General features: G+C 62.1%; 56 protein-coding genes, 4 tRNA genes, 1 rRNA gene and 1 pseudogene (1 of these 62 only partly in view). 25 read left to right on the top strand and 37 right to left on the bottom strand.

Annotated elements, in window-relative coordinates; all coding sequences use genetic code 11:
- Window positions 1-153, bottom strand: the 5' end (the start) of a protein-coding gene (locus ABZO33_RS17870; protein ID WP_414537095.1) for an SDR family oxidoreductase. 555 nt of this gene lie to the left of the window's left edge; the window shows 153 of its 708 coding nt (coding positions 1-153); the start codon lies at window positions 151-153; its stop codon lies beyond the left edge, outside the window.
- Between the two features lie 75 nt (window positions 154-228).
- On the opposite strand from ABZO33_RS17870, the gene ABZO33_RS17865 reads away from it, so the two are divergent.
- A complete protein-coding gene (locus tag ABZO33_RS17865; protein ID WP_414537094.1) occupies window positions 229-1,185 on the top strand; it encodes a bile acid:sodium symporter in 957 nt (318 codons plus the stop codon).
- On the opposite strand, the gene ABZO33_RS17860 is transcribed toward ABZO33_RS17865, so the two are convergent.
- Window positions 1,182-1,700, bottom strand: coding sequence for a histidine phosphatase family protein (locus ABZO33_RS17860; RefSeq protein WP_414537093.1), 519 nt, complete (start codon window positions 1,698-1,700; stop codon window positions 1,182-1,184). The two genes, ABZO33_RS17865 and ABZO33_RS17860, sit on opposite strands and share 4 nt — an antisense overlap.
- A gap of 64 nt (window positions 1,701-1,764) precedes the next feature.
- Window positions 1,765-4,068, bottom strand: a complete 2,304-nt coding sequence (gene metE, locus ABZO33_RS17855) for a 5-methyltetrahydropteroyltriglutamate--homocysteine S-methyltransferase (protein ID WP_414537092.1) — start codon at window positions 4,066-4,068, stop codon at window positions 1,765-1,767.
- Window positions 4,069-4,346: 278 nt separating this feature from the next.
- On the opposite strand from metE, the gene ABZO33_RS17850 reads away from it, so the two are divergent.
- The 4 genes from ABZO33_RS17850 to ABZO33_RS17835 all read left to right on the top strand — a co-directional run bounded on the left by ABZO33_RS17850 (window position 4,347) and on the right by ABZO33_RS17835 (window position 6,945).
- Window positions 4,347-5,834, top strand: a complete 1,488-nt coding sequence (locus tag ABZO33_RS17850; RefSeq protein WP_414537091.1) for a methylenetetrahydrofolate reductase C-terminal domain-containing protein — start codon at window positions 4,347-4,349, stop codon at window positions 5,832-5,834.
- Window positions 5,835-5,925: 91 nt separating this feature from the next.
- Window positions 5,926-6,165, top strand: a complete 240-nt coding sequence (locus tag ABZO33_RS17845; protein WP_414537090.1) for a type II toxin-antitoxin system RelB/DinJ family antitoxin — start codon at window positions 5,926-5,928, stop codon at window positions 6,163-6,165.
- Between the two features lie 255 nt (window positions 6,166-6,420).
- A complete protein-coding gene (locus ABZO33_RS17840; protein WP_414537356.1) occupies window positions 6,421-6,654 on the top strand; it encodes a type II toxin-antitoxin system Phd/YefM family antitoxin in 234 nt (77 codons plus the stop codon).
- A gap of 6 nt (window positions 6,655-6,660) precedes the next feature.
- Entirely contained in the window at window positions 6,661-6,945 is a 285-nt protein-coding gene (locus ABZO33_RS17835) for a type II toxin-antitoxin system RelE family toxin (protein WP_414537089.1), read from the top strand.
- A 30-nt stretch (window positions 6,946-6,975) separates the two neighbouring features.
- On the opposite strand, the gene ABZO33_RS17830 is transcribed toward ABZO33_RS17835, so the two are convergent.
- Window positions 6,976-8,184: an ATP-binding protein gene (locus ABZO33_RS17830; RefSeq protein WP_414537088.1), complete on the bottom strand. Its 1,209-nt coding sequence runs from the start codon at window positions 8,182-8,184 to the stop codon at window positions 6,976-6,978.
- Complete coding sequence (locus ABZO33_RS17825; protein WP_414537087.1) at window positions 8,177-8,989, bottom strand: alpha/beta fold hydrolase; 813 nt, start codon at window positions 8,987-8,989, stop codon at window positions 8,177-8,179. The genes ABZO33_RS17830 and ABZO33_RS17825 overlap by 8 nt, the downstream gene beginning before the upstream one ends.
- Window positions 8,990-9,383: 394 nt before the next feature.
- Between ABZO33_RS17825 and ABZO33_RS17820 the strand changes: the two are divergent.
- The 4 genes and pseudogenes from ABZO33_RS17820 to ABZO33_RS17805 all read left to right on the top strand — a co-directional run.
- Window positions 9,384-9,644, top strand: a pseudogene (locus ABZO33_RS17820) (putative 2OG-Fe(II) oxygenase); the annotation flags it as partial.
- 251 nt (window positions 9,645-9,895) lie between these two features.
- The gene (locus tag ABZO33_RS17815; protein ID WP_414537086.1) at window positions 9,896-10,915 is read left to right on the top strand and encodes a hypothetical protein; all 1,020 of its coding nucleotides are present in this window, start codon (window positions 9,896-9,898) and stop codon (window positions 10,913-10,915) included.
- On the top strand, window positions 10,894-11,703 hold the full coding sequence (locus tag ABZO33_RS17810) for a hypothetical protein (protein ID WP_414537085.1): 810 nt from the start codon (window positions 10,894-10,896) through the stop codon (window positions 11,701-11,703). The genes ABZO33_RS17815 and ABZO33_RS17810 overlap by 22 nt, the downstream gene beginning before the upstream one ends.
- Window positions 11,704-11,750: 47 nt before the next feature.
- Window positions 11,751-12,347 (top strand): hypothetical protein, encoded by a 597-nt coding sequence (locus ABZO33_RS17805; protein WP_414537084.1) that lies wholly within the window; start codon window positions 11,751-11,753, stop codon window positions 12,345-12,347.
- Between the two features lie 55 nt (window positions 12,348-12,402).
- Here the strand turns inward: ABZO33_RS17805 and ABZO33_RS17800 are convergent, their stop codons facing one another.
- Window positions 12,403-12,804: a helix-turn-helix domain-containing protein gene (locus ABZO33_RS17800; protein ID WP_414537083.1), complete on the bottom strand. Its 402-nt coding sequence runs from the start codon at window positions 12,802-12,804 to the stop codon at window positions 12,403-12,405.
- Window positions 12,805-12,967: 163 nt separating this feature from the next.
- The gene (locus ABZO33_RS17795) at window positions 12,968-13,651 is read right to left on the bottom strand and encodes a hydrolase (RefSeq protein WP_414537082.1); all 684 of its coding nucleotides are present in this window, start codon (window positions 13,649-13,651) and stop codon (window positions 12,968-12,970) included.
- 243 nt (window positions 13,652-13,894) lie between these two features.
- Between ABZO33_RS17795 and ABZO33_RS17790 the strand changes: the two genes are divergently transcribed.
- Window positions 13,895-14,356, top strand: coding sequence for a Rid family hydrolase (locus tag ABZO33_RS17790; RefSeq protein WP_217852784.1), 462 nt, complete (start codon window positions 13,895-13,897; stop codon window positions 14,354-14,356).
- A 20-nt stretch (window positions 14,357-14,376) separates the two neighbouring features.
- Here the strand turns inward: ABZO33_RS17790 and ABZO33_RS17785 are convergent, their stop codons facing one another.
- Together ABZO33_RS17785 and ABZO33_RS17780 are read right to left on the bottom strand one after the other, a co-directional pair.
- Window positions 14,377-15,345: a LysR family transcriptional regulator gene (locus ABZO33_RS17785; RefSeq protein WP_414537081.1), complete on the bottom strand. Its 969-nt coding sequence runs from the start codon at window positions 15,343-15,345 to the stop codon at window positions 14,377-14,379.
- A gap of 162 nt (window positions 15,346-15,507) precedes the next feature.
- The gene (locus ABZO33_RS17780; RefSeq protein ID WP_414537355.1) at window positions 15,508-15,735 is read right to left on the bottom strand and encodes a hypothetical protein; all 228 of its coding nucleotides are present in this window, start codon (window positions 15,733-15,735) and stop codon (window positions 15,508-15,510) included.
- Between the two features lie 256 nt (window positions 15,736-15,991).
- Between ABZO33_RS17780 and ABZO33_RS17775 the strand changes: the two genes are divergently transcribed.
- Together ABZO33_RS17775 and ABZO33_RS17770 are read left to right on the top strand one after the other, a co-directional pair.
- On the top strand, window positions 15,992-17,149 hold the full coding sequence (locus ABZO33_RS17775; RefSeq protein WP_414537080.1) for a DUF4062 domain-containing protein: 1,158 nt from the start codon (window positions 15,992-15,994) through the stop codon (window positions 17,147-17,149).
- Between the two features lie 404 nt (window positions 17,150-17,553).
- On the top strand, window positions 17,554-21,696 hold the full coding sequence (locus ABZO33_RS17770; protein ID WP_414537079.1) for an ATP-binding protein: 4,143 nt from the start codon (window positions 17,554-17,556) through the stop codon (window positions 21,694-21,696).
- 308 nt (window positions 21,697-22,004) lie between these two features.
- Here the strand turns inward: ABZO33_RS17770 and ABZO33_RS17765 are convergent, their stop codons facing one another.
- From ABZO33_RS17765 to ABZO33_RS17755, 3 genes are all read right to left on the bottom strand, one after another.
- Window positions 22,005-22,169, bottom strand: a complete 165-nt coding sequence (locus ABZO33_RS17765) for a hypothetical protein (RefSeq protein WP_414537078.1) — start codon at window positions 22,167-22,169, stop codon at window positions 22,005-22,007.
- A 129-nt stretch (window positions 22,170-22,298) separates the two neighbouring features.
- A tRNA-Thr gene (locus ABZO33_RS17760) sits at window positions 22,299-22,374 on the bottom strand.
- 58 nt (window positions 22,375-22,432) lie between these two features.
- Window positions 22,433-22,843 carry a pilin gene (locus ABZO33_RS17755; RefSeq protein ID WP_414537077.1) on the bottom strand — a complete coding sequence of 137 codons (411 nt, stop codon included), beginning with the start codon at window positions 22,841-22,843 and terminating at the stop codon, window positions 22,433-22,435.
- A 227-nt stretch (window positions 22,844-23,070) separates the two neighbouring features.
- On the opposite strand from ABZO33_RS17755, the gene ABZO33_RS17750 reads away from it, so the two are divergent.
- From ABZO33_RS17750 to ABZO33_RS17730, 5 genes are all read left to right on the top strand, one after another.
- Window positions 23,071-24,279 (top strand): type II secretion system F family protein, encoded by a 1,209-nt coding sequence (locus ABZO33_RS17750; protein WP_414537076.1) that lies wholly within the window; start codon window positions 23,071-23,073, stop codon window positions 24,277-24,279.
- Window positions 24,280-24,281: 2 nt separating this feature from the next.
- Window positions 24,282-25,148, top strand: a complete 867-nt coding sequence (locus ABZO33_RS17745) for a prepilin peptidase (RefSeq protein ID WP_414537075.1) — start codon at window positions 24,282-24,284, stop codon at window positions 25,146-25,148.
- Window positions 25,148-25,771: a dephospho-CoA kinase gene (gene coaE, locus ABZO33_RS17740; protein WP_414537074.1), complete on the top strand. Its 624-nt coding sequence runs from the start codon at window positions 25,148-25,150 to the stop codon at window positions 25,769-25,771. Before ABZO33_RS17745 ends, coaE begins: the two co-directional genes overlap by 1 nt.
- Entirely contained in the window at window positions 25,768-25,968 is a 201-nt protein-coding gene (yacG, locus tag ABZO33_RS17735; protein WP_217852761.1) for a DNA gyrase inhibitor YacG, read from the top strand. The genes coaE and yacG overlap by 4 nt, the downstream gene beginning before the upstream one ends.
- Window positions 25,969-26,178: 210 nt before the next feature.
- On the top strand, window positions 26,179-26,427 hold the full coding sequence (locus tag ABZO33_RS17730) for a hypothetical protein (RefSeq protein ID WP_414537073.1): 249 nt from the start codon (window positions 26,179-26,181) through the stop codon (window positions 26,425-26,427).
- Between the two features lie 171 nt (window positions 26,428-26,598).
- Here ABZO33_RS17730 and ABZO33_RS17725 read toward each other — a convergent pair whose 3' ends face one another.
- Window positions 26,599-27,306, bottom strand: coding sequence for an energy-coupling factor ABC transporter permease (locus ABZO33_RS17725; RefSeq protein ID WP_414537072.1), 708 nt, complete (start codon window positions 27,304-27,306; stop codon window positions 26,599-26,601).
- Between the two features lie 86 nt (window positions 27,307-27,392).
- Between ABZO33_RS17725 and ABZO33_RS17720 the strand changes: the two genes are divergently transcribed.
- The 4 genes from ABZO33_RS17720 to ABZO33_RS17705 all read left to right on the top strand — a co-directional run bounded on the left by ABZO33_RS17720 (window position 27,393) and on the right by ABZO33_RS17705 (window position 30,195).
- On the top strand, window positions 27,393-27,824 hold the full coding sequence (locus ABZO33_RS17720; protein WP_414537071.1) for a hypothetical protein: 432 nt from the start codon (window positions 27,393-27,395) through the stop codon (window positions 27,822-27,824).
- Window positions 27,825-27,879: 55 nt separating this feature from the next.
- The gene (locus ABZO33_RS17715) at window positions 27,880-28,509 is read left to right on the top strand and encodes a DUF1780 domain-containing protein (RefSeq protein WP_038706811.1); all 630 of its coding nucleotides are present in this window, start codon (window positions 27,880-27,882) and stop codon (window positions 28,507-28,509) included.
- Window positions 28,510-28,641: 132 nt separating this feature from the next.
- A complete protein-coding gene (locus ABZO33_RS17710; protein WP_023631877.1) occupies window positions 28,642-28,815 on the top strand; it encodes a DUF3094 family protein in 174 nt (57 codons plus the stop codon).
- Window positions 28,816-28,899: 84 nt separating this feature from the next.
- Entirely contained in the window at window positions 28,900-30,195 is a 1,296-nt protein-coding gene (locus ABZO33_RS17705; protein ID WP_414537070.1) for an NAD(P)/FAD-dependent oxidoreductase, read from the top strand.
- A gap of 69 nt (window positions 30,196-30,264) precedes the next feature.
- Here the strand turns inward: ABZO33_RS17705 and ABZO33_RS17700 are convergent, their stop codons facing one another.
- The 9 genes from ABZO33_RS17700 to rluD form a co-directional block, all read right to left on the bottom strand.
- On the bottom strand, window positions 30,265-30,603 hold the full coding sequence (locus ABZO33_RS17700) for a hypothetical protein (protein WP_414537069.1): 339 nt from the start codon (window positions 30,601-30,603) through the stop codon (window positions 30,265-30,267).
- Between the two features lie 52 nt (window positions 30,604-30,655).
- Window positions 30,656-31,981, bottom strand: coding sequence for a S8 family serine peptidase (locus tag ABZO33_RS17695; RefSeq protein WP_414537068.1), 1,326 nt, complete (start codon window positions 31,979-31,981; stop codon window positions 30,656-30,658).
- A gap of 108 nt (window positions 31,982-32,089) precedes the next feature.
- Window positions 32,090-32,626 carry a dihydrofolate reductase family protein gene (locus ABZO33_RS17690; protein ID WP_414537067.1) on the bottom strand — a complete coding sequence of 179 codons (537 nt, stop codon included), beginning with the start codon at window positions 32,624-32,626 and terminating at the stop codon, window positions 32,090-32,092.
- A 103-nt stretch (window positions 32,627-32,729) separates the two neighbouring features.
- Window positions 32,730-32,805 (bottom strand) — tRNA-Lys (locus ABZO33_RS17685).
- A gap of 6 nt (window positions 32,806-32,811) precedes the next feature.
- Window positions 32,812-32,888, bottom strand: a tRNA-Pro gene (locus ABZO33_RS17680).
- Window positions 32,889-32,892: 4 nt separating this feature from the next.
- Window positions 32,893-32,968 (bottom strand) — tRNA-Asn (locus ABZO33_RS17675).
- Window positions 32,969-33,425: 457 nt separating this feature from the next.
- Window positions 33,426-35,990 carry an ATP-dependent chaperone ClpB gene (gene clpB / locus ABZO33_RS17670; RefSeq protein ID WP_414537066.1) on the bottom strand — a complete coding sequence of 855 codons (2,565 nt, stop codon included), beginning with the start codon at window positions 35,988-35,990 and terminating at the stop codon, window positions 33,426-33,428.
- 125 nt (window positions 35,991-36,115) lie between these two features.
- The gene (gene pgeF, locus ABZO33_RS17665; protein WP_414537065.1) at window positions 36,116-36,856 is read right to left on the bottom strand and encodes a peptidoglycan editing factor PgeF; all 741 of its coding nucleotides are present in this window, start codon (window positions 36,854-36,856) and stop codon (window positions 36,116-36,118) included.
- A complete protein-coding gene (gene rluD, locus ABZO33_RS17660; RefSeq protein WP_414537064.1) occupies window positions 36,853-37,815 on the bottom strand; it encodes a 23S rRNA pseudouridine(1911/1915/1917) synthase RluD in 963 nt (320 codons plus the stop codon). Before rluD ends, pgeF begins: the two co-directional genes overlap by 4 nt.
- 149 nt (window positions 37,816-37,964) lie before the next feature.
- Between rluD and ABZO33_RS17655 the strand changes: the two genes are divergently transcribed.
- Window positions 37,965-38,984: an outer membrane protein assembly factor BamD gene (locus ABZO33_RS17655; RefSeq protein WP_414537063.1), complete on the top strand. Its 1,020-nt coding sequence runs from the start codon at window positions 37,965-37,967 to the stop codon at window positions 38,982-38,984.
- Between the two features lie 94 nt (window positions 38,985-39,078).
- Window positions 39,079-39,309, top strand: coding sequence for a PP0621 family protein (locus tag ABZO33_RS17650; RefSeq protein WP_023632576.1), 231 nt, complete (start codon window positions 39,079-39,081; stop codon window positions 39,307-39,309).
- Between the two features lie 125 nt (window positions 39,310-39,434).
- Here the strand turns inward: ABZO33_RS17650 and thiO are convergent, their stop codons facing one another.
- From thiO to pilV, 5 genes are read right to left on the bottom strand one after another with little or no spacing between them, the layout of a single operon-like run.
- Window positions 39,435-40,532, bottom strand: a complete 1,098-nt coding sequence (thiO, locus tag ABZO33_RS17645; protein WP_414537062.1) for a glycine oxidase ThiO — start codon at window positions 40,530-40,532, stop codon at window positions 39,435-39,437.
- 53 nt (window positions 40,533-40,585) lie between these two features.
- Entirely contained in the window at window positions 40,586-40,984 is a 399-nt protein-coding gene (locus tag ABZO33_RS17640; RefSeq protein WP_414537061.1) for a type IV pilin protein, read from the bottom strand.
- 1 nt (window position 40,985) lies between these two features.
- Window positions 40,986-41,456 (bottom strand): hypothetical protein, encoded by a 471-nt coding sequence (locus ABZO33_RS17635; RefSeq protein ID WP_414537060.1) that lies wholly within the window; start codon window positions 41,454-41,456, stop codon window positions 40,986-40,988.
- Window positions 41,453-42,088: a PilW family protein gene (locus ABZO33_RS17630; protein WP_414537059.1), complete on the bottom strand. Its 636-nt coding sequence runs from the start codon at window positions 42,086-42,088 to the stop codon at window positions 41,453-41,455. The genes ABZO33_RS17635 and ABZO33_RS17630 overlap by 4 nt, the downstream gene beginning before the upstream one ends.
- Window positions 42,085-42,444: a type IV pilus modification protein PilV gene (gene pilV / locus ABZO33_RS17625; RefSeq protein ID WP_414537058.1), complete on the bottom strand. Its 360-nt coding sequence runs from the start codon at window positions 42,442-42,444 to the stop codon at window positions 42,085-42,087. The genes ABZO33_RS17630 and pilV overlap by 4 nt, the downstream gene beginning before the upstream one ends.
- Window positions 42,445-42,582: 138 nt before the next feature.
- On the opposite strand from pilV, the gene ABZO33_RS17620 reads away from it, so the two are divergent.
- On the top strand, window positions 42,583-43,032 hold the full coding sequence (locus tag ABZO33_RS17620; RefSeq protein WP_414537057.1) for a GspH/FimT family pseudopilin: 450 nt from the start codon (window positions 42,583-42,585) through the stop codon (window positions 43,030-43,032).
- Between the two features lies 1 nt (window position 43,033).
- On the opposite strand, the gene ispH is transcribed toward ABZO33_RS17620, so the two are convergent.
- From ispH to murJ, 6 genes are all read right to left on the bottom strand, one after another.
- Window positions 43,034-43,981: a 4-hydroxy-3-methylbut-2-enyl diphosphate reductase gene (gene ispH, locus ABZO33_RS17615; protein WP_414537056.1), complete on the bottom strand. Its 948-nt coding sequence runs from the start codon at window positions 43,979-43,981 to the stop codon at window positions 43,034-43,036.
- 14 nt (window positions 43,982-43,995) lie between these two features.
- On the bottom strand, window positions 43,996-44,433 hold the full coding sequence (gene fkpB / locus ABZO33_RS17610; protein ID WP_330104937.1) for an FKBP-type peptidyl-prolyl cis-trans isomerase: 438 nt from the start codon (window positions 44,431-44,433) through the stop codon (window positions 43,996-43,998).
- Window positions 44,426-44,941 carry a signal peptidase II gene (gene lspA / locus ABZO33_RS17605; RefSeq protein ID WP_414537055.1) on the bottom strand — a complete coding sequence of 172 codons (516 nt, stop codon included), beginning with the start codon at window positions 44,939-44,941 and terminating at the stop codon, window positions 44,426-44,428. Before lspA ends, fkpB begins: the two co-directional genes overlap by 8 nt.
- On the bottom strand, window positions 44,934-47,765 hold the full coding sequence (gene ileS / locus ABZO33_RS17600; protein ID WP_414537054.1) for an isoleucine--tRNA ligase: 2,832 nt from the start codon (window positions 47,763-47,765) through the stop codon (window positions 44,934-44,936). Before ileS ends, lspA begins: the two co-directional genes overlap by 8 nt.
- Window positions 47,762-48,712 carry a bifunctional riboflavin kinase/FAD synthetase gene (ribF, locus tag ABZO33_RS17595; protein WP_367857922.1) on the bottom strand — a complete coding sequence of 317 codons (951 nt, stop codon included), beginning with the start codon at window positions 48,710-48,712 and terminating at the stop codon, window positions 47,762-47,764. Before ribF ends, ileS begins: the two co-directional genes overlap by 4 nt.
- A 118-nt stretch (window positions 48,713-48,830) precedes the next feature.
- On the bottom strand, window positions 48,831-50,369 hold the full coding sequence (gene murJ, locus ABZO33_RS17590; RefSeq protein WP_414537053.1) for a murein biosynthesis integral membrane protein MurJ: 1,539 nt from the start codon (window positions 50,367-50,369) through the stop codon (window positions 48,831-48,833).
- 249 nt (window positions 50,370-50,618) lie between these two features.
- On the opposite strand from murJ, the gene rpsT reads away from it, so the two are divergent.
- Window positions 50,619-50,897 (top strand): 30S ribosomal protein S20, encoded by a 279-nt coding sequence (rpsT, locus tag ABZO33_RS17585; protein WP_023533220.1) that lies wholly within the window; start codon window positions 50,619-50,621, stop codon window positions 50,895-50,897.
- A 161-nt stretch (window positions 50,898-51,058) separates the two neighbouring features.
- On the opposite strand, the gene ABZO33_RS17580 is transcribed toward rpsT, so the two are convergent.
- The 4 genes from ABZO33_RS17580 to rrf form a co-directional block, all read right to left on the bottom strand.
- A complete protein-coding gene (locus tag ABZO33_RS17580; RefSeq protein ID WP_414537051.1) occupies window positions 51,059-53,359 on the bottom strand; it encodes an MlaD family protein in 2,301 nt (766 codons plus the stop codon).
- Window positions 53,352-53,975 (bottom strand): paraquat-inducible protein A, encoded by a 624-nt coding sequence (locus ABZO33_RS17575; protein ID WP_414537050.1) that lies wholly within the window; start codon window positions 53,973-53,975, stop codon window positions 53,352-53,354. The genes ABZO33_RS17580 and ABZO33_RS17575 overlap by 8 nt, the downstream gene beginning before the upstream one ends.
- Window positions 53,962-54,621 (bottom strand): paraquat-inducible protein A, encoded by a 660-nt coding sequence (locus ABZO33_RS17570; protein WP_414537049.1) that lies wholly within the window; start codon window positions 54,619-54,621, stop codon window positions 53,962-53,964. Before ABZO33_RS17570 ends, ABZO33_RS17575 begins: the two co-directional genes overlap by 14 nt.
- Before the next feature lie 215 nt (window positions 54,622-54,836).
- Window positions 54,837-54,947: ribosomal RNA gene (gene rrf / locus ABZO33_RS17565) — 5S ribosomal RNA — on the bottom strand.
- Between the last annotated feature and the right edge of the window lie 10 nt (window positions 54,948-54,957).

Genomic DNA, 54,957 nt, shown 5'->3' with positions numbered 1-54,957 from the left:
CTGGCCGAGGTCGGCCTCGATCCACTGCGCCGCGCCCGGCAATGACGCCGGCCTGCTGCGCGACACACCGATCAGTGTATCGCCATGCCCACCCAGGCCCCGCACCAGCGCCTGGCCCAATCCCTTGCTCGCACCGACCACTAGAATTCGCATCGAATCACTCCCTATGGACTGCCCCAGATAGTACCCTGCCCAACCCAGCAAATCAGTCGGAAATAACAGTACGCCGTGGACAGAGATCAACTCGAACGCAACCAGATCCCCCTCTACTTCATCGCCGTGGTGCTGGCCGCCGCGCTCGGCCTGCTGGCGCCGGGCACCGCAGAGCCGCTGGCGGCGGTGGTAACCCCGGCCATCGCGGTATTGATGTACGCGATGTTCCTGCAGATCCCCTTCCTCGACCTGCGCACGAGCCTGGGCAATCGGCGCTTCATGGCCGCGCTGCTGCTGGCCAACTTCGTGCTGGTGCCGCTGCTGGTGTGGGCCGGTACCCGTGGGCTGGTCGAGCACCCCGCCGTGCTGGTAGGTGCCCTGCTGGTGCTGCTCACGCCCTGCATCGACTATGTGGTGGTGTTCACCCATCTCGGTAAAGGCGACTCGCGCCTGACCCTGGCGGCGACGCCGCTGCTGCTGTTGCTGCAACTGGTGCTGTTGCCGCTATACTTGGCACTGATGCTCGGCGGCGCCGGCCATGTGGAGATTTCCGTGGCGCCATTTGTCGAGGCCTTCGTACTGCTGATCGCGCTGCCACTACTGCTGGCCATCGCCACCAGCGCCGGGGCGCGGCGCTCTACAGTGGTTTCGAAGTGGAACGACGCCTGGGCGTGGCTGCCAGTGCCGGCCATGGCCCTGGTGCTGATCGCGGTGATCGGCTCGCAGATCGGCGTGGTCGCCAGCCGGCTGGACGACCTGCTGCCGGTGGTGCCGGTGTATGTCGGCTTCGCTTTGCTGGCGCCGCTGCTTGGGTGGTTTGTGGCGCGGCTGTTCAAGTTGTCCACAGGCGAGGCGCGGGCGGTGACCTTCAGCGCCGCCACGCGTAATTCGCTGGTGGTGCTGCCGTTGGCGTTGGCGCTGCCTGAACCGATCCGGGCGTTGGCGGCGGCGGCGGTGATTACCCAGACGCTGGTGGAGCTGGTGAGCGAGCTGGTCTACGTTCGTGTCGTGCCGGCGTTGATTCGGCGCTAGGCCAGTCGCACCCGCCATTGGCCGTAATGGCTGAAGCGCACGCAAGCCAAGGGCTGCACATCGATGCAATGGAACGAGGTGAACGGCGCGCACAGCGCATGCAGCATTGCCGCGCGGATGGCGAAGGGGTGGGTGACGGCGATCCATTCACCCTCGCCCAGTGCGCTGTCCATCCAATGGGCAACACGCTCGCACAGGGCGGCCAGCGATTCGCCGCCGTGGGGCGTGGCATGGGGGTCACTCAGCCACGCCTGCAATGCGGCTTCATCCAGATGCTTGAGCGGCTGACCTTTCCAGGTGCCCAGGTCGCAATCGCGCAGCCCCTCATCAACCGTCGCCCTCAGGCCCTCGGCTGTTTGCCGGGCACGCAGCTCAGGTGCGCTGAGGTAGCGGACCGCCGGTTCAGGCACAAGCGAGGGCAATTCCAGCAAAGGCTCGCCATCCTGGGCGAAGCGCCCCACCCTTTGCGCCTCGGTGCGAGCGTGGCAGATCAAGGTGAGGTGGATGGGCTTCATGTCTGGGCTTCGGCAGGGATGTCCGGGCACTCTAGCCGAAGTCCGGGGAACATGCGCAACGGCATCAGGCTGAGGCGCGCAACTCGCGGGCAGCGGCGACCATGTTCACCAACGCCGCCTCGGTCTCCGCCCAGCCACGGGTCTTCAAGCCGCAATCCGGGTTCACCCACAGCCGCTCGGCCGGGATCCGCTGTGCCGCCTTGCGCAGTAGCTTGACCATCTCTTCCCTGGCGGGCACCCGCGGCGAGTGGATGTCGTACACGCCCGGGCCGATCTCGTTCGGGTAGGCGAAACGCTCGAACGCCTCCAACAGTTCCATGTCCGAACGCGAGGTCTCGATGGTGATCACATCGGCATCCATCGCCGCGATCGACTCGATCACATCGTTGAACTCGCTGTAGCACATGTGGGTGTGGATCTGCGTCTCGTCCCGCACGCCCGAGGCGCACAGGCGAAACGCCTCGGTGGCCCACTCCAGGTAGCGCGGCCAGGCACTGCTGCGCAGCGGCAGGCCCTCGCGGAAAGCGGCTTCGTCGATCTGTACGATCTTGATGCCCGCGGCTTCCAGATCGACCACTTCGTCACGAATGGCCAGCGCCAGCTGGCGTGCCTGCACCTCGCGGCTCACGTCCTCGCGTGGGAACGACCACATCAGCATGGTCACCGGGCCCGTCAGCATGCCCTTCATCACCTTGCGGGTCAGGCCCTGGGCATAGGTGATCCAGTCCACAGTCATCGCCTTCGGCCGGCTCAGGTCGCCGAAGATCACCGCGGGTTTCACGCAGCGCGAACCGTAGCTCTGCACCCAGCCGAAACGGGTGAACACGTAGCCGTCCAGCTGCTCGGCGAAGTACTCGACCATGTCGTTGCGCTCGGCCTCGCCATGCACCAGCACGTCCAGGCCGAGGTTTTCCTGGATCTCGACTGCATGACGAATCTCGCTGTGCATGGCCTCGATATAGTCGGCCTCGGTCAGCTTGCCCTGCTTGAACGCCTGGCGCGCCAGGCGGATGGCCGCGGTCTGCGGGAACGAACCGATGGTGGTGGTCGGAAAAGCCGGCAGGTTCAGCCCGGCGTGCTGCTTGGCGATGCGCTGCTCGAAAGCAGTGGCGCGCTGGCTATCGGCGGGCTTGATCGCGGCGACGCGGGCCTGCACCGCCGGCTTGTGAATGCGCGGCGAGGTGGTGCGGGCGTGCTGCACGGCGCGGCTCTGCGCCAGCGCCGCCAGCACCTCGTCGGCCTCGGGCTGGTTGAGCGCCTTGGCCAGCAACGCCACTTCCTGGCACTTCTGCACGGCGAACGCCAGCCAGCTTTTCAGTTCGTCATCGAGCTGGTCTTCACGGGCCAGGTCCACCGGGCTGTGCAACAGCGAGCACGACGGCGCCACCCACAGGCGATCACCCAGGCGCTCGTGGGCATGGCGCAGCACCTCCAGCGCCTTGTCCAGGTCGCAGCGCCAGACATTGCGGCCATTGACCACGCCCAGCGACAGCACCTTGTAGGCCGGCAGGCGGTCGAGGATGGTCGGGTACTGGTCCGGGGCACGCACCAGATCGATGTGCAGGCCATCGACCGGCAGGTTGGCGGCAAGGCCCAGGTTGTCTTCGAGGCCGCCGAAGTAGGTGGCGATCAGCTTTTTCAGCGGGGCGCGCTGGAGGATGTTGTAGACCCGCTCGTAAGCGTTCTTCCAGTCCTGCGGCAGGTCGAGGGCGAGGATCGGCTCGTCGATCTGCACCCACTCCACGCCCTGCACCGCCAGGCGGTTGAAGATCTGGTCATACAGCGGCAGCAGGCGGTCGACCAGCTCCAGCTTGTCGAAGTCGGCGCCCTTGGTCTTGCCCAGCCACAGGTAGGTCAACGGGCCGATCAGCACCGGCTTGACCACGTGGCCCAGGGCCTTGGCCTCCTCCACCTCCTCGAACAGCTGCTCCCAGCTCAGGGCGAACTGCTGATCGGCGGTGAACTCGGGGACCAGGTAGTGGTAGTTGGTGTCGAACCACTTGGTCATCTCCTGGGCATGGGCACCACCGCAGCAGTTGTCGCCTTGGTCGATCGCCACGGCGCCTCGGGCCATGGCGAACAGGGTCTGCAAGGTCGGCTTGGCACCGTCCTTGGCACGGAAGCGCTGGGGGATCACGCCGAAGGTCAGCGAGTGAGTCAGCACCTGGTCGTACCAGGCGAAGTCGCCAACCGGCAGCAGGTCGATGCCGGCGTCCTTCTGCACCTGCCAGTGGGCGGCACGCAACTCACGGCCCACGGCACGCAAGCCGGCTTCGTTCAGCTCGCCCTTCCAGAACGCTTCCTGGGCTTTCTTCAACTCACGGTCGCGGCCGATGCGTGGGAAACCCAGGTTGTGTGCCAGTGCCATGTCGTGGTCCCTCGATCTTTTTAAATGAATGAGGGAGATTCTGGGCTGCGGTTTAATGTGAGACAAACTCATTAAATTTGAGATGAACTCAAGATTTGTTCATAGTGCAAATCCCTGTGATGAGCCCTTCGGGCGCCATCGCGGGGCAAGCCCGCGATGACGTCGGCCCAGGCATCCTGAATGTCTCAATCAACACACTCCCCCGCGCAATCAGACATGCCAAAGCCGCCCACCTGTCGCACACTGCCACCCTGCCCCAACCCGGTAGCCCACACGCCATGAGCCTGCTGAAAACGACCCTGGACGCCAACGCCTTCGCCTGCATCCTGGAGTTCGTGCCCAAGCCCAGCGCGGAGCGTTTCGCCACCCTCGGCACCCTCATGGCCCGCACCCAGCTGTGCGGCTGGCCGCTGACCGTGGCCATCGGCGACCGCGTCGGCAGCGCCCTGGACATGTCGCCGCTGGAGGCCTTCAACAGCCTCGCCGAGCCCGTGCCTGCGCTGCTGCACTTTTCAGGCAAGGACCGCGAACGCCGCGAGTTGCTCGCGCAATTGCAACGCATGGACGCCGCCGGCCTCGACCAGCTCCTGCTGCTGACCGGCGACCGCCTGCCCGGCCACAACCCGGGCGAGCGCCCGGTGCGCTACCTGGAATCCGTCGCCGCCCTGCAGATCGTTCGCCAGACCCGCCCGCACTGGCTGCTGGCCGCCGCACTCAACCCGTTCAAGTACCAGGAAGCCGAAGGCGGCGCACAGTACTGCAAAGCGGAAAAGAAACTCGCCGCCGGCGCCGACCTGTTCATCCTGCAGCTCGGTTTCGATATCGACAAACACCAGGAAGCCTTCGACTGGATGCAGCGCCAACCCCGGCCCAAGCCGCTGATGGCCTGCATCATGGCACTGACCGAAGGCCGCGCCGGGATGCTCGATCACGTTGCCGGGGTGACCGTCACGCCGTCGATGCGGGCGCTGCTAGCCGCCGAAACGGCGGTGTCCAAGGCCTACGCCAAGGCACGCGCCAACCATCGCCTGGCCTTGCAGGTGATCGGCCTGAAGTTGATGGGCTATGCCGGCGTGCACTTGTCCGGCATCCATGAAGTGGCGCAGTTCGAAGCGCTGGAGCAGGCCATCAGTGCGCTGCAACCGCAGTTCACCTCACTGCAGGACTGGGCCCCGGCCTGGGAAGCGGCCTGGCAGGAAGCGGACCTTGCGCCGGTCACCTTCCATCCACAGGGGCACGCCTGGCGCCTCGGGCAACGGCAGATCACCGCCTCGAACAAGGAAAAAGCCCGCTATCACCTGCTCTCGGCGATGCACCATCAGCTGTTCAGCCGCACCACGGCCTTGAGCAAGGCCTTTGGCTGGGCCGTGACCCGGCCACTGTGGGCCAACCCCACGGCGGCGCAGTGGTTGCATCAGCTGGAGCGGCGTATCAAACGCCCGATGGTGGGCTGCGATACCTGTGGCAGTTGCCGCCTGGAAGACACGCTCTACATCTGCCCCGAGACCTGCCCCAAAGGCCTGGCAAACGGGCCGTGCGGCGGCACCAGCCTGGACCGTTGCGAGTTTGGTGATCGGGAATGCGTGCACAGTGCCAAGTACCGACTGGCGGTGAGCGTGGGCAGGACCGAGGTATTGCGTGAGCGGTTGATTCCCTGTGTGCAGGTGGAGCACCGGCAGCGCAGTTCGTGGCCGGGGTGGTTCGAAGCGGCCCCCTCGAAATCGCCCTCCCGGCAGCCCGACGTCGCTGCGGAGTTCAACGAGTAATACGCCTGTCGGTAATCTCGTTGCCACGCTTGCCCAACAGACTGCCTTGCCTCACCGTACAGACAACTGTCATTACAAAGAGACTGCAAGCATGGCGTCCATCAATGTGCGTATCGACGACGACCTCAAGGTGCGCGCCTACCGTGAGCTGGAAAAGCTGGGTGTAACCCCTTCCGAGCTGATGCGCCAAGCGCTGCAATATGTTGCTGAGCGCGGGCAACTGCCTTTTAAACCCGTGTTGCTGACCGAAGAAGACGAAGCATTGCTCGCCACGGTACGCGAACGCCTGGCCACGCCGCAGAGGGTCAGGGTAACGCTGGATGAGCTCTAAAGGACGCGATAAGGGCGCAAGATACATCCCGCAAACGTCCCGATGAGGCCAAGCACTGCCCAAACCCGGACAATAGCCTGCAAGCCCACAACGTACCTTCAACACCTACACCAGCCGTTTGTCATACGTATAAATATGCGCATTGATATACGCATAATTAAGCGTACCATTCACTCACTTATCGTGTGTGAAGCCGAGGAGCTGCAAATGACTGGCCTACTGACCCGAGCTGAACAGGCAGTGTCCGCCACCACCATGGCCCGGACGTTTGGCGCACGCTTGAAGGAAGTGACCAGCGGGGATGCCACTCACCTGGTCATTTTCAAAGACAACGAACCCGCCGCGGTCCTGATGGGCGTGCAAGCCTACCAGGCCATGCTGGACGAGCTCGCCGACCTGCGTGCCGAACGTCTCGCCACCGAGCGCCTGCGCAGCCTCAATGAAGAACACACCGTGAGCCTGGAGGACATGGAGGCTCGCTTCAGGTAGAAGCACATGGTCTGGACTGTCAGGTTTCATCCCGAGGTAGAAGACGATCTCCTGCAGCTTGGGCGCGCCGAAGCTCATCGGGTCCTTAAAGTCGTACGCGAGCGCATCGCCCAAGGTGAACCCGACAAGCTCGGCAAACCACTCAGGGGTACGCTTGCAGGATGCCGACGACTACGGACCGGGGATATACGTATCGTCTATCGCATCAACGGTACCGAAGTCGTGCTGGTGCTCTGCATTGGCGCCAGGCGCGATGACGAGGTGTATGACGCTGCCAATCGCCGTATATGAGCCCTGCAAGAGCAGCAAGAACGGGGCAGATTACTGTTCCTGCCCGTCAACGGCGGCAACAGTGCCGGGCAAGGCCCCCCTGGCCGGCAACCAAACGGTGAAGGTAGTGCCATAGGTCGTATCCGAGCGCACGCCAATCCTGCCACCGTGCGCCTCGGCAATCTGCTTGACGATGAACAAGCCCAAGCCCACCGAACGCAGCGGATCCTCGCGCTCGCTGCCCCGCGTCATCGGCTCGAACAGCGTCGGGATCAACGTCTCGGCAATGGCCGGCCCGTGATTGTGAACGCTCAAGGTGGCGCCTTCATCCGCCAGGTCGGTGGTCACGGTGATCGGCAAGCCCAGGTCGCCATAGGCCACGCTGTTGGCGACCAGGTTGCCGAGCATCTGCTGCAAGCGGTCCTGGTCCACCTCAAAGGTGCCATGGCCTCGCGATAGATGGCGAATACCGGCCTGGGCGAAGGCCACCCTGAGCTCGCTCACGCACTGCTCCACCACCTGGCGCAGGTCGACCTGCTCGCGCCTGACACGGATGCCCTGGCCCAGGCGCACCGAGGCGAAGTCCAGCAGGTCGACGATCATGCGCTGGGCCCGGTCGGCCGAACTGTCGATGCTGCCCAGCAAGCGGCGCGCCCTGTCGGAGCCAGCATCGCGCGCGAGCAGCTGGGTGGCCATCTTGATCGCCGTCATGGGGTTTTTCAGGTCGTGGCTGGCAATGGCGACCATCTGCTCGGCCAGCACCGCACGGCGCTGGGCGTTTTCGTAGGCCGCGGCCAGCTCGGCCTGGGCCCGGTGCAAGGCGGCCTCTGCCCGGACCTTCTGCGCCAGCAGCTCCTCGGCACGCTGCATGGCCTCGAACACCGCCCGCTCGTTGCGGTCACGGGCCGTGGTGGCGACCAGCGCCAGGTGGTAGCGCACACCCTCGGTGGTTTCCCGGCGCACGCCGTTGAGCAGCATCGAAAGCACATGCCCCTCGCGATGGCGCAGCTCGAGCTTCACTTCCGACACCGAGCCCTGCTGGTTCAGCAACGGGCCCCAGTGGGTGAGCTGGAAGACCCGCCCCGCCGCCGTCAGCAATTGATCGAAACTGCGCTCGTGCAAGCCCGCGCGGTCATAGCCCAGCCAGTTGCTGAACGTCTGGTTGCAGCGCAACAGCGTGCCATCCACGGCCATGACCACCAGGGCGCAGGGCGCGTGCTCGAAAAACGACTCACTGAACAGCAGCGCGGTGTCATCCATGACCAAACCCATAGTGAGCGAAAAAAGCATCCAGCGCCGCCGAGCACGCGCCCGGGGCGCTCAACTGCGGGTAATGGCCCATGTTGTCGATCAGGCTCAGCTGGCTTGCGGGCATGACCCTGTGCAGGTACTCACCCACGGCAACCGGCACTACCGGGTCGCCCGTGCATTGCACGATCAGCGTCGGCACCTGCAGGCCGCTGACATCCTCGCGATGGTCCGAAAGGAAGATGACCCGGGCGAAATGCCGGGCGACCTGCGCATCGGTGCGGCAGAAGCTGCTGGTGAGCGCCTCCTGCAACTCCGGCTGCCCCGGCACGCCCATCAACACCGGGGCCATGGTGCTGGACCAGCCGAGGTAGTTGTCGTCCAGGGTGGCGAGCAGGGCATGGATTTCATCCGGCGAAAAGCCACCGGTGTAACCCCCTGCATCGACGTAGCACGGCGAGCCGCCAATCATCACCAGGCCGGCGATGCGCCCTGGCCGCTGACGCTCCGCCAGGGCGCCGATCATCGCGCTCACCGAGTGCCCCACAACGATCACCGGCCCCTGGGCATAGGCATCGACAAGCTCGTTGAGATCCGACGCATAGCCCCAGAGCGAAGCGTACTTGTCGCGCTCATAGGCCGCAGGGTCTGACAGGCCGGCGCCCACCAGATCGTAGGTAATCACCCGAAAGCGCGTGATGAGATGCGGCAGCAGGAACCTCCACATCGACTGATCGCAACCGAAGCCATGGGACAAGATCAAGGTGGCACTGCCGTTGCCAGCGACATGCACGTTGTTACGCTTTTGCAGGGTCATACCTATCCCGATGTCGTGCGACGTTGTGCTGAGCAGTGCCGAGCGGTCCATGCTGCTGGTGAGAATAGTCGAGCTAAGGCGGAGGCCTGGGGCCGGCAGGGTCTGGCCGGCCCATGCAGGACAAGTGCGCCATGCTCGATGTCAGTGGCGCACCCGGCGATTCAAAGGTGATCTGGTGGACACCATACGCGATAAGGTGGCCAAAAGTACGAATTTTGCAGCCTATCGCCCCTCGTCAGCACCCCAGGAGTCGCAAGCGATCACCCAGCCTTGCAGGCTGCGCTGGCGTGGGCGCGGGCTTGCCCCGCGATAGCCGGTCGGCAACACCAACCGCTGACCACACCTGGAGAGCACCACCGATGCCGTTGAAACTTTTTAACAATCATTAGCAATGTTCATAAAGTTGGGTGGCCGAGAGGACGACCCCGCCGTTGGCGGCGACCTCGAGTTCATCGACCCACGCGGCATGGTCGCCTCCACCTACAACCCGGCGCTGCGCATGCGCGTCGAAGACTGCCTGGCGGTCGGGTTCAGCAGCACCTGCGCGGCGCGCAGCGGCACATTCATCATGTTCCCCTCGTGGCTGATGCATGCGGTACGGCGCTTCGAAGGTAACCGCCCGCGGATCTCCATTGCGTTCAACTTTGGGCTTTGAGCGGTTGTGGGGCTGGCGTGGTGGGCGTAGGAAAAAACGCCCAAGTAACCGCCGCGTTCTGAATACGCTGGACCGCGGCTAGCGCACCCGCAGCTATGACGCCAAGCCGTGGCTGAAGAACGTTTCGCAAACGGTAGAGAAGTTCGTCACCCTTTCCGCTCGGCGAATCGCCACCTGCTAACCATTTTTTTGATTTGTTAACTACTCAGGTTTACAGTTCAAAAAATGACTTAACACGGTACACCCTCGGCATGGCCAACCCACAAAAGGAAACCCGGCGCTACCTTGAGTCAGTCCTCGGTGTACCCACTCACCTGAAGCCGGTATCCCCCAGGCTCCCCTACCATCTTCTGGACGCCTACACCTGCTTCGAACTCACCCTCGAGTTCAAGCCGTCGCCGCTGCCCTTGTTGCTGCTCTTCCCCACCACTGCAACCTACCCAGGTGCAGTTACCCTCACCAAGCACACCGCGCAGATAAGCAAGGCCACCGATGCCACGCCCATTTACGTCTGTCAGGTATTGTCCCCAGCCGACCGCCGCAGCCTGATCAGCCATCAGCTCAATTTCATCCAGCCTGGCTATCAGTTGTTCATCCCCGAGCTGGCCATGGACCTGCGCGAACGTGTCCGCCAACGCCGCGAGCAGGCTGCCATCAGCGCACTGCCCCCTGCTGCCCAGGCGATGTTGCTTGCCCGCCTCTATCGAGGTGAGATCAACGACACGCCACTCCCGGCCAGCGCACTCCTGGGTGACCTGAACTACAGCCGTGTGACCCTCTCAAAGGTCGTGGAGCAACTGCTTCAGACTGGCCTGCTGATCGCCAGCCAACCCAAAGGCGCGGTGCAGGCCTATGCCTTCAGCGCCAGCGCGCCCGAGCTGTTCAAACAGGCTCGGCCTTACCTGCGCTCCCCGGTGAAACGTAAAGTCGCAATTTCTGCCGAACCACCTCTCGGCCAGGGTGCTTTCCTGGCCGGAGAAACCGCCCTGGCCAGCCAGACGCTCCTGGCCGCGACCGCGCAGCCCGTCTACGGCATGACCAAACGGAGTTTTGATGCGCTGCTTGCCGATGGCTCGCTGCGCCTCAGCCAATCGGTGGACGATACCCGGGCGTGGGTGGAAATCTGGGCTTACGACACCCTCGATTCATCCGGCAACCGTGCTGATGCAGCTTCCCTGCTCCTGAGCCTGGACAATAGCCAGGATGAGCGCGTCCAGATGGCGCTCGATGAACTCAGGGAGCGGGTGAAATGGTTGGGGTCAGGGGACTAACGCTTTTCGGGCAGCACTTCAGCCACTATTGCGATCAGTACGTGCTGATTGGTGGGGTGGCTTCCTCACTTGTGATGGGCGAGGCCGGTGTCTCATTCAGGACCACCAAGGACCTCGATATCGTTCTGATCATCGAAGCGCTGGACAGCCAGTTCGTCGCGGCGTTCTGGGCATTCGTCCACAGCGGTGGCTACCAGGTCCGCCAAGCCAGCTCCGCACACCCAGTGTTCTATCGATTCCAGAACCCCACGGACGAAACCTACCCCGCGCAGCTCGAACTGTTCTCGCGAACGCCCGACGAGCTCGACCACCCCGAGCACGCCACACTGACTCCAATCCCCACCGACGAATCCGTCTCAAGCCTCTCGGCAATCCTGCTCGATGAAGGCTATTACGCCTTTCTGCTCGAAGGTCGCCGGCAGAACGACACACTCTCGTACATCGGTGGAGACCGCCTGATTCCTTTCAAGGCCAAGGCTTGGCTGGACCTCTCGGCGCGCAAGTCTGCGGGAGAGCATGTCGACTCACGAAACATCCGTAAGCACCGCAATGACATTGTGATGCTGACGGGGTTATTGACGAGTGAGGTGGTGAGTTTGCCAACGGGGATTGCCAACGACATGGCCCGGTTTCTGAGGTGCTTGGCTGAGGAAGATCTGAACTTGAAAGCCATGGGCGTGAGGGGCTCTCGGGAATCGATCATTGAACGCCTGGCACTGACATTTGGTATCTATCTACCCGCCCAGCATCGCCAGTGTGATTCATATGCATCACCAAAGAATGTATAAAGCGCCAGCAACCCGCGCCCCCGACGTCTACCAAAGGAAACCCCGTCATGCTTCGGCTCTTGATGCCAGCCCTGCTCCTGGCCCTTGCCGGCTGCGCCACCAAGCCACCCGCCAACCCCGACAACCTCTGCGAGATCTTCCGCGAGAAGCCGAAATGGCACGAGGCGGCGTTGAAGATGCAGGCGCGCTGGGGTGCGCCGGTGCAGGTGCCGATGGCGATGATGTACCAGGAGTCCTCGTTCAAGCACGACGCCCTGCCGCCGCGCTATTACTTCCTCGGCTTCATCCCCTGGGGCCGGGTCAGTACCGCCTACGGCTATGCCCAGGCCAAGGACGAGACCTGGGCCGACTACAAGCGCGATGCCGGCGGCTGGGGCGCCGCCCGCGACGACTTCGCCGACGCCCTCGACTTCATGGGCTGGTACATGCAGAAGAGCCAGCAGGTGAATGGCACGTCCAAGTGGGACGCCTATGGCCAGTACCTGAATTACCACGAAGGCTGGGGCGGCTACCGCAACCGCAGCTACGACGCCAAGCCGTGGCTGAAGAACGTTTCGCAGAAGGTCCAGGCCCGCGCCTCGGTGTTCGGGGCGCAGTATCGCAGTTGCGAGCAGGAACTCGCGCGGGGTGGCTGGTTCTGGTAGGGCCGCCTGGCAAGCCATCGTCATGGAGCCTGCCGTTCGCCGGCAGGGTTACACCTCAGGCAACGACCGGAATCGGGCCGGTGGCTTGTTGCTGCCAAGCCTTCGGTGTCATGCCTTCAGCCTTCACGAAGGTGCGGCAGAAGTGAGATTGATCGCAGAAGCCGCATTCCAGTGCGATCTCTGCGAGCAACATCGTGGAAGTCTTCAATAGCTCCCTGCTCTTCATCACCCGCTGTTCACGCAACCATTGTTGCGGGGACATCCGGGTACTTTCCTTGAACATGCGTGAGAAGTGACTGCGCGACAATGCACACGCCTCGGCGATTTCAGTCACTGACAGGCAGGTATCCAGCCTGTCCAGCATCAGCTGTTTGGCCGTTCTCAACTGCCAGGATTTGAGCTGCCCTGTCGAAGCCAGGGTGAGCGTCGCCAGCACGGTGGAGTTGTCCTTGTTCATACACACCCATCAATCCAGGTAGCAGGATGCGAGCGCCTGACCCGAGCAGCGCTGGCCGCTGGAGACCGCAGAGGTTCCAGGCCAGGCTCGTTGATTCGGATCAGCCGACCGCGCACCCTTCGCACGTCAGTGAACAGCCCCCAGGGCAGGGGCTGGCGATGGCTCAGACAGCAGCGACAGGCGCCAAGGTGGGGCCATGCTGAACGCGCTCAGGCGCCTTGTGCACCATGGTGTAGGCGTAGTCGACGCCCATGCCATAGGCACCGGAGTGTTCCTTGACCAGCTCCATCACGGCGTCGTAGGTGTCGCGGTTCTTCCAGTCCCGCTGCCATTCCAGCAACACCTGCTGCCAGGTCACCGGGACCACGCCGGCCTGGATCATGCGCTGCATGGCGTAATCGTGGGCTTCCTTGGTGGTGCCACCGGAGGCGTCGGCGACCATGTAGATTTCATAGCCGGCATCGTTCATTGCCGACAGGGCGAAGGTGGCGTTGCAGACCTCGGTCCACAAGCCGGAGACGATGATCTTGTTGCGGCCATTGCGCTTGAGTGCGTCGCGCACCTTCTGGTCATCCCAGGAGTTCATCGAGGTGCGCTCCAGCAGCGGCGCGTCGGGGAACACCGCGAGCAGCTCTGGGTAGGTGTGGCCTGAGAAGCTTTGCGTCTCGACCGTGGTGAAGGTGGTGGGGATATTGAAAATCTTCGCGGCCTTGGCCAGGCCAACGGTGTTGTTCTTCAGTGTTTGCCGGTCGATGCTCTGAACACCGAAGGCCATCTGCGGCTGCTGGTCGATGAAGATCAGTTGGCTGTTGAGCGGGGTCAGGACTTCAGTCTTAGGATTGCTCATTGTTGTTTCCTTTCAGTTTGATGAAGTTCGATCGCACCCGTTGCAGGCATTACCGTCGCCACGAGTGCTCGCCTCAGCGTCGTTGCTTGAGGACGAGCAAAAGATAACGAAACAAAGCGCCTGCCGGTGGCGCACTTTTGCGCCCTTACCGGCTTATTTTTGCGCCATTGAATACGCGGTCGCGCTGCTAGCATTCGCCGTTCCATTCGGACTAAGCCGGTCCGTCATGTGCAGGAGAATGCAATGGCAGCTTCACAACCGTTCAACAAGCAGACCGCCTACTGGGGCGTTGCCTGGGAGGAGGCGTATGGCTATCCGCAGGCACGGCGGGTAGGCAACGAGATCTACGTATCAGGCCAGTTCAACCATGACGAGGCCGGCAACCTGGTAGCCCCGGCGCCGCTGAACGCCGATGGCAAGCCCAGTGATTTCTCGTCGATGGGCGAGCAGATGCAGGTCGCCTACGACAACATCTCAAAGCTGCTCGCCTTGTATGGCGCGACGCTACAAGACGTTGTCGAGGAAACGCTTTATGTACTGGACATGGACGCTGCCTTCGCGGTGGTCGGCAAAGTGCGCAAGGCGGCCTACGGCACTGAGCGGCCGCAGTGCGCGAGCAATATCATTGGGGTATCGAGGCTTGCCCAGCGACCGCAATTGATCGAGATCGCCTGCAAGGCCGTGATTGGCGCACGGGACATCTAAGCTGCACTCCCGGTTGCCATCTAGGCGACCAGGAGTACCGACTGCCCCTCGACCAAGGGCTTTTGACTGGCCACGGCAGCGGCGCAGAAAGTCATGAATGCTTTGACGCGCCACGACTTGCGAATGTCCTGGTGCGTCAGCAGCCACAACTCGTCCTGAAGCTCTGGCACCACCGGGCCTGCGCGCACCAACCCCGGGGTGATGTCACCCAACATGCAGGGCAGGAATCCAAACCCCAGGCCCGCCGCGATGGCAACACTTGCGGCTGCAACCGAGTCGGTACGGTAGGCAATGCGCTCCGCGGCTACCCTGCTTTCGACATAGCGTGTCGCCCTCAACCCGCTGAGCGCTGCCGAGTAGGACACCCATGCCTGCCCCTCCTCGAACAGGGGCTCGCCAGTCATCTGCTTGGCGCTGCAGTAAGGTGCCCAGGCAATGTTCGCCAGTTTACGGCCCACCAGGCTTTCTGCAGGTTTTCTCGTCGCGCGAATGGCGATATCCGACTCGTCCCGGGCGAGGCTGAGGGTTTCATTGCCCACCAGCACCTCGATGCTGATCCCCTCGTTCAGGGCCTTGAAGTCCGCGATGATGGGGGTGAAGAAGTACAGCAGCAGCGAGTCGCTGGTGGTAATGCGAAGTTTCCCCAGGGGGCCTTGGCCTGAACGTGAAACACGCCGCGTGACGCTGACGATATCCAGCTCCACGCGCTCGGCGAGTGCGCGCAATTCCGCGCCCTCGGCGGTGAGCAGATAGCCTGACTTGCGGTGGTCGAACAGCGCGATGCCGAGCGTTCGCTCGACCTGGGCAACCCGGCGCGAAACGGTGGAGACATTGATGCCAAGCTTCTTGGCCGTAGCCGCACGATTGCCGCAATCACTGAGCGTCTTGATGATGCGCAAGTCGTCCCACGAGAGCTGATTGACAGCCTCGGCGACGTCCCACTTCGGCCCATCAGCGGCAGTTGGCGCTTTTCCAGTTGGCGATTTCACACAGTTCGTTCCGGATGCGAAGGCGCTGATGATACGAGAAGGGGGGTGGGTGAAGCAGCCATATTGTTCTGGCGATGGTTGAAAACCGGGCGGTGCAAGTGGCGGCCGATCAGGGCACGCCACGCAATGGGGCCGCAAAGCGGCCCACGATGATGCGCGGCATCAGTCTTCGGAAACACTCTCGTCTTTCATCGCCTCCAGCTTGCCGAACTGCTCACTGGCCAACCGGCTGATGATCCGGATCGCCTGGTGGATGCCCGCTGTGTTGCGGAAGCTCAGTTGCGGGTTGTGCTCGCACTCCAGCACTTCGTCATGCTGGACCAGTGCTTCGCCGAGCAGTTCGAGGGTCCAGACGTAGCTTTGGAGGGTGGATAGCCATCGCCGCAGCAGCTACGAATGCTACCCCGTATTACGCACCGTAAGGCCAACCCGCCAGAAGCCGCGCGCCTAGCAATGTGCTGTGGTTCCGCGCTAACGCTACGACCCCGCAAGCCAGTGGCATCGCCCGCGCTAGTCCGCTGACGGCGATGCCTACGACTTTACTTTTCGTTCAGAGCCTAAGCCATCTGGACTTAGTAGTCGCTTGATGGCAAATTGAGATCAGACTCTGTACGTTGTTTATTTTATAAAGGTGTCAAGGGAAAAGATGGCCAAACCTCGAGTTTTTATTTCATCGACGTGTTTTGATTTAGGGCTGCTGAGGTCGGAGCTGCGACCTTTCATCTCGATGTATGGTTACGAACCAATAATGAGTGAATATTCGGACATATTATATGATCCGCGCTCTCATACTCATGTTAGCTGCGTTAATGAGGTAGTAAATTGTGATGTTTTGGTCCTGATTTTGGGTCAGAGATTTGGCGGAGCTGCTGTGGATGCAGCTCTTGAGTGCCTTGACTTTGATGCGTTAGCAAAGACAAGCAATAGTTCAACCTTGTTTGAGCCCGGCGAATCAAAGTTCTCAATCACGCAGCTTGAGGTCTTAAAGGCGATTGAGAATGGCATCCCTATTTATGCTTTCGTCGATGAAAAGGTATATCATGACCATCTCGTTTATGAGAAAAACAAAAGCAACAAGGATGTTATTGATAAGATTAAGTTCCCTTCAATCCAAAAAAACGAGACTGCAAAATACATTTTTGAATTCATTAATTATCTAGGGCACAGAGTACAAAACAATAGCATTGCGCCATTTGCCAGATTAGAAGATATTCGTAACAATTTGACTGCTCAATGGGCTCACTTGTTTCAGCGATTACTTTTTGAAAGTAAAGAGCGCTTGAACGAAGTGAAACGATACCAGGATTTCTCAGAGCGTCTGGAGGACTTAAAAACCGCTGTGCTAGCCTCCATTGCAACCCCGGATACCCGTGATATTGCGAAGGCTGCGGTTCAATTTCGGCATGTGGTGACATTCATCTGGGCTCTGCCAATGGAAGATCACATCAAGGTTCTCAATGAGGCGCGTGCTTGGAGCGAGGTCCTTGAATCTGCAGGCATTACCGATGTTAAGGTTGTAGGTGCAGGTAAGGGGCTTTGGAATCGTAGAGCTGTATGCCTACTGCGCGTTGATCGTGCCTACTACGAATACCAGTACAGTATTCGAGGGTATGAGAGGCTTGAAGATGAATGGAATGAATTCGTAAATCTCAAAAAAGACGTGCGGGAGGCTATATCTGAAGCGTTTGTCGATGATAATGACCGCTCGAGATTGCTGAAGCTGTATGAGGGCCCATTCGAGGATGTTGTTGACTCTGAAGATGTCCAAGATTTCGGTAGCTTTGTAAAAGGATCTGTTTGGTAGCGCAAGTTTTATGCTATCCAGGGATGAATGCACCCCATATGTATTTTGCAATACAACAACCCTTCAATTAGTTCCAATTACTGAATGCTTGAGGAAAAAGGGGGACGGATTTATTTTCATCAGAAGCCGCAAAAATGAATCCGTCCTCTTTTTTGATTGAGAGACCTTTCCTTAACGGTAGATTCAGAATCGCCTGTTTAAGCCTTTGACCCTTAAACTCCGCTGTAGCCGCTCTCGACCCAGAGCACTCCTCAGCGAAGGGGCGCTTGGGGCGAAAGCGGTCTTTTAAGAAGCGCAGGAATCGACTCCAAGGGTCAAAAAACTGGCAACAATTGCCTAAAGTCATTTTTCAGATATCAGTACAATATCTTGTGGGAACGGAACTATCAGAGGGAGCAGCACGTATGCCAACGATCGACTTCACCAATATCCGCAGCGCTCCAAAAAGCAAAAATGACAGTTTTGAAGCCTTATCTGTGCAGCTCTTCCGCTTCAGTTGCGAGGCTCCGGAGGGTTCAGGCTTCTATAGCCTCCGGGGTGATGGCGGAGATGGTGGTGTTGAGGCATATTTTCGCGCACCAGATGGGAACGTTTTTGGTGTACAGGCAAAGTACTTTTTCCAACTTGGCCCTAAAGAGCTAGGACAAATAACGAAATCGGTCACAGCAGCCCGCCTGAATCATCCATCCCTTTCAGAATACTGGATCTACATTCCATTCGATCTTACCGGGAAAGTCGCGGGAGGCTTGCGTGGGCAAGGAGAGGTCGAGAGATTTGAAAGTTGGAAAGAGGAGCTAGAACAGCGAACCGATACTGAAGGTCATCGCGTCAAAATCAATTTGTGTAGCGCTACAGTGATGCGTGAACAGCTCCAGCGATTGGATACACATGGAGGAGTCCGTCGTTACTGGTTTGATGATTCTGTACTTACTCCAGTTCAGGTTCAGCAATGCCTTGACCAAGCTCGTGAGTTTGCTGGCCCCCGATATATGGGTCAATTAGACGTTGTAACCGATGCCCATGACATCTTAGATTTCTTCGGTGGTACTGCTGATTTTTCAAACTGGCGACGCCAGACATTTTCCCCGGTCATTCGTGAGTTAACATCACTGCGCGGACGCACGGAGGACGTTTTCGATCTGTTCGACGACGACAAAAAAGCAGAAGCCGTACGCTTGCTTGCACAATTGTCGTCGCAGTTAACTGAGGCTCGGGAGTCCGAGAAGCCAGAGCAGGCAGTCACCCAGGCGTTGAAAACGGTTATTCAGCTACAACCCATTTTGCTCACAGCAAAGGAGCGTCAAGAGGCGGCGTTTGCTCAGCAACATGGAGTCGAGAGTGATACCCCAAGTTTTCGGCAGTTCAATGCTGAGTACATGTGCGCTTTTCCCGCCGGGGCTATGGACTCTGCAAGAGAGCTTTTCCTGCTTAACCAATCTGTGGAAAAGATTCTGACCTGCCCCCAAATGAGCGTCACAGAGGGTAATTCGTTGCTTCTCGTTGGACCGGCAGGTGTCGGAAAAACCCACGCAATAGTCAGCGCGGCGTATCGGCGTTTCGCCGAAGGTGGTATGTCTCTTGTGGTGTTTGGCGACGATTTCGACGGTGGCGAGCCGTGGGAAACCATTCGAAGCAAGCTCGGCTTTGGTGCCCAAATTGGGCGTAATGATTTGTTCCAATGTTTGAGCGCGTCCGCCGAGCACGCAGACTTACCGTTTGTGATTTACATTGATGCACTGAACGAAAGTCGGGCTGCTGCCCGTTGGAAAGCAAAACTTCCCGAACTGATTCAGCAATGCAAGCCATACATTGGAGTAAAAATCTGCGTATCTGCCCGTGATACCTATAAAGACTTGGTAACTGATTCCAGATTTCCAGGCTACGCATTTGAGCATCGAGGATTTAACGGACAAGGAGTTGAAGCTCTCCAAGCGTTCGCAAATTTTTATGGACTTGACTCGGAAATCACTCCTCTTTTTTCGGAGGAGTTAAGCAATCCGTTATTCCTCCATTTGGCATGCAAAACCTTGCAGGAAGAAGGAAGTAAGACCCTCGATGTATCCTTGCCGGGCTTTTCTGCTTTGCTCGAACGGCACCTCAAACATAGCAACGCCGCGGTCAAGGAACGCCTTGGCTATTCAAGTCCAAAAAATTTGATTCGCCAATCGATGCTGATTCTGGCGCAAAGGCTTACGAGTGCATCAGCAAGCGATCGGCTTTGGGAGTCCTGCGCTGCCGGCCTTCGTGACGTAGTAGGGCCGGAACTCACGCCCGAAGTATTTATTCGAGAGCTTCAGCGTGAAGGCCTGGTCATACTCACTGAAGGAAGCGATGACAATTGGACGGTCAGGCTTGGATACGAGCGATATGGCGACGTCCTTCGCGCCATTGCACTGGTAGATGGTCACACACATGAGTCTGGTGAACTCGATGTGAAAAGATTAGGTATCAGCTTGGTCTCGCTGCCGCCTGAGGACAGAGGCTTGTTGGAAGTACTCGCGGCGGTACTTCCCGAGAGAACGGGAATTGAAATTGTCAATCCTGATATAGGATTGGAGGCGGAACTTGCCAACCGATTGTTCGTTCACGGGTTAGCGTGGCGCTCCAGCAAAAGTTTTGAAAAAAACTCTCTGAAAGATGAAATCTTTGCAGCACTGAAGGTCCCAGGACTTTGGGAGGATATTTACGAAGTCTTTGTGAAAGTCAGCTTGGTGCCTAATCACCGCTTGAACGCAGAGCTATGGTTGGACAAGTTTTTAATTCGCCAGCCCTTGGTAAATAGGGATGTCTACTTATCACGCGCAGCATTCAAGTCATACGACAATAATGGTGCGGTCAAGTCCCTGCTCAATGCCTCTCTGACCGCTGACATTATGCGATGGCCCAGTGAAAGCCGACGATTAGCTACCATTGTTCTTGGGTGGCTGACGTCTTGCGCGGACCGTCGCGTTCGTGATCAAGCAGCGAAAGGACTGGTGCGCTTGATAGTGGCGGATCCTGCGCTCTCAGCCGGATTAGCTGGAAATTTTCTGGATTCCGATGATGATTACATTCTTGAGAGTGTGACTGAGGCAATATACAGCGCATGCTTGATCGCACGCGAGCAGCGTCCCTCATTCATTCCAGCCCTCAGGGTAGTGGTCTCTCACGGATACGACCGAGCCAATGTGATCATTCGGGATTCGATTCGGATGTTTGCGGAGTTACTCAAAGATCACGGTATTGATGAGCCGCTAAGAGAGCGGTTGAGGTACTTCCCAAGTAAAAGTCCAGTCATAAAAGCATGGCCGACGCTAGTGGATGCCAAACCACTTCTCGACCTGCAGCATCTTCCCTCAGATATGAAACTTTGGGGCTCAAATATTGGGCCTGATTTTTGGCGGTATCAGGTGGAGGGAAAGGTCTCAGGGTTTGATCTGAAGGCTGCTTCGGTATCGAAGGAAAACATTGCCTGCTGGATTATGGTCGAGGCCTTGAAGCTCGGGTTTCCTGGCTACAAGGGAGGGGCACTGAATTATGATCGGGCTTTGAATAGTGAGTTCGGCTCCGGCCGTGCTCGAGCGGGCTATGCCGAACGGCTGGGCAAAAAATACTATTGGATCTCACTCAATCGACTGCTCGGGATCCTTTCAGATCACATTCCGCCGTGTGCGTCATATCAGGGCACTGTGCCTGGACCAGATCATTACTGGTCAGTGGATGTGCGAAAGCGTGATTTAACCGACATGAGAGATGTGGTCTCTGAGAGAACCTATCCCGACAGTATCCTGCGCCGGCGCGAGTACGTTTTCCCTTCTCATGAAAGCGATGTCAAAAAATGGGTTAAGACCGATGATTTCGTGACGCACGAGACCAGCTTATTTTGCACAGATGCCAATGGTGTAGTGTGGATTGCTCTTCAGCGTAATGAAGCAGCCAACGATTTGGGTGAGAATGATTCGTGGACAACTCCGTATCTTTCATTTGATGTTTTCTACACGTCAGTATTAGCGGATGAAGAGATTTTCGGTACGAAATCTTACGATCGCATCGACCGTGCTTTCTCTGATAATACGAGCTGCTACAGGAGCTTTCTAGGGGAGTACCCGGATGGATCTGCTTTTAGTCAGCTTGTAGAAGAAGGTTCGACAGACATCCAATGTGACGGGCTGACACGCACAATGGTGACATTGAGTCGGGGCGGCGAATGGGAGTATGAATTTACATCTGAGACTGATCAGCCAAGCCTAGATGTGCCCTGCCAAGATCTTGTTAAGGCATTGGGTCTCATATGGGACCAGCAACGCGGGTGGCTGGATGAGGCAGGTAGTCTCGTCGCCTTCACATCAGGTCCCTATCGTAACAACGCATTGTTTATACGCAAATCGGCACTGGATTGTTTTCTGGAAGAAACAGGAAGGAGTCTGCTGTATAGGCGATTCGCAAATCGCGGTTTTATTGACCAGCGAGGCGACACTGGCTCACAAATAGACCTTCGTACCTACCTTACATACATTCCAAAAGAAGGCGTGATTGTGGTGCATGAGGAGTCGGAATTATTCGAGTGATGGCTCATTTTTTGGGCGTTGTCCTACCGCATAGGTCAGAGTCTAAAAAGTGCATTAATTGGCCCGCGACCAGCCAACGAAAATGATCAATCTTCAACCGGGGCGGGCCATACATGAACACGGTTTTGACTAGTGGAAAGGTTGACAGATTTATTTTCTGACGGGGCAGGGGTAGAAGCATATGACTGAATGGTTTCAGCCATAACTCCATTGTGCAATCAGCACCACAGCCACCACATGGACTACCCTTGGCTCCTTTCCAAAGAAAAGCCCGCCTTTTAGCCTGGCTTCGTGTAACGCATTTTTGATCACACGCTCTTTTCTTGGGCTGCTCCCATGATTTCGTTCTGTCGCTTAGTGGCTTCAACCAGTACGGCTGTGTAAACGCGCTTCTTCTCGCCAGCTTTCGCATTGCGAATGAACTCAGCGAAGGGACTTTTGCCCTTCTCAGAACACGACTTGAACGGATTCATGGATACCCCCTCCCCAAGCGTAGCGACCAGCCACTCGCAGGCAAAACGCCTTGCCCGACCTAAAAAGCAAAAAACCGCCCGAAGGCGGTTCATCTGCCCGATAGGTTAACTGAACACTATCGACATTTCTGGTGCCGGAGACAGGAATCGAACCTGCGACCTTCGCGTTACGAGTGCGCTGCTCTACCGACTGAGCTACACCGGCGTGTTGCGCAACGTACCATTGCCGTGTCCGTTACGCAAACCCCTGTTTCACCTCACTTTCACGGCGCCTTGCAGCCATTCGGCGCGAGGTCTTCCTCCACCGTGGTCACGCACGTCCACCCGGCTTGGGTGCGGGCCAGGGTCACGGTCTTGCCCAGCACATTGGCCGGTGCATCGGCCAGGGTGCAGGCGATGCTGGCGGTGCCGTCGGCCGCCGTGCCGCTGGCAGTGATCGCGCAGTGGGCGGTGGTGGGCTGGCCGCCGAGGCTGGCGACGTCGGGCACGTCCTTGCCTTCGTTCAGGCGGATGTCCATCGGCGTTTTCAGCGCGGAGATTTCCAGCAGCGCAGCGGCGGCTTTGGCCCGGGCCTGGTGGTTGGTGTACATGGGGATGGCGATGGTCGCCAGGATGCCGATGATCGCGACGACGATCATCAGTTCGATCAGGGTGATACCTCGTTGCCCTTTCATGAACGGTCTTCCTTCGTAATACATGGAGGCGCGGTCGGCGCATTGCATCTTGGGTTGCGCCCCGGCCGGCAGGCGCGCAGTAGGCCTGAACCGACACCTTTTGTCACCCCTGCACCGCAGGGCGTCATCTTCGCTGAACTACTCTAGTGAGCGTCATGGAAACGCGCCCGGCCTCGGGCCCGGCAAGCTGTTACGGGGCTTGTCGCCGCACTGCAAAGGACCTTCGCATGCCACCGTCTACCCGCCTCTACGCCTGGGAGGGCATCGATGCCTCCGGCGCTCGTCAACACGGCCAGCAACCGGGGCGCAGCCCGGCGTTCGTGCAGGCGTGGCTGCAACGCCAGGGCATCCGGGCCACGCGGGTGCGGCTGGCGGGTGGGTTGCAGTGGCGTTGGCCGCAGCGGGCGGGCAAGGCGGATGCGCCGGGGTTCAGCCGGCAACTGGCGACCTTGCTGACGGCGGGGGTGCCGTTGTTGCAGGCGTTCGAGGTGATGGCACGCAGCACGGTGGACAGTGGCATGGCGGCGTTGCTGGCGCGGTTGAAACAGGATGTGGCGGCTGGGCTTGGGCTGGCGGAGGCGTTGCAGCGCCACCCGGCCTGGTTCGATGCGCTGTACTGCAACCTGGTGCGGGTAGGCGAGCAGTCGGGCACGCTGGACCGGCAGCTGGAGCAGATGGCGGGGATGCTGGAGAAGCGCCAGGCACTGCGGCAGAAGGTGCGCAAGGCGATGCTGTATCCGGCGCTGTTGCTGCTGACCGGGCTCGGGGTGGCGGCGTTATTGCTGCTGGAGGTGGTGCCGCGGTTTCAGGGGCTGTTTGCCAGTTTCGACAAGGCGTTGCCGGCGTTTACGCAGTGGGTGATCGATTTATCCACAGGGCTGGGCAATCACGTGGGGTGGCTGGTGCTGTTGATAACTGTGTTGGGGGTTGGCGGGCGGGAGGTTTATCGGCGGCATCTGCCGGCGTGCCTGTGGATAGTGCGCTGGGGGCTGCGGGTGCCGGTGGTCGGCACCTTGCTCGGGCAGGCGGCGTTGGCGCGGTTTGCGCGCAGCCTGGCGACTTCCTATAAGGCGGGCGTGGCGTTGCTGGATGCGCTGGCAACGGTGGCGCCGGTCAGTGGCAACTGCCTGCATGAGCGGGCGATCCTGGCGTTGCGCCAGGGCGTGGCCAATGGGGCAAGCCTGCAACAGGCGATGGAGGCGGACGGGCTGTTCCCGCCGCTGCTGCGCCAGCTGGTGGCGGTCGGCGAGGCCAGCGGTACCCTCGACACCATGCTGGACAAGGCCGCGCTACATTACGAAGAACAGGTGAGCCAGGCGCTGGAGCAGTTGACCACGCTGCTGGAGCCGGCCATCGTGCTGATCCTCGGGCTGCTGGTGGGGGGCCTTGTCGTGGCGATGTACTTGCCGATCTTCCAGTTGGGTAGCCTGATCTGAACATGAATGCCTGGGCCGTAATCGTCGATCATCCGCTGTTCTTTTATGCCCTGGCCGCGGTGCTGGGGTTGCTGGTGGGCAGTTTTCTCAATGTGCTGGCGTACCGACTGCCGGTGATGCTCGAGCGCCAGTGGCAGCGGGAGGCGCAGGAGGTGCTGGGGCTGGCGCAGGCCGAGCACGAGCGTTTCGACCTGTGTTTGCCGGCGTCGCGCTGCCCGCATTGCCAGCGCCCGATCCGGGCGTGGGAAAACATTCCGCTGTTGAGTTACCTGGCCTTGCGCGGACGTTGCGCGGGGTGCAAGGCGCGGATCAGTGTGCGTTATCCACTGGTGGAGCTGGCCACTGCCCTGCTGTCGCTGTTGGTGGCCTGGCATTTCGGGCCGGGCGTGGAAGCGCTGGCGGTGCTGCTGCTGACCTGGGGGCTGATCGGCTTGAGCCTGATCGATGCCGAGCACCAGTTGCTGCCGGATGTGCTGGTGCTGCCGCTGTTGTGGCTGGGGCTGGTTGTCAATTCCTTCGGGCTGCTGGTGCCGCTGGCCGATGCGGTATGGGGCGCGGTGGCGGGTTACCTGAGCCTGTGGACGGTGTACTGGCTGTTCAAGCTGGCGACCGGCAAGGAGGGCATGGGCTTTGGCGACTTCAAGCTGCTGGCCATGCTGGGTGCCTGGGGCGGTTGGCAGGTCTTGCCGCTGACCTTGATGCTGGCCTCTCTGGTTGGGGCGTTGATCGGGCTGACGCTGGTGCGGCTTAAGCGCACGCAAATGGGCGCTGCGCTGCCTTTCGGGCCTTATCTGGCCATTGCGGGGTGGATCGCCGTGCTCTGGGGTGATGAAATAGTCGCCTCTTACCTGCAACTGCTTGGAACCTGATGAGCACAGCGCCCTTCACTCCCTGGATTCTTGGCCTGACCGGCGGCATCGGCAGCGGCAAGAGCGCCGCCGCCGAGCGCTTCGTCGAGCTGGGCGTGCATCTGGTCGATGCCGACCAGGCTGCACGCTGGGTCGTCGAGCCGGGCCGCCCTGCCCTGGCCAGCATCGTCGAGCGCTTTGGCCCGGGCGTATTGCTCGACGACGGCCAACTCGACCGTGGCGCCCTGCGCCAGCTGATCTTCGCCGACCCTGCGCACCGCCAATGGCTGGAGCAGCTGCTGCACCCACTGATCGGCCAGGAGATCTTCAGCTACCTGGCCAAGGCCGAGACGCCCTACGCGGTGTATGTCTCGCCGCTGCTGATCGAGTCGGGGCAGTACCAGAAGACCCATCGCATCCTGGTGATCGATGCCCCTGCCGAGCTGCAGGTGCAACGCACCCTGGCGCGCGACAACACCAGCCCGGAACAGGTGCAGGCGATTCTCAAGGCCCAGCTGGCCCGGGAAGAGCGCCTGCGCCATGCCGATGACGTGGTGGTCAACGACCGTGACCTGCAATCGCTGCACGACGAGATCGACCGCCTGCACCACTTTTACCTGACTTTGCGAGGAGGCCAGCCATGAGCCAGCCGATGACCGTTGATTGCCCGACCTGTGGCGCGCCTGTGGAATGGGGGGACAAGAGCCCGTTCCGGCCGTTCTGCTCGGACCGCTGCAAGTTGATCGACCTTGGGGCCTGGGCGGCCGAGGAGCACAAGATCGCAGGGGCGGAAGAGTCCGAGGATGAGCTGTATTCGGGGGATCTGGAGCCGCGGCACTAAGCTGGGCTTGGTGGTGTGAGTAGCACCGCAATCGCGGGGCAAGCCTGCTCCCACGCCGGTCGTCCTTTAGCTGGAAGGCCGGCGTTCAAGCCTCAGACATTTCTTACCTGTTAATCAGACCGCGCGGAATAGGCGCTCGCCCTGTCCATTGGCATCGTTCGATGCACCAGCCATCCTCCTTGCTGCTGGTTCTCCGAGCAGGACGCCAACATGCCAGAACTGTATTTCATCGCTTACGGATTGGCAGCAGGCGTACTGCTCGACTGGCTGTGCCGCCCTAAAGTTTTGCGAAGGGCTGTGTACATCATATTCATGGTGGTCGGCATCACCACTTGCTCCCAACTGGGCGAACAGCAAGTGCTGCAGCTCGATGGCGGACTGTGGGGGATGTTGTTCATGCTTGTTGGCCAGCGCCTGCTGTTCAAACGCTCACGCTATTTTCGTGATGATGCTGATTGAGAAACGACAGGCCCAGACCACTCAATCGCGGGGTAAGCCCGCTCCCACGCCAACCCTCGCCCACGCGTCATCCATCGATATCGATACGAGCGTAGGTGAAGGTTATCGTGAAGGAAACAGCGTGGGAGCGGGCTTGCCCCGCGATCACCGGCGAAGCCGGTGCCATTCACATCATTTCTCTTCATCCTTCCACGGCGCCTGCAGATAGCGGCTGCGGTTGAAGGTCTCCAGCCACTCCGGGCAGAACACCACCAGGGCACTGATCACCGTGCCATTGATGAACGCCTCGGGAAACATCATCAGCCACACGTAGCCGACAAAGTCGCTGAGCCACTCCGGCATGGCAAACCGCTCGTCCATCCACAACAACCCCAACCCGGCCGCCAGGCATACCAGCACGGTCAGCGCGGCGGGGAAGAACCCGCAACAGAAGATGTACACGAACAGATTACGCGGCTGGGCACGCTCGACCAGGATCGCGCACACCTCGGTGACCAGCACCGGCAAGCCGACGATCAGCAGGCCGTTGACGCCGATCGCGGCGAGGTCCTGGCGGCCCAGCAGCAACAGGCCGAGCTGGGCGAGAAAGCCGCCGAGGACTGCCAGCGGCCAGTCCAGCAGCAAGGTCACGGCGGTCATGCCGATGAAGTGGTACGACACCCCAGTATCGAAATCGCGCCGCACCAGCCACAACACGAACAGGCAGAACACCGTGCCAAACAGCAGGTGCTGGCGGCGAGTATCGGTGAACAGCTCCACCCAGCGGGTACGGCTGGCGGCCCAGATCAGCAGGGGCACGTAACCTATCCAGCCAAGGGTAAGGCTGGTGCTGGACAAGACCTGTGCGCTGATCACCTGAGCAATATCCCTGTCGGCCATGTGGACAAGCCTGAGTCTACACCCATTCTCCCTTGCCACCGGTTGCTATAGGCTGGTGCCTCCTTTCGATGCAGGACGCGTCCGCCATGCCTGAAGGACTTAACCTGCCACTGCTGCTCGGCGCGGCGTTCAGCGCCATCGCCGGCGTGCTGCATTTGGCGGTGATCGCTGTTGGCCCGCGCTGGTACCGCTTGTTCGGCGCCGGCGAGCGCATGGCCAGGGCGGCAGAGCAAGGGCGCGCCTACCCGGCCCTGGTTACCGCGGCGATCGCGGCGGTACTGCTCGTTTGGTCGGCCTATGCCTTGTCGGTGGCTGGGCTGATGCGCCCGTTGCCTTTGCTGTTGCCGGTGATCTGCCTGATCACCCTGGTGTACCTGGCGCGGGGCCTGCTGGGGCCATTGGTGCTGGCCGGCACCGGGCGCAGTCGGCGGTTTATCGCAGTCAGTTCGGCCATTTGCCTGGGCGGTGGGCTGCTGCATCTGCTGGGGGTGGTGCAGCAATGGCTGGTGCTGGGCTGATTCCCACGCACAAACAGCATCTTACCGTCATCAATTAGCGACTAAGCTTGTCCCCATGGATGACTCAGACTACCTGCGCCTGCTTACCATCCAGGCCGAGCAAGCCAATGCGTTCCTGTCCAATGCCCGCAAATGGGAGCGTGAGCGTTGGGTCTGCCAGCGCCTGCTGCAAGGGTTGAACATTCCCTACCGCAGCGAGGACTTCACCCCGGCCGGGCAGGAGCCGCCGGACGTGCTGTTCCGCGACGCGGCGTTCGAGGTGTTTTTCGTGCTCGACGAGGGTCGCCGGCTCAACGACGAGTGGCGCGAGGAGCTGCAACGGCGGCGCAGTGCGTTTTCCCTGGCCCAGCTGGTGCGCCGCGAGCAGCGGCCCCGGCGGATCAGCGCCCAGGAGCTGCTGGCGCGTTTGGCACCCACCCTGCGCAAGAAATCGCACAACTACCGTGAGCGCGGGCTGGACCTGAGCGAGCTGGACATCATCGCCTTCGCCAGCCTCAAGCGCGAAGTGCTCGACCTCAACAGCCATTTCCCGCCGCCCACCGAATACCTGCGCCAAGGCTGGCGGTCGTTGTCGCTGGTGGGGCCGACCTTTGCCCGGGTGCTGTTCGCCCACCCGGATGCGCCGGATTTCCTGCGCGGCAACCTGGGGCGCAGCATCGTGTTCGATGTAGGCATCAGTCTTTGATCCAGTGCCGGGTGTGTTTGCGATCACGTACACTCGGCGCCAGGGATAGAAAGCATTATCATTCGACCCATGCGTTTGCGTGACCGCTGTGGCGTACACGCAGTCACGAACGTCTATCTGACGAGGCCCACCATGACCAGCCGCCTGAATCCCGAAGATCAGCGTCGCGTCGATGAGTATCTGAGCGCCCCCCAGCATCAAGTCGAGCGCCGGCCCTTCCGGCCATGGCTGCTCCTGTTGCTGGTGGTGGCCGTGACCATCGGTCTGGGCCTGTTGAGCCGCCTGCTGAGTGGACTGGTGCTATGAGCTGCCTTGCGCTCGCCCGCCCCTCATGCCGGGTACGGCCGGACCTTGTGTCCACGAATTCCGTAAAACTTGTGAGATATCCCCATGACTCATCGCATCGTGATTGTCGGCGGCGGCGCCGGCGGCCTGGAACTGGCGACCCGCCTGGGTAAAAGCCTGGGCAAGCGCAAACAGGCCGAGATCACCCTGGTTGATGCCAACCTGACGCACATCTGGAAGCCACTGCTGCACGAAGTGGCGGCCGGCTCGTTGAACTCCTCGGAAGACGAACTGAACTACGTGGCCCAGGCCAAGTGGAACCACTTCAACTTCCAGATGGGCCGCATGAGTGGCCTGGACCGCGAGAGCAAACTGATCCAGCTGGCCGCGACCCTCGACGACGAGGGCCGCGAGCTGCTGCCTGCGCGCACCATCGGCTACGACACCCTGGTGATCGCCGTGGGCAGCAACACCAACGACTTCGGCACCCTGGGCGCGGCGCAGCACTGCCTGTTCCTCGACAGCCGCAAGCAGGCCGAGCGCTTCCACCAGCAGCTGCTCAACCACTACCTGCGTGCCCACGCGGGCGACGTGGCCAGCGAGCAGATCAGCGTGGCCATCGTTGGTGCCGGCGCCACCGGCGTGGAGCTGGCGGCCGAGCTGCACAACGCCGCCCATGAGCTGGCGGCCTACGGCCTGGACAAGATCCAGCCGAAAGACATGCACATCACCATCATTGAAGCCGGCCCGCGTGTATTGCCAGCGCTGCCGGAGCGCATCAGCGTGCCGGTGCACAAAACCCTGGAAAAACTCGGGGTAACAGTGATGACCAATGCCGCGGTCAGCGAAGTGACCGCCGATGGCCTGAAGACCGCCTCGGGCGAAGTGATCCAGGCCAGCCTGAAAGTGTGGGCGGCTGGCATTCGCGCGCCGGGCTTCCTCAAGGATATCGATGGCCTGGAGACCAACCGCATCAACCAGCTGGTTGTGCGCCCGACCTTGCAGACCACCCTGGACGACAACATCTTCGCCTTCGGCGACTGCGCCGCCTGCCCGCAGCCGGGCAGCGACCGCAACGTGCCGCCACGGGCCCAGGCCGCGCACCAGCAGGCGTCCTTGCTGGCCAAGAGCCTGAAGGCGCGCCTGGAGAACAAGGCGCTGCCGACCTACGAGTACAAGGACTACGGCTCGCTGGTGTCGCTGTCGCGCTTCTCGGCGGTGGGTAACTTGATGGGTAACCTGATGGGCAGCGTCAAGCTGGAGGGCTGGCTGGCGCGGATGTTCTATGTGTCGCTGTACCGGATGCACCAGATGGCGCTGTATGGGTTCTTCCGCACGGCGATGATGATGCTGGGCAGCAAGATTGGCCGCGGGACCGAGCCGCGGCTCAAGCTGCATTGATAAAAAAGCCTGGCAGCGCACTCAGCGCTGCCAGGCTTTCATTTGCCGGATTTGAACGGGGTCAGCGCGCTATCTGGAAACAACTTGGCGCGGCTTGACAATGTCGATCCGCACATCCTGTTCCGACATCTCAGCCATGACCTGGGAAAGCTCGAGGATAGGCACAACCGCCTCTACCGTCTGCCCAGACACCGACAGGCTGCCTTTTATCAGCTCAGCTCCGTGAATGGCCAGCCGCTGCTCCAGCTCCTGCTGCCAATCGACCAGCCTGGAACGCAAGTCCTCACGCGTCAGGACCTTGCCAACCTGTCGGCACTGCGCGGTCACCCTGACAGCCTCGGCGCCGCCTGAAGTGTGCTCGGTCAGGCCCAATTGGCGCAGTTTCTCCACCTCTCGCATTTCCAGCATGAGCTCACACCTCACACATCAGTATTACCATTAACCATATCACGCTGGCGGCTCATGCCAGGTTTATCCGACCAGCGCCTACGACGTTCACTGGCAATGCCATGCTCGTCACCGCGCTCAGGATGGCCTTGCGCATGGCCGGCCCCGAGGTGCTCAGATTCTTCAGCCGACGGTGCTGGAGAACAAGGGCAGCCACGCCCGCAACAATCGGTGTGGCCATGGAAGTACCACTCAAACGACCAAACAGGTCGGAGCGCGACGCCCCCTGGGCAAGAGACCCGTCAGGCATCCGAGGCGCAGGGATCGTGGACATGATATTGACCCCGGGCGCCACCAAGTCGGGCTTCTCCAGCCCGTAGGCCGTGGGCCCCCGGCTTGAAAATTCCGCCGGGAGGAACGTGCGCTTGGTGATCGCTCCCACGGTGATGGCCGAGCGTGAATGGCCAGGGCACGCCACCTCGGTATCGAATGCACTGCCATACCCCATTCTGCGCAGCGCCTCGGCCCGCATATGCTCGTTGCCTGCCGCAACACAGACAATCGCCCCGAACATTGACGCATTGTCCACCGCAGTGCACAACGGGCAGTGGCCATCGGCGCAGGCCCATCCATGCCCACCGTCCGCCCAGGCCGGGAGATGGTTGAAGCCCAGGCTCATCGAGATGATATCTGCCTGCCGGTCCAGGGCGGCATCCACCCCTTGAAGTATGGAGGTATGCTGGCCACTGCCATCCTGCCTCAGCACCTTCACGTTGATCAGTTCCACATCGGGAGCGATCCCCCGGTAGATCGGATCACGCGAGGCAATGCTGCCCGCGCAATGGGTGCCGTGATACCCGGGAATGAGGTAGTCCTCACCACAGGTGGAGACGGAATCCGCCACGGCCAGGAAAGGATGTCGCATATCGATTCCCGAATCCAGCACCGCAACCCTCACCCCGGCCCCGGTCAGCGGGCCATGCTGATTCCTGAAGTTGTCGAGCCCTACATCGATCGTGGCGTCGTCCATCAGTGTCGGATTGACGACCGGGTCGAGCTCGATCAAGTCAACTTCGGTCAACTGCGCAATGTCTTTCAGGCGCTCGGGCTTGAACGCGGCTGCCAGCGAGCCGGCCAGGTACAAGGAGCGGGCCTTGCCTCCGCTTACTGCATCCTTGAAGGGAGACACCTCATGATCGAACCGTTCCTTGAATTCAAGCCAGCTCTCGCCGGCGCGTGCCTTTTTTGCGTTCATCTTCACGACAACCGGCAACCGGCCTGATTCGGCGGCCCCGCCTACATGCGCAGCGAGTAGCTGCATCTCCTGCGACTGCGAATCCTGAGTACTGCTTTCAATCCGGCTGAGCACATTGCGTAGCAGTGGTCCTAGCTTGGCCATGACAAATATCCTTATGGGCACGGTGGTGAGAAAGCAAAAAGCCATCAATTACCACAATAGCGAAGATCAGCTATTGCCCCCAGGCAAGTCCACCGGTCGAACGCTCGCTCAACGCACCACGCGATATGTGCTCTGCACGAACCCGCTCTCGTAGCTGGTCGTCCTCATGTGCTGCAACAGCACATCCTTCGCCAATTCACCGAACAACGGTATCCCCTGCCCCAGCAGCACGGGAATGCGGGTGATGGTCAGTTCATCCACCAGCCCCTCGCGCAAGAACCCCTGAATCAGCTTGCCGCCATCCAGGTACAGGCTCTTTGCGCCCGTGGCCTGCAGGTGCTCGAGCAACGCCGGGATCGGCCCCGGGTGCAGCTCGACGCGCTCTGATACCCCTCTGGGCAGCGCCTCGAGGGTATTGCTGACCACCACCACCCGCGTATCAGGGTACGGCCACTCGCCAAAGGTCATGCCCTTGTCGAAAGTGCCGCGCCCCATCACCAGCGTATCGACACCCGCCATGAACCCGGCATAACCATGGTCGTCAGCGGACTGGGTGGCGCCCATCAACCAGTCGAGGCCGCCGTCTTCGCGGGCGATGTAGCCATCCAGGCTGGTGGCGATGAAAACACTGGCTTTAAGTGGCATGCGCGGGCGCTCCTGCGGGCTGAGGCCACAGGGTAGCAAAGGGCGGGGGAATAAATCGTGGGCAAAAGAAAAAGGGCATCTCAGTCGAGATGCCCTTTTTACATGGTGGGTCGTGTAGGATTCGAACCTACGACCAATTGGTTAAAAGCCAACTGCTCTACCAACTGAGCTAACGACCCGGAAAATGGTCGGGGTGAGGGGATTCGAACTCCTGACATCCTGCTCCCAAAGCAGGCGCGCTACCGGACTGCGCTACACCCCGAGATTGGCTCCGCGACCTGGACTCGAACCAGGGACCCAATGATTAACAGTCATTTGCTCTACCGACTGAGCTATCGCGGAACTGAACTTCGGTACATCTTTACTGCTTCGAAGCCTGTGTTAGCTTCGAACTCTTTAGCTGCTTCGCTTTCGCGTTGTCGCTGCTGAGGCCGGCTATTCTACATTCTTCGTTTTGCTTGTCAACCACTTTTTTTCATTCAACTTACTGATTTCTAAGTTGTTTTGCGATCTCCGATGTTGCTGGTGATTCGCTCAGTGCCTGACAGCGGGGCGAATATTAGGGGCACTCCGAATTTTGTGCAAGCACTTTTTTCAAAATTTTCAGCAAGTTAGCTTGGAAGCCGGAAAATCAGGGGTTTGCGCTGCCTGTACTGGCCTTATCGCGGGGCAAGCCCGCTCCCACACATAGGATACCTGGAGGCACCAATCAGCGTGGGAGCGGGCTTGCCCCGCGATGGCGTCGGGACAACCCACATAAAAAAGCCCCGCTTTCGCGGGGCTCTTCGTTTACTGCAGGTCAGCCAAAGACGATCTCGTCGCCTTCCACCTTCGCGGTGATCGCCGCACCCGGCAGGAACTCGCCCGCCAGAATCAACTGCGCCAGCGGGTTCTCGATCCAGCGCTGGATCGCACGCTTCAATGGCCGTGCGCCATACACCGGGTCGTAACCGACGGCGATCAGCTTGTCCAACGCCTCCGGGCTCAGGCTCAGCGACAGCTCGCGCTCGGCCAGGCGACCACGCAGGCGGCCGAGCTGGATCTCGGTGATACCGGCGATCTGCTCGCGGCCCAACGGTTCGAACACCACCACTTCGTCGATCCGGTTGATGAACTCCGGACGGAAGTGCGCGCCCACCGCATCCATCACCGCCGCACGCTGTGCCTCGCGGTCACCGGCCAGTTCCTGGATCTGCGCCGAGCCCAGGTTGGAGGTCATCACGATCACGGTGTTGCGGAAGTCCACGGTGCGGCCGTGGCTGTCGGTCAGGCGGCCATCTTCCAGCACCTGCAGCAGCACGTTGAACACGTCCGGGTGGGCTTTCTCCACCTCGTCGAGCAGCACCACCGAGTACGGCTTGCGGCGCACGGCCTCGGTCAGGTAGCCGCCCTCTTCATAACCCACGTAGCCTGGCGGGGCACCGATCAGCCGCGCCACGGAGTGTTTCTCCATGAACTCGGACATGTCGATGCGCACCATGGCCTCTTCGGTATCAAAGAGGAACTCGGCCAACGCCTTGCACAGCTCGGTCTTGCCCACGCCGGTCGGGCCGAGGAACAGGAACGAGCCGCTCGGGCGGTTCGGGTCGGACAACCCGGCGCGGGAACGGCGCACGGCGTTGGCCACCGCGGTCACCGCCTCGTCCTGGCCGATCACCCGTTCGTGCAGCAGGCTTTCCATCTTCAGCAGCTTCTCACGCTCGCCTTCGAGCATCTTCGCCACCGGAATGCCGGTCCACTTGGACACCACTTCGGCAATCTCTTCCTCGGTGACCTTATTGCGCAGCAGCTGGTTCTCGGTCTTGCCGTGCTGGTCGACCATCTGCAGGCTGCGCTCCAGATCCGGGATCACCCCGTACTGCAGCTCGGCCATGCGGCTGAGGTCACCCTTGCGGCGGGCGGCTTCCAGCTCCTGGCGGGCCTGCTCGATCTTCTGCTGGATCTGCGCCGAGCCTTGTACCTCGGCTTTTTCCGAAGCCCAGATTTCTTCGAGGTCGGAGTACTCGCGCTCCAGGCGCTCGATTTCCTCGGTCAGTTTTTCCAGGCGCTTCTTCGCCGCTTCGTCTTCTTCCTTCTTCAGCGCCTGGGATTCCACCTTCAGCTGGATCAGGCGACGGTCGAGGCGGTCGAGCACTTCCGGCTTGGAGTCGATCTCCATGCGGATGCGGCTGGCGGCTTCGTCGATCAGGTCGATGGCCTTGTCCGGCAGCTGGCGGTCAGTGATGTAGCGGTGGCTGAGCTTGGCCGCGGCGATGATCGCACCGTCGGTGATGGCCACCTTGTGGTGCACTTCATAGCGTTCTTTCAGGCCGCGCAGGATGGCAATGGTGTCTTCCTCGCTCGGCTCCTCGACCAGCACCTTCTGGAAGCGGCGCTCCAGCGCGGCGTCCTTCTCGATGAACTGGCGGTATTCATTGAGCGTGGTGGCGCCGACGCAGTGCAGCTCGCCACGGGCCAGGGCCGGCTTGAGCATGTTGCCGGCGTCCATGGCGCCCTCGCCCTTGCCGGCGCCGACCATGGTGTGCAGTTCGTCGATGAACAGGATGATCTGGCCTTCCTGTTTGCTCAGCTCGTTGAGCAGGCCTTTGAGGCGCTCTTCGAACTCGCCGCGGTACTTGGCGCCGGCAATCAGCGCGCCCATGTCCAGCGCCAGCAGGCGCTTGCCTTTGAGGCCGTCGGGCACTTCGCCGTTAATGATGCGCTGGGCCAGGCCTTCGGCGATGGCGGTCTTGCCCACGCCTGGCTCGCCGATCAGCACCGGGTTGTTCTTGGTCCGGCGTTGCAGCACCTGGATGGTGCGGCGGATCTCGTCGTCACGGCCGATCACCGGGTCGAGCTTGCCTTCCTCGGCGCGCTTGGTCAGGTCGACGGTGTACTTGTCCAGGGCCTGGCGCGATTCCTCGGCGTTGGCGTCGTTCACCGCCGCGCCGCCGCGCAGGTTGTTGATGGCGTTTTCCAGGGCCTTCTTGCTCACGCCCTGGCCGAGCAGCAGCTTGCCGACCTTGCTGTTCTCGTCCATGGCGGCGAGCAGCACCAGCTCGCTGGAGATGAACTGGTCGCCCTTTTGCTGGGCCAGGCGGTCGGCCTGGTTGAGCAGGCGCGCCAGGTCCTGGGACATGTTCACGTCGCCGGTGGGGTTCTGGATTTTCGGCAGCTGGTCGAGCTCTTTGGTCAGCGCCTTGCGCAGGCTGTTGACGTCGAAGCCGACCTGCATCAGCAGCGGCTTGATCGAGCCGCCCTGCTGGTCGATCAGCGCCTGCAGCAGGTGCAGGGGCTCGATGGCCGGGTGGTCCATGCCCACGGCCAGGGATTGGGAATCGGATAACGCGAGTTGCAGCTTGCTGGTCAGTCGGTCTATTCGCATGGGGGATACCTTCCTTTAAAGGGCAGGCGGAGCGATGGACAGCACCTGTAATGATGAACCTGCCTGAGATGACCAATAGATAAGGGTGATTCTGGAAGATTCAAGCGTAGCGGGGTTGACCGGGGTCAGCGCGGCTGCAACCAGACCAGCGAAGCGAAGCGCCCACCCTGCGGGGTGCGGCGATAGGAGAAGAACCGCGCATCGCTGACGGTACACAAGCCACCACCATAAACGGCAGTCACCCCACGCGCCGCCAGGCGAATCCGCGCCAGCTGGTAGATATCGGCCATCAGCTTGCCAGGGCGCTCGCCGTCGACGAACGCCGCAGCTGCCTCGGGATGCACGGCGGTAAAGGCATCGCGCACTTCCATACCCACCTCGAACGCCTGCGGCCCGATGGCCGGGCCCAGCCACACCAGCACCTCTTCAGGTGGCAGGGCCAGACGATCGAGGGTGGCTTCCAGCACGCCACCGGCCAGCCCGCGCCAGCCGGCATGGGCGGCGGCCACGCGGGTGCCAGCACGGTCGCAGAACAGCGCTGGCAGGCAATCGGCGGTCATCACGGTGCAGGCGATGCCCGGCTGGTCGGTCCAGCTGGCATCGGCCTCGGCGACCACGGCGGGGTCGGCATCGGCCACCACCAGCCCGTGCACCTGTTTGAGCCAGGCGGGCTGGATGGCGAATTCTTCGCTGAGGCGACGACGGTTCTCGGCAACCGCAGCGGGGTCATCGCCCACATGGTCGCCAAGATTGAAGGATTCGTAGGGCGGCAGGCTGACGCCGCCCTCGCGGGTGGTGACACAGGCGCGTACCGAGGCCGGGGCCGGCCAGTCGGGAATGATCAGCGCCTGCGTCAGGCCACTCATCCGATAAAGCTCTCGCGGTCATCGTTGAGCAGCGACAGCAGCCAGAGGAAGTCGTCCGGCAGCGGCGAGGCCCATTCCATGCGCTCACCGGTGCTCGGGTGATCCAGGGCCAGGAAGCGGGCGTGCAGGGCCTGGCGCGGGAAGTTCTTCACCGCCTCGACCATGGCCACGCTGGCGGCCGGCGGAATGCGGAAGCGCACGCCGTAGGTCTGGTCGCCGACCAGCGGATAACCGACATGCGCCATGTGCACGCGGATCTGGTGGGTGCGACCGGTTTCCAGCTTGACCCGCACATGGGTGTGCGAGCGGAAGCGCTTGAGCACACGGTAGTGGCTGACCGCCGGCTTGCCGCCGTCGGTCACCGCCATGCGCTGGCGCTCGCCGCCGTGGCGGCCGATCGGGGCGTCGATCTTGCCGCCGGCGATCACCACGCCAACCACGATGCACTCGTAGATGCGGCTGACCGAGCGCTTCTGCAGTTGATCGACCAGGTTGGTCTGCGCCTGCAGGGTCTTGGCCACCACCATCAGGCCCGTGGTGTCCTTGTCCAGACGGTGCACGATGCCGGCGCGCGGCACGTTGACGATGTCCGGCACATGGTGCAGGAGGGCATTGAGCAGGGTGCCATCGGGGTGGCCGGCCGCCGGGTGGACTACCAGCCCGGCCGGCTTGTTGATCACCAGGATCTGGTCGTCTTCATAGACGATGTCCAGCTCGATGTCCTGAGCCACCCATTCGCCCTGGGCCTCCTGCTCGGCCTCGAGGGCCAGGATGGAGCCGGTGTGGACGGTGTCGCGCGGCCGCAGCACCGCGCCATCGACGGTCAGGCGGCCATCTTTGATCCACGAGGACAGGCGCGAACGCGAGTACTCGGCGAACAATTGGGCGGCGACCTGGTCGAGGCGTTGGCCGCCCAGTTCGGACGGGACCTCTGCGCTAAGTTGAATGATCTCGGACATGCTCGAATCGACGGGCGTTCAGCCTTTGGTTTCGGCTGCGCGCTTGTGGTTAAATACGGCTTCTTTTGCCCCGGGGTTTGGCCGGGGGCGCTCATCATAACAGGACGGCACCGCCCAAGACAGCGGCCGTCAAAGGGACGCAAGCCGCCATGCAAGTGAAACACCTGCTGCTGATCGCCATCCTCGGGCTCACCGCTGCCTGTTCCTCGAACAAGGAAGTCATTGACGAGAACCTCAGCGAGGCCGAGCTGTACCAGCAGGCGCAGGCCGACCTGGACAACTCCAGCTATACCAGCGCCGTGAACAAGCTCAAGGCCCTGGAGTCGCGCTACCCGTTCGGCCGCTACGCCGACCAGGCCCAGCTCGAGCTGATCTACGCCAACTACAAGAACTCCGAGCCCGAGGCCGCCAAGTCGGCTGCCGAGCGCTTCATCCGCCTGCACCCGCAGCACCCGAACGTCGACTACGCCTACTACCTCAAGGGCCTGACCTCGTTCGACCAGGACCGCGGCCTGCTGGCGCGCTTCCTGCCGCTGGACATGACCAAGCGCGACCCGGGCGCCGCCCGCGACTCGTACAACGAGTTCGCCCAGCTGACCAGCCGCTTCCCCAACAGCCGCTACGCCCCGGACGCCAAGCAGCGCATGATCTACCTGCGCAACCTGCTGGCCGCCTACGAAATCCACGTGGCCAACTACTACCTGAGCCGCGAGGCCTATGTGGCCGCCGCCAACCGTGGCCGCTACGTGGTAGAGAACTTCCAGGAAACCCCATCGGTGGGCGATGGCCTGGCGGTGATGGTCGAGTCGTACCAGCGCATGCACCTGGACGAGCTGGCCGCCACCAGCCTCGAGACCCTCCAGCTCAACTACCCGCAGCACCCGAGCCTGGTCGATGGCCAGTTCGTCACCAAGGTCGACGAAAACGGCAACCGCTCGTGGCTGTCCAAGGCCACCTTGGGCCTGATCGAAACCAAGACTCCGCTGCCGCCGGGCGAGACTCGCGCCAACCAGGACGTGGTCAAGCAGTTCCAGGACGCCCGCTCCGAGATGCCCGCAGAGCTGCTGCCCAAGGACGAGAACGGCGACCCGATCCTGCCGGAAGGTCCGAAAGAAGCCGAGAAGGACCGCAGCTGGTTCAGCTACATGACCTTCGGTCTGTTCGACTGATACGTCGCATGCGCAGAAAGGGAGGCCCGAGGCCTCCCTTTTTTATTGGCCGCGTCCTAGACTGTCGCCTTCTTCATTCGACAAGCTGGACACCATGGTTCGCCTACTTTTCTGGATCGCCCTGATCGCCGCCGCGTTCTGGCTGTGGCGCAAGTTCAAGACCAGTCAGCAATCGCCTGCCGAACCACGCCTGCAGGACCCGCTGCAGATGGTGCGCTGCGCCCATTGCGGCGTACACCTGCCCAATGACCGGGCGTTGCAGCTGGGCAAGGAGTGGTATTGCAGCCAGCAGCATCTGGAGCAAGGGCCGGGGCAACAGCGTTAAGTTGCGTTTGTGGGAGCGGGCTTGCCCCGCGATAAGATCAGCCCAAGCCATAGACATGGCACGGGCCGCGCCCGTGATCGCGGGGCAAGCCCGCTCCCACGCCCCGTCGTCATCACTGTTGTATCTCAGCCCAGACGCCCCTCAGGCGCATACGGCGCCGGATCAATGATCGGCGCACGCCCCAGCAGCAGGTCGCTGAACAGCTGGCAAGACGCCGGCGCCAGCACCAGCCCGTTGCGGTAATGGCCGCAGTTCAGCCACAACCCCTCATATCCGGGCACCGCGCCAATGTAAGGGATGCCTTCCGGCGACCCAGGGCGCAGGCCAGCCCAGTGCCCCACCACCTCGGCATCTGCCAGCGCCGGCAACAACTCCACCGCCGAAGCCTTCAGACTCTCAAGCGCATCACCGGTCGGGGTCTTGTCGTAGCCGGCATGCTCCAGGGTGCTGCCGACCAGGATATGCCCGTCGCGGCGCGGGATCGCGTAGCGGCCCTTGGCCAGGACCATGCTCGGCAGGAAATCCTCACCGCACTTGAACAGGATCATCTGCCCTTTCACCGGCTCCACCGGCAGGCTCAGGCCCAGTGTCTGCAGCAGATCGCCGCTCCAGGCACCGGCACTGAGCACCACTTCGTCGGCAGCCAGCACGCCCTGCTCGGTACGCACCCCGGCAACACGCCCGCCTTCATGGACGAAACCGCTGATCTGGCAATGCTCGCGCAGGGTCACGTTGGACAGCGCCAGCAGCGCGGCCTTGAGCGACTTCACCAGGCGCGGGTTGCGTACGTTGGCCACGCCCGCCATGTAGATGGCATGGCGGTAGCCTGGCCCGAGCACCGGCACCGCGTCGTAGGCAGCCGAGATATCCACGGCGCTGAGCGGCCGCTGCTCACGGGCCGCCCAGGCCAGGGCCTCGGCTTCGTCGTCCAGATCCAGCCAGTACAGCCCGGTGGTGTGGACCTGCGGATCGATGCCGGTGCTGGCGAACAGACGCTCGCCCAGCTGTGGATAGAAGTCCTGCGACCAATGCGCCAGCGCCGTTACGGCCGGGCTATAGCGCCAGGGGTACAACGGCGAGACGATGCCGCCACCGGCCCAGGACGACTCACGCCCTACCTCACCCTGGTCGCACACCACCACCTGGTCGACATCCGCGGCCAGGTTCAACGCCGTCAGCAGGCCGATGACGCCACCGCCGACAATCACTACTTGCTTGCTCATCGTTCGATCCAACACCTGAAGTAATTCCACGGTGCACGCGCACCTTTTGATCTTCAGCTTCCCCAGCACGTCTGCTCGTCTGCGCTGCCGCCCGGATTGTCACGCACGCCAGCGTGATCGAGGCGGAAGTCGCCACAGCGGTCGCCGGCCATGAACGTCTGCGTCACACGGCGGGCAAGCAGTGTGAAAGCGACTTCGTCGCGCTGTGCCTGCAGATGGTAGTAGCGGCTGCCAGCCGGCAATAGCGTGACAAGCTGCTCGCTGTCGGCATAGCCGCCGACATACGCGCGATGCTGTTCCAGGCGCAACGCTGCGTCCTGCAGCAGCCCGACCACCTCGCTGCGCGCGGCACGGCGTAGCTGGTCGCTGTAACTGGGGTAGGCAATGGCTGCCAGCATGCCGATCAGCGCCACGACAATCAATAATTCGATCAGACCAAGCCCGCGCTGCATGTCAGCCCTCCTCCAGGCGCTGACGCCAGCTGATGCGTCCGATATTGCCCTGCCCGTCCACGGCATAGACCGCTTCCAGGAACTGCCGGCCGCGCACCTGGCGGCTCAGCGCCGTGATCCGCACGAGGTCGACCCGCAGATCCCGCGGCAGGCCAACGGCGCGGCGTGTCTGCCCCAGGTGCTGGAGCAGGACATGCCCACTGTCGGTGGTTCGCCACGGCGCGGCAGGCGATGCCGTCGGCAGCTCAGGCGGCAGGCAGTCAAGGCACAGCGCAGGCAACCCGCCTTGCAGCAATGCGGCCCCTTCCACCAGGCTGGCTTCGGCCTGTTCGAAAGCTTGCGCCCTGCGCCATTGTTCGCCGACCTGCCGCGCCTGCAGCAAGGCTTCGCGCGTGCCCAGCGCGGTCAGCAGGCCAAGCAGCAGGCTGAGGCTCAGGGCCAGCAACAGCACCACGCCACGCTGGCGGCTCATGCGTCATCCCCAGGATTGCGCACGGCCACGCTCAGTGCATGGCGCTGCTCCAGCCGATGTTCGCGATCCTGCATGAGCAACTCGATATCGACGCGACCGTCGCCCTGGCGCACCCGCAGGGCCCGGACATTGTCGACCAGGCTGGCATGCTGGGCGTTGCTGGTGAACATCAGGCTGCCATTGCGCACGCGGTAGGTAACCCGGCGCACCGGCAAGGCCAGCAGGGCATCGCCAGGCACATGCTGCCCACGCAGGACCTGCGCCCAACTGCGACAGTCAGTGAGCACGGTCCAGTCCGGCGCACCGAGCAATCCCGGCAGCTCGGCGCCTACCAGCGTGAGGCTGTCCGTGTTGGCCTCGATCGGCCTGGCGAACGCTAGCGCAGCCTGCGGATCGGCGAAGTCCGCCGCTTCCAGGCGCAGGCAGCCGAACATGCCCGCCATGCGGATATCCTCGGCCAGCCGCTGCAGGACCAGGCGCGCATCGTCCTGCAGCCTCGCCGCCGCACCGTGCAGCCGCCACGCCTGATAGGCCTGGCCGAACAACTGGCTCGCCGCCACCAGCAACAACGCCCCCAAGGCCACGGCCAGCAACACCTCGACCAGCCCGGCACCTGCTTGCCCGAGTTTCATGGCAGCACCCTGCCCTGCAACTGCAAGGCCGGGCGCCCCTCAGCCTGGGCCGGCCAGTTCACCTGCAGCTCCAGCATGCCGGCGTGGCGCCTGATTCGCCCTTGCGCCGAGGTGCCGAGCACCTGGGTGACCCGCGAGCGCCAGGCACTCTCCTCCCCCGCTTCGAGCGTGCCGCTGGCCCTCACCCGCTCGAGCATGCCCTGGGCCAGCTGCAACGCCTGACCGTCACGCCGGGCGCTCTCGACCGCCTGCATGCCGCGCACCTGCAAGGCCGCCGCGGCGAACACCCCAAGCGCCAGCACCGCCATCGCCAGCAGCACCTCCAGCAATGTCATCCCGCCCTCCTTCGCCCACATCGTCACCCTCCTGGGATCTTTCCTCGCCGTCTGCCCGAACCGGCTGACTGGCGCCGCGCGCGGCCAGGCCGGAAGCTACAGCGAAGCACTTCCAGGGAGGAATGCACGGTGAGGCAACAAGGCGTAACACTGCTACAAATGATGTGCGCACTGACGATTGGCAGCCTGCTGACACACTTGGGGATAACGGCCTACGCCAGGCTCGGCGAAACCCTGCAACTGGCCGCAGTGGCCCGGGAACTGGCGCAGACACTGCGCGCTGCGCGTAACCAGGCCGCGCTGCAACAGCTGGCGCTGAAGGTGCATCCATTGGAAGGTGACTGGGGCAAGGGTTGGCGTGTGTCGCAGGAGCACGACGGCCAGGTGTTGCGCGAGCATCGCCTGGCCAGGCCGGTGAAGGTGGTGGCCAGTTCCACGCGGGAGGTGCGTTTCAGCAAGCGTGGTGCACCGATAGGGGAAGGCTTTGTCGGCATCACGCTGGACATCTGCCAGCGCAGCGGGCCTGGCAGCCAGCATCAGGTGGTGCTGAGCCCCAGTGGCCGGGTCAGCCTGCGCAGCGACGAGGGCCGCCGCTGTGCAGGTGACTGAGTCAGATCAGTGAGCGAACCCGCAGTTCCTTGGGCATCGAGAAGGTGATGTTCTCTTCGCGGCCGTCGAGCTCTTCGGCGCCGGTGGCGCCCCAGGCCTTGAGCTGCTCGATCACGCCACGCACCAGCACCTCGGGCGCCGAGGCACCGGCGGTGATACCGATGCGCTGGGCACCGTCGAACCAGCTGCGTTGCAGGTCCTCGGCACCGTCGATCAGGTAGGCCGGCGTGCTCATCCGCTCGGCCAACTCGCGCAGGCGGTTGGAGTTGGAACTGTTGGGGCTGCCGACCACCAGCACCACGTCACACTCGTCGGCCAGTTGCTTGACGGCGTCCTGGCGGTTTTGCGTGGCGTAGCAGATGTCGTCCTTGCGCGGGCCGCCGATGTTCGGGAAGCGCGCGCGCAGGGCGTCGATCACCCGGCTGGTGTCGTCCATCGACAAGGTGGTCTGGGTGACGAAGGCCAGGTGGTCCGGGTCGTTCACCTGCAGCTGGGCAACATCGTCCTCGTCCTCGACCAGGTAGATGGCGCCGCCGTTGCTGGCGTCGTACTGGCCCATGGTGCCTTCGACTTCCGGGTGCCCTTCGTGGCCGATGAGGATGGTCTCACGGCCGTCGCGGCTGTACTTGGCAACTTCGATATGCACCTTGGTCACCAGCGGGCAGGTGGCGTCGAACACCTTCAGGCCACGGCCGGCGGCTTCCTGGCGCACGGCCTGGGAAACGCCATGGGCACTGAAGATGACGATGACGTCGTCCGGCACCTGGTCCAGCTCTTCGACGAACACCGCGCCACGGTTGCGCAGGTCTTCGACCACGAACTTGTTGTGCACCACTTCGTGGCGCACGTAGATCGGCGGGCCGAAGACTTCCAGGGCGCGGTTGACGATCTCGATCGCCCGGTCGACCCCGGCGCAGAAACCGCGCGGGTTGGCGAGTTTGATTTGCATGCTCGGCTCCAGGCTCACACGGCCTTCACGTCGAGGATCTGCACCTCGAAGTTCAGGGTCTTGCCAGCCAGTGGATGGTTGAAATCGATGGTCACCTGGTTGTCGTCGAACGCTTTGACCACACCCGGCAGCTCGGTGTTGGCGGCGTCGTTGAAGATCACCAGCAGGCCTTCGGACAGCTCCATGCCTTCGAACTGCGAGCGCGGCATCACCTGCACGTTCTGCGGGTTGTGCTGGCCGAAGGCGTTCTCCGGGGCGATGCTCAGCTTGCGCTGGTCACCGGCCTTGAAGCCGAACAGGGCGTTCTCGAAACCCGGCAGCAGGTTGCCGTCGCCGACCTTGAACACCGCCGGGGCCTTGTCGAAGGTGCTGTCGACGGTGTCGCCGTTTTCCAGGTGCAGCGCGAAGTGCAGGGTGACTTCGGTGTTCTGGCCGATACGGGTCTCAGTCATGGACGGCTTCCTCGGACTTCTTGCTCTTGAACATATCCAGCGCCAGCATCACCGCGCCCACGGTAATGGCGCTGTCGGCCAGGTTGAAGGCCGGGAAGTAGTGGCGGTTCTGCCAGTGCACCAGGATGAAGTCGACCACATGGCCAAGCACCACGCGGTCGTACAGGTTGCCCAATGCACCGCCCAGCACCAAGGCCAGGGCCACAGCCAGCCAGGTCTCGTTGCGCCCCAGGCGCTTGAGCCAGACCACCAGCACGGCGCTGACCGCCACGGCGATCAACGCGAACAGCCAGCGCTGCCAGCCGGAGCTGTCGGCCAGGAAGCTGAACGCCGCGCCGGTGTTGTAGGCCAGGGTCCAGCTGAAGTAGTCGGGGATGACCACGATCTGCTGGTACAGGCTCAGCGCGCCCTCGAAGTAGACCTTGGTGGCCTGGTCGAGGACCAGCACCAGCAGGCTCAGCCAGAGCCAGGCAAGGCGCCCGAAGCGCCCCGCGGAAGCATTAGGCATAGTGGCGCACCTCACCGGAACCGCTCAGGTTGTCGACGCAACGGGCACAGATTTCCGGATGCTCCGGGTGGCTGCCCACATCGGCGCGGAAGTGCCAGCAACGACCACACTTGGCATGGCCGGACTTGACCACTTTCAGCTTGAGGCCTTCGACTTCGGTTGTCACGGCATCGGCCGGCGCCTGGACGAACGGCACCACGCTGGCCGCCGAGGTGATCAGCACGAAGCGCAGCTCGTCGCCGAGCTTGTTCAGGTCGGCGGTCAGGCCTTCTTCGGCGAACAGGGTGACCTCGGCCTGCAGGTTGCCGCCGATGACCTTGGCGGTACGCTGGTTCTCCAGCTCCTTGTTGACCGCTGCCTTGACTGCCATCACGCGGTCCCAGTAGGCGCGGTCCAGCTCAGCGTCGGCCGGCAGTTCCGTCAGGCCCTGGTACCAGGTGTTGAGCATCACCGACTCGTTGCGCTCGCCCGGCAGGTACTGCCAGATCTCGTCAGCGGTGAACGCCAGGATCGGCGCGATCCAGCGCACCAGCGCCTCGCTGATGTGGTACAGCGCGGTCTGGCAGGAGCGGCGGGCGACACTGTTGGCGCCGGTGGTGTACTGGCGGTCCTTGATGATGTCGAGGTAGAAGCCACCGAGCTCCTGCACGCAGAAGTTGTGGATCTTCGAGTAGACGTTCCAGAACCGGTACTCGCTGTAGTGCTCTTCCAGTTCACGCTGCAGCAGCAGGGTGCGGTCGACCGCCCAACGGTCCAGGGCCAGCATGTCGTCGGCCGGCAGCAGGTCGCGGGCCGGATCGAAGCCGGACAGGTTGGAGAGCAGGAAGCGCGCGGTGTTGCGGATGCGGCGGTAGGCGTCGGCGCTGCGCTGCAGGATCTGCTCGGAAACGGCCATCTCACCGGAGTAGTCGGTGGCGGACACCCACAGACGCAGGATGTCGGCACCCAGGGTGTTGTTGACCTTTTCCGGCTCGATGGTGTTGCCCAGCGACTTGGACATCTTGCGGCCGTTCTCGTCCACGGTGAAGCCGTGGGTCAGCAGCTCGCGGTAAGGCGCGTGGTTGTCGATGGCGCAGCCGGTCAGCAAGGAAGAGTGGAACCAGCCGCGGTGCTGGTCGGAGCCTTCCAGGTACAGGTCGGCGCGCGGGCCGGTGGCGTGGCCGATATCGTGGGAGCCGCGCAGCACGTGCCAGTGGGTGGTGCCGGAGTCGAACCACACATCGAGGGTGTCGGTGATCTTGTCGTACTGGCCGGCTTCATCGCCCAGCAGTTCGGCGGCGTCCAGCTTGAACCAGGCCTCGATGCCTTGCTGTTCGACGCGCTTGGCCACTTCGTCCATCAGCTCGACGGTGCGCGGGTGCAGCTCACCGGTCTGCTTGTTAAGGAAGAACGGGATCGGCACGCCCCAATTGCGCTGACGCGAGATGCACCAGTCCGGACGGTTGGCGATCATCGAGTGCAGGCGCGCCTGGCCCCAGGCCGGAACGAACTTGGTCTCTTCGATGGCCTTGAGCGAGCGCTCGCGCAGGTTGTCGCCGCTGGTGGGCTGCTTGTCCATGCCGACGAACCACTGCGCGGTGGCGCGGTAGATCAGCGGGGTCTTGTGGCGCCAGCAGTGCATGTAGCTGTGGCTGATGGTCTCGGTGTGCATCAGCGCACCGACTTCGCTGAGCTTGTCGACGATGGCCGGGTTGGCCTTCCAGATGAACTGGCCGCCAAAGAATGGCAGCGACTCGACGTACACGCCGTTGCTCTGCACCGGGGTGAGGATGTCGTCGTTGACCATGCCGTAGCGCTTGCAGGTAACGAAGTCGTCTTCACCGTAGGCGGGCGAGGAATGCACCACGCCGGTACCGGCGCCCAGCTCGACGTATTCGGCCAGGTAGATCGGCGACAGGCGATCGTAGAACGGGTGACGGAAGTTGATCAGCTCGAGGGCCGAACCCGGGGCGGTGGCGATGACCGAACCTTCCAGCGCATAACGCTTCAGGCACGACTCGACCAGCTCTTCGGCCAGCACCAGCAGGCGCTCGCCGGTATCGACCAGGGCGTAGGTGAAGTCCGGGTGGATGTTCAGCGCCTGGTTGGCCGGGATGGTCCACGGGGTGGTGGTCCAGATCACGATGGCGGCGGGCTTGGCCAGCGCGGCCAGGCCGAAGGCAGCGGCCAGCTTGGCCTCGTCGGCGACCGGGAAGGCGACGTCGATGGTCTGGGATTTCTTGTCGGCATACTCGACTTCGGCTTCGGCCAGGGCCGAACCGCAATCGAAGCACCAGTTCACAGGCTTCAGGCCCTTGAACACGAAGCCTTGCTTGACCATCTCGGCCAGGGCGCGGATCTCGCCGGCTTCGTTGGCGAAGTTCATGGTCTTGTACGGGTTGTCCCAGTCACCCAGCACGCCCAGGCGGATGAACTCGGTCTTCTGCCCCTCGATCTGCTCGGCGGCGTACTCGCGGCACAGCTCGCGGGTGCGGTCGGCGGTCAGGTGCTTGCCGTGGGTGACCTCGACCTTGTGCTCGATCGGCAGGCCGTGGCAGTCCCAGCCCGGTACGTACGGGGCGTCGAAGCCCGACAGGGTCTTGGAGCGGACAATCATGTCCTTGAGAATCTTGTTCAGCGCATGACCGATATGGATCTTGCCGTTGGCATAGGGCGGGCCGTCGTGCAGGACGAACTTCGGACGATCCTTGCCAATTTCGCGCAGCTTCTGGTACAGGCCAATGCTGTCCCAGCGCTGCAGGATCTGCGGTTCGCGCTGAGGCAGGCCGGCCTTCATGGGGAAGGCGGTGTCCGGAAGGTTAAGCGTGGCTTTGTAGTCGGTCATTTCAGGCTCTTCGTTAGCGGTTGAGCGTGCCAGTGGGCACGTGCGGCGGCGATGTCCGCGTCGATCGCCGACTTCAGCGCCTCCAGGGAGGCGAAACGCTGCTCTTCACGCAGCTTGTGGTGGAATTCCACCGTCAGGCGCCGGCCATAGAGGTCACCGGCGTAGTCCAGGAGATGAATCTCCAGGTGAGGACGCCCGTCACCGGCGACGGTGGGGCGTACTCCGATATTGCCGACACCCGGCCACTGCTGGCCGTCGATCTCGATGCTGGCCAGGTAGACCCCGGACAGCGGCACGCGACGGCGCTTGAGCTGGATGTTGGCGGTAGGTGTGCCGAGCTGGCGGGCCAGCTTCTGGCCATGCAGCACGCGGCCGGTAATACGGTACGGGCGGCCCAGCAGGTGTTCGGCCAGTTCGAAGTTGCCCTCGGCCAGGGCCTTGCGCACTTCGGTGCTGCTGACCCGCAGGCCGTCCTGGATGACGGTGTTGGCCGCCTCGACGCTGAAGCCATGGCGCTTGCCGGCTTCGGTGAGGAAGGCGAAATCACCGGCGCGGTCGCAGCCGAAGCGGAAGTCGTCGCCCACTTCGAGGTGGCGCACGCCCAGGCCATCGACCAGCACCGCCTTGACGAACTGCTCGGCGCTGAGCTGGCTCAGGCGCTGGTTGAACGACAGGCACAGCACCCGGTCGATGCCCTCGCCGGCCAGCAGCTCGACCTTGTCACGCAGGCGTGCCAGGCGGGCAGGCGCGGTATCCGGGGCGAAATATTCGCGAGGCTGTGGCTCGAAGATCACCACGCAAGTGGGCAGGCCGAGTTCCTGGCCACGTTCGCGCAGGCGTGCGAGGATCGCCTGGTGGCCGCGGTGGACCCCGTCGAAGTTGCCAATGGTGGCGACACAGCCCCGGTGCTCGGGGCGCAGGTTGTGAAGACCTCGAACCAGCTGCATAACGCGCTTCTTGCTCATAAAGTGGCCGATTATAACCACACCCGGGCGCTGGTGACAGGCAGCAGCGCCACCCTGGAGTGTGGAATGCGAAAAACCGACGCCTGACCCTTTTCGCGCCTCAGTGCAACGCCTTGCGGGCGAAGTGCCGTGGGCGGAAACCACACAGGTACAGGCAACCGAAATAGGTCACCACGCCAGCGACGATCAGGGCGCCCAGGCGCACGAAGCGCTCGAGCATATTGCCCTGCTCCCAGGCCGGCATGTGGTGCATGCCCAGCAACAGCACGCCCGACATCAGCGCCACTGCCAGCACCAGCTTGAGCAGGAACATTGTCCAGCCCGGTTGCGGCTGGAACAGTTGCTGGCTGCGCAGCTTCCAGTACAGCAGGCCGGCGTTCAGGCAGGCGCCCAGGCTGATCGCCAGGGCCAGCCCGGCATGGGCCAGCGGGCCGATCAGGGCCAGGTTGAGCAGCTGGGTGCACACCAGGGTGAAGACCGCGATCTTCACCGGTGTGCGGATATTCTGCTGCGCATAGAAGCCAGGTGCCAGCACCTTGACCAGGATGATCGCCAACAGCCCCACCGAATACGCGACCAGCGCGCGTTGGGTCATCGCCGCGTCGAAGGCGCTGAACTTGCCGTACTGGAACAGCGCCACGGTCAGCGGTTCGGCGAGGATGCCCAGGGCCAGGGTGCAGGGCAGCACCAGCAGGAAACACAGGCGCAGGCCCCAGTCGAGGATCCGCGAATACTCCTCACGGTCCTGGTTGGCGTAGGTCTTGGCCAGGGTCGGCAGCAGGATGGTGCCCAGGGCCACCCCCAGCACGCCGGAAGGCAGCTCCATGAGGCGATCGGCGTAGTACATCCAGGACACCGAGCCGGCCACCAGGAAGGAGGCGAAGATGGTGTTGATGATCAGCGAGATCTGGCTCACCGATACCCCGAGGATCGCCGGCAGCATCTGCTTGAGCACGCGCCACACGCCGGTATCGCGCAGGTTCAGGCGCGGCAGCACGAGCATGCCGATCTTCTTCAGCGCCGGCAGCTGGTACAGCAGTTGCGCCAGGCCACCGGCCAGCACGCCCCAGGCCAGGGCCATGATCGGCGGGTCGAAATACGGTGTCAGCAGCACGGCAAAGGCGATCATCGCCACGTTGAGCAGCGTGGGGGTGAACGCCGGCACCGTGAAGCGGTTCCAGGTGTTGAGGATCGCGCCGACCAGCGACGACAGCGAGATCAGCAATATATAAGGAAAGGTCACCCGCAGCAGCGCGGTGGTCAGCTCGTACTTCTCGGTGCTGTCGACAAACCCCGGTGCCGTGGCCCAGACCACCCAGGGCGCGGCGAGGACGCCGATGACGGTGACCACGGCGAGGATCAGGGTCAGCAGGCCACTGACGTAGGCGACGAAGGTACGGGTGGCCTCCTCGCCCTGCTGGGTCTTGTACTCGGCGAGGATCGGCACGAAGGCTTGGGAGAACGCGCCTTCGGCGAAGATCCGCCGCAGCAGATTAGGCAGCTTGAAGGCGATGAAGAAGGCGTCGGTGGCGATGCCGGCGCCGAACACCCGCGCCAGGATGGTATCGCGCACGAAGCCGAGCACCCGGGAAATCATGGTGATGGAGCTGACCGCAGCCAGGGATTTGAGCAGATTCATCGAAAAGTTTCACGCCAGGGGCAGAGGACGCTGCAGACGGCGTCCGAATGTGCGATACTCCCGCGCCTTCGCAGGGGAGCCAAAAATTCCCGAGTTTACAGGTCGTGCGACAGAAAGGAATATTTCCCTCCTGTTGGCTCACCACTCGGCGGAACCTTGCAGGTGGCCTTGACATCCGATCGACTCATCGGCATGATTCGCGGCCTATTTTGTTTGCTATTTACCTAAAGTCTTTCGAGGAGCTCGACGGTGGCCAACTCACCTTCCGCCAAGAAACGTGCAAAACAGGCTGAGAAGCGTCGCAGCCACAACGCCAGCCTGCGTTCCATGGTCCGTACCTACATCAAGAATGTAGTCAAGGCCATCGACGCAAAAGACGCCGAAAAAGCGCAAGCCGCTTACGTTCTGGCTGTACCTGTAATCGACCGTATGGCCGACAAGGGTATCATCCACAAGAACAAAGCTGCTCGCCACAAAGGCCGTCTGAATGGCCACATCAAGGCACTGAAAGAAGCTGCAGCTGCCTAAGCGACGTTCTTGTCGAAAAAACCGACCCTAGGGTCGGTTTTTTTATGCCTGTGATTCAAGCCTGACAGCAGCTTCTGGCTTTGTATTGCGGGCATCCACCCTCGTTGGGTCCAGTACAAGTAACGTGGGAGCGGCGCAGCGCCGCTCCCGCAATCGCTATGTCACTTGCCGATCTGGATCTTCGGCGCCCACTGCATCCACTCATCCTCCGGCTTGTCGAACAGCGCAAAGGTCTGCTGCGGGCGTGCCGGGTTGCCCATCTGCTCGCCATCGGGCGTGGCGAAGGCAATCCCACCCTCGATCAAGGTCTCCACCGACTCGGTACGCACCGTGGCGCCCTTGAACAGGCCCCAGTCGAAGCCGAACCCGCTGCTGTTCCAGAAGCGGCTGCCGCCACGCACCAGCCCGGCGTAACGTGGCTCGATAAGGATGTGGATAAGTACCCGGTCGGCGGTCTGGCCCAGTTCGAAGCCGGTGACCTTGCCCACTGCGATCTCCCGGTAGGTGACCGGCACGCCCGGCTTGATCGAGCCACGGCGCGCCGCGCTCAAGGTCAGCGGCAGGCCGACCTCCTCGCCTTTGACCTCGGGGGCATCGCTCAAGGCAATGAAGTCTCGCTGCGGCCCTTTATCCTTGAGCGCTGGCAGCACCTCCAGGTATTGGCCGCCGATCAGCGTGTCGAGGTTCTGAGTACGCACCAGCCCCAAGGCAGGCTTGACCACCCAGAACTGCGTGCCGGTGCGGGCGATACGCTCGGCCGCCTGGGTAATCCGCGCACGGAGCAGGACCGCCTGCAGGTCGCCGGTCAGGTCGACGCTCTCGACGCTGCCCACGTCCAGGCCGCGGAAGCGGATCGGCGTGCCCGGTTTCAGGCCATCGGCGCGGTCCACGCGAATGGTGATCAGGGTACCGGCCCGGTTGGCCGCGTCCTGGCTTTCATGCAGGCGGAAACGCGGGATGCGACGCTTGAGCGGTACATCCGGTTTCGGCGTGTCGAAGGCGATACCACCGGCCATGAGCGTCTGCAGCGACTCGCTCTTGACCTGGATACCCGACAGGCCACCGGTCAGGGTGATGCCACTGGCATTCCAGAAGCGCGTGGATCCGTTGACCAGGTTGGCGTATTCCTTCTCGATGTGCACGCCGATCAGGATGCGCTTGCTGTTGCGGGCGAACTGGTAGCTCTGCACGCTGCCCACGCGTACCTGGCGGTACATCACCGGGCTGCCCACTTCCAGCGAGCCCAGGGTGTCGGCGAACAGCACCATGTGCAGGCCGGGCGCCTTCAGGTCCAGTGGTGGCGCCTTGGGGCGCGCCTCGAACTCGCGCAGGGGCTTGGCGCCTGGCTCGCCCGGGCGCACCGCAATGTAGTTACCCTTCACCAATGCCTCGAGGCCGGTGATCCCGGCAAGCGAGATCGACGGCTTGACCACCCAGAACTGCGTGCCTTCGACCAGGTAGTCCTCGGCCAGTGGGTCCAGGGTCAGCTCGGCCGTTGCGCTGGTAAGGTCACCTTCGACCTTGAGATCCTTGAGCGTGCCCACCTGGATGCCCTTGTACAGCACCGGTGTACGGCCCTTCTGCAAGCCTTCGAAGTCACTGAGCTTGACCTTGACGCGGATGCCGGCCTGGGCGGCGTCGAAGTCCTCGTATAAGCGGAACGGCAGGCTTGGATCGGTGGGCGGGCTGTCCTTGCGGTTCTCCGGCGTTGCAAAGGCGATGCCCCCGGCGACGATGCTCGACAGCGATTCAGTACGCACCTTCACCCCGGACAGGTCGGCATCGATGCTGACCCCGCTGGCGTTCCAGAAACGTGTGTGCTTGCGTACCAGGCTGGCATAGGCCGGCGCGATGAACACCTTGATCTCCACCGTGCCCTGATCCTCGGACAGCCGATAGCTCTTCACCCGACCGACCTGGATCTGCTTGTAGAAGATCGGGCTGTCGCGGTTGAGCGAGCCCAGTCGCTCGGCCTTGAGCGTCAGGTGCAAGCCAGGCTCGGCATCGGACAGTGGCGGTGCTTCCTTGAGCGCGGTAAAGCGCTTGGTTGGCTCACCTTCCCCTGGATCGACGGCGATGTAGTTACCTGAAACCAGTGTTTCCAGGCCCGAGATACCTGCCAGGCTGACGCTTGGCTTGACCAGCCAGAAGCGCGTGCCCTTGGTCAGGTGCGGGCCTGCTTCCTTGCGCATCTCGAGGGTGGCGACGACGCCACGGTTGTCCCCTTTGTCATCCAGCACCAGGGCGACCACCTTGCCCACCGACATGCCTTTGTAGATGACCTCGGTCTTGTTGGCGACGATGCCCTCGCCACTCTCGAAGCGCACCTGTATCTCGATGCCGGCATCCTTGTAGGCTTGCCAGGCCAGCCAGCCACCGATCGCCAAGGCAATCAGCGGCAGGATCCAGATGGCCGACCAGTTCGAAGCTGGGCGGGTTTTAGCCGTAGGCAGGTCACTCATGGTCGTCATCCGACTCCGTGTTGTCCCAGATCAGTCGGGGATCGAAAGTTAAAGCAGCGAGCATCGTCAGGATTACCACGGTGGCGAAGGCGACGGCGCCCAGGTTGGCTTCGACACTGGCGATGCGGCCGAAATTCACCACCGCCACGAGAATGGCGATGACGAAGATGTCCAGCATCGACCAGCGGCCGATGAACTCGATGAAGCGGTACATCAGGATGCGCTGCCGCGCCGAAAGCGGTTGGTGACGTTGCACCGAATAGAGCAGCAGGGCGATACCCACCAGCTTGAAGGTGGGCACCAGGATGCTGGCGATGAACACCACTGCGGCGATCGGCAACATGCCGTGCTTCATCAGGGTGATGACGCCAGACATGATGGTGTCCGGGCTGCCCTGCCCCAAGGCACTGACAGTCATGATAGGCAGCACGTTGGCCGGAATGTAGAGGATCATCGACGTGATCAGCAGTGCCCAGGTGCGCACGATGCTGTTGGGCCGCCGAGCGTGCACCACCGCACCACAGCGGGTGCAGGTCTGCGAGGTACTGCCAGGCTCCTGGCGGTTCAGCTCATGGCATTCATTGCAGACCAGGATGCCTGCATCAATCGCCCGCATGGACGTCCTCCCCCGACAAGGCCACCCAGATCTGGTGCGGCGACATGACCACCTCGAGCCAGACCTGCACCAGCAGCAGGCTGATGAAGCAGAACAGGCCCAGGCCGATGCTCAGCTCGGCCAGGTCGACCAGCTTGACGATGGCCACCAGCACGCCCATGAAGTAGACCTCGAGCATCCCCCACTCACGCAGGTGGTGGTAGATACGATAGATCAGCAGGCCATAGCTGCGGCCGATGTCGAGTCGGATACTCAACAGCACCATCAGCTGACACAGCAGCTTGAGCAGCGGAATGGCCATGCTGCACAGGAACACGACCACGGCGACGCCGCGCATCCCTGAATTGTACAGGCCGAGCACGCCGCTCCAGACCGTGTCATCGGAGGTCTGGCCGAGCAGGTGCAACTGCATGATCGGCAGGAAGTTGGCCGGCACGTACAGCAGCAGGGCCGTCAGCACCAGGGCGAGGCTGCGGCTGACCAGGTTGTGGCGATGGGCATACAGCTCGTAGCCGCAACGAGGGCACTGCGCCTTTTCGTCAGTCTGCAGCGAGACTTTGCGCATCAGCAGGTCGCACTCGTGGCAAGCCACCAGTTCATCCAGCGGCAGCTGCGCGAGCGCTTCGGGTTCGACAGGGTTAGGCATAAAGGGGTTCTGAATGGATGCGTCGGCTCTATTCTAGTGTTCCGACTCGAATTGTGGGAGATGGCCAGTATGAGGAACTGCATCGGTGTTCGAGTCACGCTTTCCGTGAGCACGGCACATCGCGGGGCAAGCCCGCTCCCACGCCAGATTTCTTTTCAGGACAGAAAAGACAAAACCCCTACCTGCTCACGCAGATAGGGGTTTTGCGAAATGAATCTTGACGATGACCTACTCTCACATGGGGAAACCCCACACTACCATCGGCGATGCATCGTTTCACTGCTGAGTTCGGGATGGGATCAGGTGGTTCCAATGATGGGATCAGGTGGTTCCAAT

This window comes from Pseudomonas sp. CAM1A (genome assembly GCF_047501685.1).
Lineage (GTDB): Bacteria > Pseudomonadota > Gammaproteobacteria > Pseudomonadales > Pseudomonadaceae > Aquipseudomonas.
This window is presented reverse-complemented; position numbering and strand designations above follow the sequence as displayed.

Coding starts and splice junctions, on each gene's coding strand:
- ABZO33_RS17640 (WP_414537061.1), bottom strand. CDS start 40,984: ATGCAGCGCGGGCTTGGTCTGATCGAATTATTGATTGTCGTGGCGCTG.
- ABZO33_RS17655 (WP_414537063.1), top strand. CDS start 37,965: ATGCAAGTGAAACACCTGCTGCTGATCGCCATCCTCGGGCTCACCGCT.
- metE (WP_414537092.1), bottom strand. CDS start 4,068: ATGGCACTGGCACACAACCTGGGTTTCCCACGCATCGGCCGCGACCGT.
- ABZO33_RS17850 (WP_414537091.1), top strand. CDS start 4,347: ATGAGCCTGCTGAAAACGACCCTGGACGCCAACGCCTTCGCCTGCATC.
- ABZO33_RS17570 (WP_414537049.1), bottom strand. CDS start 54,621: ATGCCTAACCCTGTCGAACCCGAAGCGCTCGCGCAGCTGCCGCTGGAT.
- ABZO33_RS17720 (WP_414537071.1), top strand. CDS start 27,393: ATGCCTGAAGGACTTAACCTGCCACTGCTGCTCGGCGCGGCGTTCAGC.
- ispH (WP_414537056.1), bottom strand. CDS start 43,981: ATGCAAATCAAACTCGCCAACCCGCGCGGTTTCTGCGCCGGGGTCGAC.
- ABZO33_RS17630 (WP_414537059.1), bottom strand. CDS start 42,088: ATGAAACTCGGGCAAGCAGGTGCCGGGCTGGTCGAGGTGTTGCTGGCC.
- pilV (WP_414537058.1), bottom strand. CDS start 42,444: ATGTGGGCGAAGGAGGGCGGGATGACATTGCTGGAGGTGCTGCTGGCG.
- ABZO33_RS17695 (WP_414537068.1), bottom strand. CDS start 31,981: ATGGCCAAGCTAGGACCACTGCTACGCAATGTGCTCAGCCGGATTGAA.
- ABZO33_RS17840 (WP_414537356.1), top strand. CDS start 6,421: ATGGCCCGGACGTTTGGCGCACGCTTGAAGGAAGTGACCAGCGGGGAT.
- ABZO33_RS17770 (WP_414537079.1), top strand. CDS start 17,554: ATGCCAACGATCGACTTCACCAATATCCGCAGCGCTCCAAAAAGCAAA.
- fkpB (WP_330104937.1), bottom strand. CDS start 44,433: ATGACTGAGACCCGTATCGGCCAGAACACCGAAGTCACCCTGCACTTC.
- murJ (WP_414537053.1), bottom strand. CDS start 50,369: ATGAATCTGCTCAAATCCCTGGCTGCGGTCAGCTCCATCACCATGATT.
- pgeF (WP_414537065.1), bottom strand. CDS start 36,856: ATGAGTGGCCTGACGCAGGCGCTGATCATTCCCGACTGGCCGGCCCCG.
- ABZO33_RS17580 (WP_414537051.1), bottom strand. CDS start 53,359: ATGAGTGACCTGCCTACGGCTAAAACCCGCCCAGCTTCGAACTGGTCG.
- ABZO33_RS17575 (WP_414537050.1), bottom strand. CDS start 53,975: ATGCGGGCGATTGATGCAGGCATCCTGGTCTGCAATGAATGCCATGAG.
- clpB (WP_414537066.1), bottom strand. CDS start 35,990: ATGCGAATAGACCGACTGACCAGCAAGCTGCAACTCGCGTTATCCGAT.
- ABZO33_RS17810 (WP_414537085.1), top strand. CDS start 10,894: ATGGTTGGGGTCAGGGGACTAACGCTTTTCGGGCAGCACTTCAGCCAC.
- ABZO33_RS17775 (WP_414537080.1), top strand. CDS start 15,992: ATGGCCAAACCTCGAGTTTTTATTTCATCGACGTGTTTTGATTTAGGG.
- yacG (WP_217852761.1), top strand. CDS start 25,768: ATGAGCCAGCCGATGACCGTTGATTGCCCGACCTGTGGCGCGCCTGTG.
- ABZO33_RS17700 (WP_414537069.1), bottom strand. CDS start 30,603: ATGCTGGAAATGCGAGAGGTGGAGAAACTGCGCCAATTGGGCCTGACC.
- ABZO33_RS17765 (WP_414537078.1), bottom strand. CDS start 22,169: ATGAATCCGTTCAAGTCGTGTTCTGAGAAGGGCAAAAGTCCCTTCGCT.
- ABZO33_RS17835 (WP_414537089.1), top strand. CDS start 6,661: ATGGTCTGGACTGTCAGGTTTCATCCCGAGGTAGAAGACGATCTCCTG.
- ABZO33_RS17815 (WP_414537086.1), top strand. CDS start 9,896: ATGGCCAACCCACAAAAGGAAACCCGGCGCTACCTTGAGTCAGTCCTC.
- ABZO33_RS17710 (WP_023631877.1), top strand. CDS start 28,642: ATGACCAGCCGCCTGAATCCCGAAGATCAGCGTCGCGTCGATGAGTAT.
- ABZO33_RS17750 (WP_414537076.1), top strand. CDS start 23,071: ATGCCACCGTCTACCCGCCTCTACGCCTGGGAGGGCATCGATGCCTCC.
- ABZO33_RS17705 (WP_414537070.1), top strand. CDS start 28,900: ATGACTCATCGCATCGTGATTGTCGGCGGCGGCGCCGGCGGCCTGGAA.
- ribF (WP_367857922.1), bottom strand. CDS start 48,712: ATGCAGCTGGTTCGAGGTCTTCACAACCTGCGCCCCGAGCACCGGGGC.
- rluD (WP_414537064.1), bottom strand. CDS start 37,815: ATGTCCGAGATCATTCAACTTAGCGCAGAGGTCCCGTCCGAACTGGGC.
- ABZO33_RS17800 (WP_414537083.1), bottom strand. CDS start 12,804: ATGAACAAGGACAACTCCACCGTGCTGGCGACGCTCACCCTGGCTTCG.
- ABZO33_RS17745 (WP_414537075.1), top strand. CDS start 24,282: ATGAATGCCTGGGCCGTAATCGTCGATCATCCGCTGTTCTTTTATGCC.
- ABZO33_RS17860 (WP_414537093.1), bottom strand. CDS start 1,700: ATGAAGCCCATCCACCTCACCTTGATCTGCCACGCTCGCACCGAGGCG.
- ABZO33_RS17845 (WP_414537090.1), top strand. CDS start 5,926: ATGGCGTCCATCAATGTGCGTATCGACGACGACCTCAAGGTGCGCGCC.
- ABZO33_RS17620 (WP_414537057.1), top strand. CDS start 42,583: ATGATGTGCGCACTGACGATTGGCAGCCTGCTGACACACTTGGGGATA.
- ileS (WP_414537054.1), bottom strand. CDS start 47,765: ATGACCGACTACAAAGCCACGCTTAACCTTCCGGACACCGCCTTCCCC.
- ABZO33_RS17650 (WP_023632576.1), top strand. CDS start 39,079: ATGGTTCGCCTACTTTTCTGGATCGCCCTGATCGCCGCCGCGTTCTGG.
- ABZO33_RS17690 (WP_414537067.1), bottom strand. CDS start 32,626: ATGCCACTTAAAGCCAGTGTTTTCATCGCCACCAGCCTGGATGGCTAC.
- ABZO33_RS17725 (WP_414537072.1), bottom strand. CDS start 27,306: ATGGCCGACAGGGATATTGCTCAGGTGATCAGCGCACAGGTCTTGTCC.
- ABZO33_RS17790 (WP_217852784.1), top strand. CDS start 13,895: ATGGCAGCTTCACAACCGTTCAACAAGCAGACCGCCTACTGGGGCGTT.
- ABZO33_RS17730 (WP_414537073.1), top strand. CDS start 26,179: ATGCCAGAACTGTATTTCATCGCTTACGGATTGGCAGCAGGCGTACTG.
- ABZO33_RS17795 (WP_414537082.1), bottom strand. CDS start 13,651: ATGAGCAATCCTAAGACTGAAGTCCTGACCCCGCTCAACAGCCAACTG.
- ABZO33_RS17715 (WP_038706811.1), top strand. CDS start 27,880: ATGGATGACTCAGACTACCTGCGCCTGCTTACCATCCAGGCCGAGCAA.
- ABZO33_RS17805 (WP_414537084.1), top strand. CDS start 11,751: ATGCTTCGGCTCTTGATGCCAGCCCTGCTCCTGGCCCTTGCCGGCTGC.
- coaE (WP_414537074.1), top strand. CDS start 25,148: ATGAGCACAGCGCCCTTCACTCCCTGGATTCTTGGCCTGACCGGCGGC.
- ABZO33_RS17825 (WP_414537087.1), bottom strand. CDS start 8,989: ATGACCCTGCAAAAGCGTAACAACGTGCATGTCGCTGGCAACGGCAGT.
- lspA (WP_414537055.1), bottom strand. CDS start 44,941: ATGCCTAATGCTTCCGCGGGGCGCTTCGGGCGCCTTGCCTGGCTCTGG.
- ABZO33_RS17755 (WP_414537077.1), bottom strand. CDS start 22,843: ATGAAAGGGCAACGAGGTATCACCCTGATCGAACTGATGATCGTCGTC.
- ABZO33_RS17830 (WP_414537088.1), bottom strand. CDS start 8,184: ATGGATGACACCGCGCTGCTGTTCAGTGAGTCGTTTTTCGAGCACGCG.
- ABZO33_RS17635 (WP_414537060.1), bottom strand. CDS start 41,456: ATGAGCCGCCAGCGTGGCGTGGTGCTGTTGCTGGCCCTGAGCCTCAGC.
- thiO (WP_414537062.1), bottom strand. CDS start 40,532: ATGAGCAAGCAAGTAGTGATTGTCGGCGGTGGCGTCATCGGCCTGCTG.